This window comes from Streptomyces spiralis (assembly GCF_014654675.1).
Lineage (GTDB): Bacteria > Actinomycetota > Actinomycetes > Streptomycetales > Streptomycetaceae > Streptomyces > Streptomyces spiralis.
In genome coordinates, this window is record NZ_BNBC01000003.1 from 1 (window position 1) to 43,073 (window position 43,073).

45 protein-coding genes and 3 pseudogenes are annotated in these 43,073 nt (G+C 69.5%); 25 read left to right on the forward strand and 23 right to left on the reverse strand.

What is annotated here, in order from left to right:
• Positions 1-285 precede the first annotated feature (285 nt).
• From IE318_RS04270 to IE318_RS04280, 3 genes are read left to right on the forward strand one after another with little or no spacing between them, the layout of a single operon-like run.
• A complete protein-coding gene (locus IE318_RS04270) occupies positions 286-627 on the forward strand; it encodes an ArsR/SmtB family transcription factor (protein WP_030182973.1) in 342 nt (113 codons plus the stop codon).
• 3 nt (positions 628-630) lie between these two features.
• Positions 631-1,137 carry an SRPBCC family protein gene (locus tag IE318_RS04275; RefSeq protein WP_189896475.1) on the forward strand — a complete coding sequence of 169 codons (507 nt, stop codon included), beginning with the start codon at positions 631-633 and terminating at the stop codon, positions 1,135-1,137.
• Positions 1,137-1,802, forward strand: a complete 666-nt coding sequence (locus IE318_RS04280; RefSeq protein WP_189896477.1) for a dihydrofolate reductase family protein — start codon at positions 1,137-1,139, stop codon at positions 1,800-1,802. The genes IE318_RS04275 and IE318_RS04280 overlap by 1 nt, the downstream gene beginning before the upstream one ends.
• Positions 1,803-1,963: 161 nt before the next feature.
• On the opposite strand, the gene IE318_RS04285 is transcribed toward IE318_RS04280, so the two are convergent.
• Positions 1,964-2,515, reverse strand: a complete 552-nt coding sequence (locus IE318_RS04285; RefSeq protein ID WP_189896479.1) for a YciI family protein — start codon at positions 2,513-2,515, stop codon at positions 1,964-1,966.
• A 366-nt stretch (positions 2,516-2,881) separates the two neighbouring features.
• Here IE318_RS04285 and IE318_RS04290 point away from each other — a divergent pair, with 366 nt between their 5' ends.
• Positions 2,882-3,550 carry a hypothetical protein gene (locus IE318_RS04290; protein ID WP_189896481.1) on the forward strand — a complete coding sequence of 223 codons (669 nt, stop codon included), beginning with the start codon at positions 2,882-2,884 and terminating at the stop codon, positions 3,548-3,550.
• A 59-nt stretch (positions 3,551-3,609) separates the two neighbouring features.
• Here IE318_RS04290 and IE318_RS04295 read toward each other — a convergent pair whose 3' ends face one another.
• On the reverse strand, positions 3,610-3,984 hold the full coding sequence (locus IE318_RS04295; protein ID WP_189896483.1) for a hypothetical protein: 375 nt from the start codon (positions 3,982-3,984) through the stop codon (positions 3,610-3,612).
• 101 nt (positions 3,985-4,085) lie between these two features.
• On the opposite strand from IE318_RS04295, the gene sigJ reads away from it, so the two are divergent.
• Positions 4,086-5,003 carry an RNA polymerase sigma factor SigJ gene (gene sigJ / locus IE318_RS04300; protein WP_189896485.1) on the forward strand — a complete coding sequence of 306 codons (918 nt, stop codon included), beginning with the start codon at positions 4,086-4,088 and terminating at the stop codon, positions 5,001-5,003.
• Between the two features lie 287 nt (positions 5,004-5,290).
• Here sigJ and IE318_RS04305 read toward each other — a convergent pair whose 3' ends face one another.
• The 3 genes from IE318_RS04305 to IE318_RS04315 all read right to left on the reverse strand — a co-directional run bounded on the left by IE318_RS04305 (position 5,291) and on the right by IE318_RS04315 (position 8,815).
• Positions 5,291-5,959 carry an AAA family ATPase gene (locus IE318_RS04305; protein WP_189896488.1) on the reverse strand — a complete coding sequence of 223 codons (669 nt, stop codon included), beginning with the start codon at positions 5,957-5,959 and terminating at the stop codon, positions 5,291-5,293.
• A 214-nt stretch (positions 5,960-6,173) separates the two neighbouring features.
• Positions 6,174-6,995, reverse strand: a complete 822-nt coding sequence (locus IE318_RS04310; protein WP_189896490.1) for a MerR family transcriptional regulator — start codon at positions 6,993-6,995, stop codon at positions 6,174-6,176.
• A 656-nt stretch (positions 6,996-7,651) separates the two neighbouring features.
• On the reverse strand, positions 7,652-8,815 hold the full coding sequence (locus IE318_RS04315; protein WP_189896496.1) for an FAD-dependent monooxygenase: 1,164 nt from the start codon (positions 8,813-8,815) through the stop codon (positions 7,652-7,654).
• A gap of 88 nt (positions 8,816-8,903) precedes the next feature.
• Between IE318_RS04315 and IE318_RS04320 the strand changes: the two genes are divergently transcribed.
• A complete protein-coding gene (locus tag IE318_RS04320) occupies positions 8,904-9,515 on the forward strand; it encodes a PadR family transcriptional regulator (protein WP_189896500.1) in 612 nt (203 codons plus the stop codon).
• Positions 9,516-9,519: 4 nt separating this feature from the next.
• On the opposite strand, the gene IE318_RS04325 is transcribed toward IE318_RS04320, so the two are convergent.
• Entirely contained in the window at positions 9,520-9,678 is a 159-nt protein-coding gene (locus tag IE318_RS04325; protein WP_189896504.1) for a hypothetical protein, read from the reverse strand.
• Between the two features lie 380 nt (positions 9,679-10,058).
• Between IE318_RS04325 and IE318_RS04330 the strand changes: the two genes are divergently transcribed.
• Complete coding sequence (locus IE318_RS04330) at positions 10,059-10,925, forward strand: hypothetical protein (RefSeq protein WP_189896511.1); 867 nt, start codon at positions 10,059-10,061, stop codon at positions 10,923-10,925.
• Positions 10,926-11,209: 284 nt separating this feature from the next.
• On the opposite strand, the gene IE318_RS04335 is transcribed toward IE318_RS04330, so the two are convergent.
• From IE318_RS04335 to IE318_RS04345, 3 genes are all read right to left on the reverse strand, one after another.
• Positions 11,210-11,995, reverse strand: a complete 786-nt coding sequence (locus IE318_RS04335; protein ID WP_189896517.1) for an alpha/beta fold hydrolase — start codon at positions 11,993-11,995, stop codon at positions 11,210-11,212.
• Between the two features lie 150 nt (positions 11,996-12,145).
• Positions 12,146-12,916 carry a hypothetical protein gene (locus IE318_RS04340; RefSeq protein WP_189896519.1) on the reverse strand — a complete coding sequence of 257 codons (771 nt, stop codon included), beginning with the start codon at positions 12,914-12,916 and terminating at the stop codon, positions 12,146-12,148.
• Between the two features lie 117 nt (positions 12,917-13,033).
• Complete coding sequence (locus IE318_RS04345) at positions 13,034-13,690, reverse strand: TetR/AcrR family transcriptional regulator (RefSeq protein WP_189896522.1); 657 nt, start codon at positions 13,688-13,690, stop codon at positions 13,034-13,036.
• 138 nt (positions 13,691-13,828) lie between these two features.
• Here IE318_RS04345 and IE318_RS04350 point away from each other — a divergent pair, with 138 nt between their 5' ends.
• The 3 genes from IE318_RS04350 (at position 13,829) to IE318_RS04360 (ending at position 16,675) form a co-directional block, all read left to right on the forward strand.
• On the forward strand, positions 13,829-14,668 hold the full coding sequence (locus IE318_RS04350; protein WP_189896530.1) for a patatin-like phospholipase family protein: 840 nt from the start codon (positions 13,829-13,831) through the stop codon (positions 14,666-14,668).
• A 191-nt stretch (positions 14,669-14,859) separates the two neighbouring features.
• Positions 14,860-15,843, forward strand: a complete 984-nt coding sequence (locus IE318_RS04355; protein ID WP_189897093.1) for a BtrH N-terminal domain-containing protein — start codon at positions 14,860-14,862, stop codon at positions 15,841-15,843.
• Between the two features lie 166 nt (positions 15,844-16,009).
• A complete protein-coding gene (locus IE318_RS04360; protein ID WP_189896537.1) occupies positions 16,010-16,675 on the forward strand; it encodes a nitroreductase in 666 nt (221 codons plus the stop codon).
• Positions 16,676-16,800: 125 nt separating this feature from the next.
• On the opposite strand, the gene IE318_RS04365 is transcribed toward IE318_RS04360, so the two are convergent.
• Complete coding sequence (locus IE318_RS04365) at positions 16,801-17,601, reverse strand: phosphotransferase (RefSeq protein WP_229903327.1); 801 nt, start codon at positions 17,599-17,601, stop codon at positions 16,801-16,803.
• A 152-nt stretch (positions 17,602-17,753) separates the two neighbouring features.
• On the opposite strand from IE318_RS04365, the gene IE318_RS04370 reads away from it, so the two are divergent.
• Positions 17,754-18,743 (forward strand): phosphotransferase, encoded by a 990-nt coding sequence (locus tag IE318_RS04370; RefSeq protein WP_189896552.1) that lies wholly within the window; start codon positions 17,754-17,756, stop codon positions 18,741-18,743.
• Between the two features lie 56 nt (positions 18,744-18,799).
• Here IE318_RS04370 and IE318_RS04375 read toward each other — a convergent pair whose 3' ends face one another.
• Positions 18,800-19,228 (reverse strand): hypothetical protein, encoded by a 429-nt coding sequence (locus IE318_RS04375; RefSeq protein WP_189896556.1) that lies wholly within the window; start codon positions 19,226-19,228, stop codon positions 18,800-18,802.
• A gap of 282 nt (positions 19,229-19,510) precedes the next feature.
• Between IE318_RS04375 and IE318_RS04380 the strand changes: the two genes are divergently transcribed.
• On the forward strand, positions 19,511-19,864 hold the full coding sequence (locus tag IE318_RS04380) for a VOC family protein (protein WP_189896571.1): 354 nt from the start codon (positions 19,511-19,513) through the stop codon (positions 19,862-19,864).
• 291 nt (positions 19,865-20,155) lie between these two features.
• On the opposite strand, the gene IE318_RS44690 is transcribed toward IE318_RS04380, so the two are convergent.
• The 4 genes from IE318_RS44690 to IE318_RS04400 all read right to left on the reverse strand — a co-directional run bounded on the left by IE318_RS44690 (position 20,156) and on the right by IE318_RS04400 (position 23,766).
• Positions 20,156-20,701, reverse strand: a complete 546-nt coding sequence (locus tag IE318_RS44690; RefSeq protein WP_229903328.1) for a cupredoxin domain-containing protein — start codon at positions 20,699-20,701, stop codon at positions 20,156-20,158.
• A gap of 438 nt (positions 20,702-21,139) precedes the next feature.
• Positions 21,140-21,757 carry a hypothetical protein gene (locus tag IE318_RS04390; protein ID WP_189896573.1) on the reverse strand — a complete coding sequence of 206 codons (618 nt, stop codon included), beginning with the start codon at positions 21,755-21,757 and terminating at the stop codon, positions 21,140-21,142.
• A 366-nt stretch (positions 21,758-22,123) separates the two neighbouring features.
• Entirely contained in the window at positions 22,124-22,927 is an 804-nt protein-coding gene (locus IE318_RS04395; protein WP_189896575.1) for an alpha/beta fold hydrolase, read from the reverse strand.
• A gap of 176 nt (positions 22,928-23,103) precedes the next feature.
• On the reverse strand, positions 23,104-23,766 hold the full coding sequence (locus IE318_RS04400; RefSeq protein WP_189896577.1) for a M15 family metallopeptidase: 663 nt from the start codon (positions 23,764-23,766) through the stop codon (positions 23,104-23,106).
• Between the two features lie 362 nt (positions 23,767-24,128).
• Here IE318_RS04400 and IE318_RS04405 point away from each other — a divergent pair, with 362 nt between their 5' ends.
• Complete coding sequence (locus IE318_RS04405; protein WP_189897101.1) at positions 24,129-24,707, forward strand: DinB family protein; 579 nt, start codon at positions 24,129-24,131, stop codon at positions 24,705-24,707.
• Between the two features lie 351 nt (positions 24,708-25,058).
• On the opposite strand, the gene IE318_RS04410 is transcribed toward IE318_RS04405, so the two are convergent.
• Positions 25,059-25,724, reverse strand: coding sequence for a TetR/AcrR family transcriptional regulator (locus IE318_RS04410; protein ID WP_189896579.1), 666 nt, complete (start codon positions 25,722-25,724; stop codon positions 25,059-25,061).
• Between the two features lie 84 nt (positions 25,725-25,808).
• Here IE318_RS04410 and IE318_RS04415 point away from each other — a divergent pair, with 84 nt between their 5' ends.
• Entirely contained in the window at positions 25,809-27,395 is a 1,587-nt protein-coding gene (locus IE318_RS04415) for an FAD-dependent monooxygenase (protein WP_268256727.1), read from the forward strand.
• A 79-nt stretch (positions 27,396-27,474) separates the two neighbouring features.
• Here IE318_RS04415 and IE318_RS04420 read toward each other — a convergent pair whose 3' ends face one another.
• On the reverse strand, positions 27,475-27,954 hold the full coding sequence (locus IE318_RS04420) for a MerR family transcriptional regulator (protein ID WP_189896582.1): 480 nt from the start codon (positions 27,952-27,954) through the stop codon (positions 27,475-27,477).
• A gap of 28 nt (positions 27,955-27,982) precedes the next feature.
• Between IE318_RS04420 and IE318_RS04425 the strand changes: the two genes are divergently transcribed.
• The 7 genes and pseudogenes from IE318_RS04425 to IE318_RS04450 all read left to right on the forward strand — a co-directional run bounded on the left by IE318_RS04425 (position 27,983) and on the right by IE318_RS04450 (position 32,950).
• Complete coding sequence (locus IE318_RS04425; protein ID WP_189896584.1) at positions 27,983-28,834, forward strand: methyltransferase domain-containing protein; 852 nt, start codon at positions 27,983-27,985, stop codon at positions 28,832-28,834.
• A 73-nt stretch (positions 28,835-28,907) separates the two neighbouring features.
• The gene (locus IE318_RS04430; RefSeq protein WP_189896587.1) at positions 28,908-29,114 is read left to right on the forward strand and encodes a hypothetical protein; all 207 of its coding nucleotides are present in this window, start codon (positions 28,908-28,910) and stop codon (positions 29,112-29,114) included.
• A 109-nt stretch (positions 29,115-29,223) separates the two neighbouring features.
• Positions 29,224-29,415 (forward strand): annotated as a pseudogene (locus tag IE318_RS44700) (IS5/IS1182 family transposase); the annotation flags it as partial.
• Positions 29,416-29,464: 49 nt separating this feature from the next.
• Positions 29,465-30,051 (forward strand): annotated as a pseudogene (locus IE318_RS04435) (GNAT family N-acetyltransferase).
• A gap of 220 nt (positions 30,052-30,271) precedes the next feature.
• Positions 30,272-30,751: pseudogene (locus IE318_RS04440) on the forward strand (zinc-binding dehydrogenase); the annotation flags it as partial.
• Between the two features lie 272 nt (positions 30,752-31,023).
• Positions 31,024-31,479: a cyclophilin-like fold protein gene (locus IE318_RS04445; protein ID WP_229903329.1), complete on the forward strand. Its 456-nt coding sequence runs from the start codon at positions 31,024-31,026 to the stop codon at positions 31,477-31,479.
• Positions 31,480-31,684: 205 nt separating this feature from the next.
• Positions 31,685-32,950, forward strand: coding sequence for a hypothetical protein (locus tag IE318_RS04450; RefSeq protein ID WP_189896591.1), 1,266 nt, complete (start codon positions 31,685-31,687; stop codon positions 32,948-32,950).
• 339 nt (positions 32,951-33,289) lie between these two features.
• Here the strand turns inward: IE318_RS04450 and IE318_RS04455 are convergent, their stop codons facing one another.
• Both IE318_RS04455 and IE318_RS04460 read right to left on the reverse strand, forming a co-directional pair.
• Positions 33,290-34,396: a PP2C family protein-serine/threonine phosphatase gene (locus tag IE318_RS04455; RefSeq protein WP_189896593.1), complete on the reverse strand. Its 1,107-nt coding sequence runs from the start codon at positions 34,394-34,396 to the stop codon at positions 33,290-33,292.
• 101 nt (positions 34,397-34,497) lie between these two features.
• A complete protein-coding gene (locus IE318_RS04460) occupies positions 34,498-35,346 on the reverse strand; it encodes a hypothetical protein (RefSeq protein WP_189896596.1) in 849 nt (282 codons plus the stop codon).
• Positions 35,347-35,576: 230 nt separating this feature from the next.
• Between IE318_RS04460 and IE318_RS04465 the strand changes: the two genes are divergently transcribed.
• Together IE318_RS04465 and IE318_RS04470 are read left to right on the forward strand one after the other, a co-directional pair.
• Positions 35,577-36,782: a cysteine desulfurase-like protein gene (locus tag IE318_RS04465; protein WP_189896598.1), complete on the forward strand. Its 1,206-nt coding sequence runs from the start codon at positions 35,577-35,579 to the stop codon at positions 36,780-36,782.
• Between the two features lie 193 nt (positions 36,783-36,975).
• On the forward strand, positions 36,976-38,211 hold the full coding sequence (locus IE318_RS04470) for a GNAT family N-acetyltransferase (protein ID WP_189896600.1): 1,236 nt from the start codon (positions 36,976-36,978) through the stop codon (positions 38,209-38,211).
• 53 nt (positions 38,212-38,264) lie between these two features.
• Here the strand turns inward: IE318_RS04470 and IE318_RS04475 are convergent, their stop codons facing one another.
• Together IE318_RS04475 and IE318_RS04480 are read right to left on the reverse strand one after the other, a co-directional pair.
• Complete coding sequence (locus IE318_RS04475; protein ID WP_189896603.1) at positions 38,265-38,669, reverse strand: alpha/beta fold hydrolase; 405 nt, start codon at positions 38,667-38,669, stop codon at positions 38,265-38,267.
• 107 nt (positions 38,670-38,776) lie between these two features.
• Positions 38,777-39,514, reverse strand: a complete 738-nt coding sequence (locus IE318_RS04480) for an SDR family oxidoreductase (protein ID WP_189896605.1) — start codon at positions 39,512-39,514, stop codon at positions 38,777-38,779.
• A 120-nt stretch (positions 39,515-39,634) separates the two neighbouring features.
• Between IE318_RS04480 and IE318_RS04485 the strand changes: the two genes are divergently transcribed.
• Positions 39,635-40,582: a LysR family transcriptional regulator gene (locus IE318_RS04485; protein ID WP_189896607.1), complete on the forward strand. Its 948-nt coding sequence runs from the start codon at positions 39,635-39,637 to the stop codon at positions 40,580-40,582.
• A gap of 102 nt (positions 40,583-40,684) precedes the next feature.
• Here IE318_RS04485 and IE318_RS04490 read toward each other — a convergent pair whose 3' ends face one another.
• Together IE318_RS04490 and IE318_RS04495 are read right to left on the reverse strand one after the other, a co-directional pair.
• Positions 40,685-41,413, reverse strand: a complete 729-nt coding sequence (locus IE318_RS04490; RefSeq protein ID WP_189896610.1) for a sulfite exporter TauE/SafE family protein — start codon at positions 41,411-41,413, stop codon at positions 40,685-40,687.
• Positions 41,410-41,901 (reverse strand): MaoC family dehydratase, encoded by a 492-nt coding sequence (locus IE318_RS04495; protein ID WP_189896612.1) that lies wholly within the window; start codon positions 41,899-41,901, stop codon positions 41,410-41,412. The genes IE318_RS04490 and IE318_RS04495 overlap by 4 nt, the downstream gene beginning before the upstream one ends.
• A 126-nt stretch (positions 41,902-42,027) precedes the next feature.
• Between IE318_RS04495 and IE318_RS04500 the strand changes: the two genes are divergently transcribed.
• The gene (locus IE318_RS04500; protein ID WP_229903330.1) at positions 42,028-42,870 is read left to right on the forward strand and encodes a hypothetical protein; all 843 of its coding nucleotides are present in this window, start codon (positions 42,028-42,030) and stop codon (positions 42,868-42,870) included.
• Positions 42,871-43,073: the final 203 nt, after the last annotated feature.

The window sequence follows — 43,073 nt, forward strand, 5'->3', positions numbered from 1 at the left end:
GGCCAACTACGCCGCCCACCGCTACGGCTCCATCGACAACGTCAACTCCGCCTACTGAGCCAAAGGCGCCCCAGCACAGCACCGCAAGGCCGGTGCCGGCAGCAACAACCGCTGCCGGCACCGGCCTTCGCCACATCCACAACCAACACGGCGCAGCACCACACCCCGACAACGGCCCTGACAAGTCGGCCGCAGGTCTCTTTCCCCGCTGCCGCCGGTGCCGGCCAGAGCCGCCCGATTCCCTACCGGGTTGATGCATTCCGATATAGGCATATGATGGCTGCCATGGCACGAGCAGCGACGACGTCGGACGCGTTCAACGCGATCGCCGAGCCGCAGCGCCGGGACATCCTGGCGCTGCTGCGGGCGGGTGAGCGGCCGGTGACCGACCTGGCCCAGGAGCTGGGGATGAGCCAGCCCCGGGCGTCCAAGCACCTGCGGGTGCTCCGGGAGGTGGGGCTGGTGCGGGTCCGCGAGGCGGGCAAGCAGCGCCTCTACGGCCTGGACGCCCGCGGGCTGCGGCCGATCCACGAGTGGGTCGGCGGATTCGAGCGGTTCTGGAACGAGAGTTTCGACCGGCTGGACACCTACGTGCAGGACCTCAAGCAGACACGGCAGGAGGAATGACCGATGGCAAGGGCAAGGCAAGAACCAGGGGCGGAGCCGGCGACGGCCGACCGGGAGATCGTGATCTCTCGGGTGATCGACGCCCCGCGGGAGCTGGTGTTCGAGGCGTTCACCGAGGTCCGGCACCTGTCGCAGTGGTGGGGTCCGGACGGGTTCACCACCACCACGCGGTCCTTCGAGTTCCGCGAGGGCGGGGAGTGGGACTTCGTGCTGCACGGGCCGGACGGGACCGACTACTCCGAGTGGATCCGCTGGCTGCGGATCGCCCCGCCGGAGCGGATCGCGCTGCTGCACGGTGAGTCCCGCGACGACCCGAACGCCTTCGAGTCGGTCCTGACCTTCGCGCCGGACGGCGCGGCGACCCGGATCGTGATGCGCACGGTGTTCCCCACCAAGGAACTGCGCGACGAGGCGGCCGAGAAGTACCACGCGGTCGAGGGCGGCCGGCAGACCCTCAGCCACCTGGCTGCCTACGTCACCGACCTCGCGCGGAAGGGGGCGGAGGGCTGATGGCCGGGAAGGTGTTCTTCAGCGTGACGATGTCGCTGGACGGCTTCATCGCGCCCGACTCCGTGCCCGTTGACGACTTCTTCGCTCCCGATAAGCGGGACGACCCGGACGTCCAGCGCTGGATGGCACAGTGGACGGAGCTGCAGCAGTGGGCCTTTCCGCTGCGGTTCTTCCGGGAGAACCTGAAGCTCGGCGAGGGCGGCGAGGAGGGCCGCGACAACGACATCGCGCGGGAGACGTTCGAGCGCACCGGCGCGAGCGTCATGGGCAGGCGCATGTTCGACCTCGGCGAGCAGGCATGGCCGGAGGAGGCGCCCTTCCACACCCCGGTCTTCGTCGTGACGCACACCAAGCGTGACCCGTGGGAGCGGCCCGGTGGCACCACGTTCCACTTCGTCAACGACGGCATCGAGCACGCCCTCGACCAGGCCCGCAAGGCCGCCGGCGACCGCGACGTCCGTATCGCCGGCGGCGGCGCGACGATCCTGGAGTACCTGAACGCCGGCCTGGTCGACGAGTTCTCGATCACGCTGTCACCGGTGCTTTTCGGCGCCGGCGCCCGCCTGTTCGACGGCGTGGACGCGACCAGGGTCGCGCTGGAGCCGGTCCGTGCGGAGCCGTCGTCACGGGTGACGCACCTGACCTACGCCGTCCGCCCACGGTAGCCGCGCCACCACTCCACCCCAGCGATCCGAGCACCCACGGCGCGCACGCTTGAACCAAGCTTCAGCGGCCGACGGCATCGATCTCGATTGTGAGGAGGCGCAGAGCATCCCGGTGTCCACGGTCTGTCACTTCCCAGATGACGTCGACCTGGACGTTCTCGTCATGACGGCCGTCCGCCGAACTGCCAGTTGTGCACCTCGATGTCGGCGTATCGGTCCGGAGTCAGGATGGCGCATGCCGTCTCCGGGTCCGGTGCCCGGAGCAATACCGCCGTGCCCAGCCAGGTGGCACCGTCGTCGGACAGCAGCGGCCCGTAGGCGATCAACTCCTCCCTGTCGGGCGGCACCGCGAGGTCGGCGGCCTGCCCCGTGCCGAGGCCGAGCACCAGATATCTGTTGCCGCCGGTCCGGCCGCCGGGGAAGTCCCACATGGTGCGCCCCAGCGTGTTGCGCCACCGTCGCAGCAGCACGTCCCGGTAGACGCCGGCCTGGTAGTTGGGCTCGTCGAAGGCGAACGCGCGGGCAGCGGCGGGATCGGGCAGGTCCACGATGTGCACGCTTCCGGTGGGTGTGCCGCCGCCGTCGGCGAGGGTCGGGCCCCGGGCGATCATCTCCTTCGCGTACCGGTCCATGTAGGACCAATGCTCTTCCAGTAGCTCGTCACGCAGCGGCAGGGAGCCGGGCCGGTCGCGGTGGTAGCAGAGGAACTCCATGCCCATAGGGTCCCTTCAAGGAGGTAGCCGGGGCGAGCGAGTTTCACCGCGCTGACTGCTCGGCAGTCTCAAACAGAAGCACGCGTGCCGACTCCGCATAGCGGAGCTTCGCGGGTGGCGGTGACGTTGTGAGTGGCCCGGGTGGTCCGCAGCTTGCCGGCCGGGCCGTGTCGACGGCGGTCTTCTGGGTGAACGGCAGGCAGGGTTGGCCGTGTTCGGCCAGCGGCTGCGGCGGGCGAAGTCGGACTCCATTCTCGTGCCGTAATGGCCGAGAAACCGCGGTACCACGGGCGCGGCCGCTTCTGTCGAACCTCTACGTCGGCGCCCGGGGCGAACCCCGTCAGTCGCAGATGGCAGGCTGACGGTGTGCTGATCGAGGGATACAACGGCGGCCCGCTGGTCGCCGGAGAGCCGCTGGTGGACCGTCCGGGCTTCTGGTCGAACCACTTGTGGGGCCCGTGTTGCGCTGATGCGGGTGCTGAGCCGGAATGGTTCGGCGATGACGGAGCCGATGTCGACGCCATGTCCGAGGTCCTCATGGACCCGGCGCGGTGGCCGGTGTTCCGGGTGCCGATCGAGGGCGGATACGAGGCCACGGTGGTCTACCGCAACCTTGCCGGCGACTACGGAATCGACTACCTGTTCACCCATCCGAGCTGGAGGAGTGCACGCCAAATCGCCAGCTGGGAGGGGGGTTTGAACGGGAACACACTGACGTGGCGAGAGCTGATTCGCATCGTCGACAGTCCGAGCTCCGTAGCCGGAGGGATCGAGGACACCTCCGCCCGCCTCCTGCTGCTCCTTCCCTTGCTCACCGAGCATGCCCTGCCGGACGGGGCAACGGCGAGACTCAGCTCCGCCCTGGAAGCGGTGGGAACCCCGCAGGACACCGCGCCGATCACGGCACAGCACCTGCTCGAGCACTCAGCCGGCAGCGTATGGCATGACCCCACGTGGGGCTCGCCACTCAGTGGCAGTTCGGGCCCACCCAGCGCTACTGGAAGCGGAGTCCTGGCACGCCTGGGCATCACCTGAGGGATCACGTGCGGAACGACCCTCAGTTGCATACGGCGGGCCGGGCCCCGTGTCGGGCCTCAGCGCCGGGCCAGCGCCAGCACGCTCAGACCGAACATCAGGACACCCAGGGGAAGATGGACCGACGGGACGTGCGCGATGCCGAGCACGACCTGGACGGAGGCGAGTACGAGGAAACCTGTCGCGTGCCAGACGGGTCGGGGCGAGCCGCCGCCCGGCTTCCACGCCAACACCGCCGCGAGCACGTACAGCATCGACGCCCCGTACATCACACGGGCTCCGACACTGTGCAGCGTCTCTCCGTAGGACGAGGTCAGCAGCAGTCCGGCGGAGACCGCCTGAAGGAAGATGGTCAGAGTCTGCAAAGCGATCGCCATCCGCAGGAACGAGGAGCCTCGCCGTGCGTTCGACTTAGCCGTCACCTGAGTGGCCATGGCACAGTCCCCTTTTCCGCCGTCGGGCAGTGGATCGATAAGGTCTCACCAGCCCGACGACGCGGGCCTGCGAAAGGTAAGGCGAGGGGGCGACCGGAAGCATGGGGACTGTCGGGACCAGGACGGATGAGATAGCCGGCGAGCGACGCCAACTGATCAATGTCGCCTACCGGTTGCTCGGTTCGGTGACCGAGGCCGAGGACGCCGTACAGGATGCCTACGCACGCTGGTACGGGCTGCCACGAAGCCGGCAGGAGGAGATCATCTCTCCCGGCGCCTGGCTGACGACGGTGACCAGCCGTATCTGCCTGGACCTGCTCGGCTCGGCGCGGGCCCGCCGTGAACGCTATGTCGGTGCGTGGCTGCCCGAGCCGCTGCCCGACCGCACCGAGTGGGACCACGCGGGCGGCGCCGACTCCACCGGACCCGCAGACCCCGCCGACCAGATCGTCCTGGACGAGTCGGTGGCCATGGCCTTCCTCGTCGTCCTGGAGTCGATGACGGCCGCCGAGCGGGTGGCGTTCGTCCTGCACGACGTCTTCCGGTACCCGTTCGCCGAGATCGCCGACGTCCTCGGAAGGACACCTGCGGCCTGCAAGCAGCTGGCGGCCTCCGCGCGGCGGCGAGTGAGCGTCGCGCACGCTCCGGTGACGGCGACCGGCCGGGCCGACGTGGTACGGCGTGTCAAAGAAGCATGGGAGACCAAGGACATCGCGGCCCTCGTCGGCCTCCTCGACCCGGCCGCCGTGATGACCGCCGACGGCGGCGGCATGGTCGGCACCGTGCTGCGCCCGGTGGAGGGCGGCGCGCGCATCGCCCAGTACATGGTCGCCATTGCGGACAAGGCTCCGGGGCTCGAACTGCTGGAGCGGACGGTCAACGGGGTGCCGGGCCTGGTCGCCCAGCGTGCCGGCGTCGTCATGACCGTGGCCTCGTTCGACATCTCCGACGGGCGAGTCACCCGGATCTGGGCGGTCCGCAACCCGGAGAAGCTGCGGCCGTGGGCGCGGGAGGGCTAGGACCTGCTGGGAAAGTGCTGGTTGCTGGTCGCAGCCACTCAATGAGGACCGTCACGGCGGCGTGCAGTTGCGATCGGACACCGGCCTCTGTCCAATTCGCGGAGCCCGCGCCAGGCGGTCACCCCGGAGCGGCCAACCGCTGAAGCGTGGACGTCTGTCCAGCCAACGCCCTTCCGGAGCACGGCGACGTGTACCGGTACCTGCGCTGAAGAGGCTCAGGCAGGCTCTGCCCTCCCGACGGCGGTGCGTGGATCAGTCCTCGCCCGGTCACATCATGCCGGCCGCCGTCAGAGTCCGAAGGCGGTGGCCACCTGCTCAGCGAGATCGTCTTCCGTCATCGTGGTATCGACGTGGATGGTGCGCAGTTGGAGACGCTCGGTTTCCTCCTCGAGGCGTGTTGTGAACATGCGGTCACGTTCGGCGACGTTGCGACCGGCCTGTGCAGGATCGCTGGTCTTCCACACGAATCCTTCCCCTGGTACCGACCGACTCTGGATGGCGGCCTGGCGGAAATCGGGTGTGGGAAGAAGCCAGACGGCGTGCTCAGGAGCAGCGAGCAGCGGCTTCACGAGGTGGGGCAGCAGCCGAAATCCCTCGACGATGACGCATGGCTCCTGCGGCAGACGAAGGAGATCTTCGATGATCAGGCCGAAGCCCTCGCCTTGAAACCAGTGGAACGTCTCAAGCATGACCTCCGGAGTCCGGCTCACCCATCGCTCGTCCATGTCCATGGCGATGAACTTGTGCAGGTGGGGAGCCTCTTCGGGGGTGGTCCGTCCCGCGTGATCCCGCATCACGTCGTCGGTCGCGTAGACACGCCAACCGTAGCGATCGGCGAGTCGGCGGGCGATCGTCGACTTGCCTGCACCACTTCCCCCACCCAGCCAGAAAACGTTCCGTAGCCGGGCCGGAAGCTCTGCGGCGTCGGCCGGGTCTTCATACTGTCCGAGCTGCATTTCTCTCCGATCCCGTGGACGACCAAGGCGAGCCTCAGTGCGGTCATCGTGGTTGGCGGTCGTCGTGGTCGGCGGCCTTCTCCTAAACTACCGCCCGTCGGCGCCAGGGCCGCCCGGGTCTGACCCACGACCGCCGGAGAGTGGTCGGGCAGCGGGAGACCGCAGCGGTCCCCGCTGCCGAATGTGATCACCGGCCGGGCCGGGGCCCGATCGATCAGCCCCGGGTCACCGGTGCCTGCAGTTCCGTCACCCAGTCGTCACGATTTTCGGGACACTCCAGGTTGATCTCGCAGGGGTAACCGGTCGACTGGTAGCCGTTGGCGTCGATCCAGCGGGCCAGGGCCTGGGCGGTGGGGAGCACGGTGTCCATCGAACCGCGGTGCACGATGGTCGCCGCCTGGTCGAGGCCCGGCAGGTCGAGGATCCGGAAGGCGCCGTCCTGGAGAGGGGCGGAGACCTGGACGGCGGCGTGGACTCTGATCCTGCCGCCGCCCTCCGGGGCGTCCTCGTAGTACGCGACGCCGGGGCCCGTGGGGGTGACACCTGCCGAGCCCAGGCACCGGAACAACTCGTCGTAGAGCGGCCCGATGACCGCGCCGATGTCCTCGGGCTCGTAACTCGCAGCGGTCGCGGTCAGTTCCGCCACCCGGACGGCAGGGACGCTCTTGATGACAACGTCGTTCGTGGACATGTGTCCCTCGCTCTCGATCGCTCGGAGCCTCGCCTCGACCTGGACCAGCCGTGCTCCCGCGGCAGCCATCGCGGTCTCCAGTTCGGCCCGCCGCAGCCGCAGCATGCCGCGGAGTTCCTCAAGGCTGACCTTCTCGTCCACGATGTCCTGAACCTGCTGGAGAGTGAATCCGAGATCCTTGAGCGCGATGATCCTGTTGATGCGGGCGAGCTGGGCAGCGGTGTAGTAGCGATAGCCGCTGGCGGGGTCGACGTGGGCCGGGCGCAGCAGTCCGATCGCGTCGTAGTGACGCAGCATCCGGACCGAGACGCGGCCGTGGCGGGCGAAGTCTCCGATGGTGAACATGATGTCTCCGAGTTGACCGCCTGACACGGTGTGAGGGTCAAGAAGCTACTCGGCGGCCGGGACAGCGGGAACTCGGGCGCTTCATCCGCGCAGCTGCATCGGGTTGCCCACGAGCGAGCAGTCCGTGACGAGACATCGCCACGACGCCGCCCCGGTCAGCACCTCCCTGCCCGGGGTGGTGCACACCGTCGCCAAGTTGGCGCACTGGCCGTCGCGAGCGCGCCGCTGGTCTTGTGCGCAGGCTTCGTGGTGGCCGGCGCGACAGCGAGGTTCCTGCGGACCGAGAGTTCCGGCCCGGTGACGTTCGTGGTCACCGGCGACGGAGGCCGGGCCGCCGAGGACCTGGCCTGCGCCGAATACATCGGCCGAAGTCTCGCCGGCTGCGATGCCGAGGCGGCCCCATATCTCCACCGCGCGAGGAATCCCTGGGCGGCCGCCGATCTGAACGGGCGTACGAAGTGGCTGGCAGCCTCGCCGAGGGTCGACGAAACCGTGGGCAGGCCCGGGCTCCGGGCGATCACTCGCTGAACAGCCATGAGGCGGTCGGCCGCAAGGCTCCAGGCAGGGCCCCCAGACGAGCGCCCCGACGGTGCGAAGCCGCCGGGGCTGTGCATGAGAACCGGGCGTGGACTGCAGAGTCCGGCAGGGCACGGCCGTCAGTCCTTGACGAGTTCGTCCCAGTCGATGTGGTGGCGGTGGACGGGGGCGAACATCTGCTCCGGGGTGGGGAGGACCGGCCTGTCACCCGCCTGTCCCGCCTTGGCCTTGTTCTTGGCCGCGGCGTCGCCGCCGATCATCTCGACACGGGGACGGCGCAGCCGCTCGTACGCGGTGAACGCGGCCTCGGGTGTGGGCAGATCGCGCAGACACCGGGCCAGCTCGACGGCGCTCTCGATGGCCAGCGACGCACCTTGGCCGGAGCTGGAGGACGGGGCGTGGGCGGCGTCGCCGATGAGGACCATGCGCCTGCGGTGCCAGTGCGGCACGGACGGCATACGCTCCATCGGGCCGACCGCGAGCAGGTCGCCGGGCTCGGTGTGCGCGAGCAGTGCCCGGCCGGGTGTGTGGCCGGCGTACAACTCACGCAGCTCGGACAGCCATTGGGCGGCCGGTACGCGGCGGACCGCGGCCGAGGTCATCGGCTCGGCGCTGGGCATCCCGGCGAACCAGACGATGCGACCGTCGGGCATGGCCCAGTAGCCGATGAAGGTGCGGCCGAAGGCGAAGTACATGCTGCCCAGCTCGGCCTCGACCCCGCTGCCGACCGCGTAGCCGCCGAAGCTGAGCACGCCGCCGTACTCGGGTTCGGGAGCGTGCGGGTCGATGAGCGGACGGACCGTGGAGCGGATGCCGTCCGCACCGATGAGGACGTCGGCGGTCGCGCTGGTGCCGTCGGCAAACGTCGCGGTGACCCTGTCGTCGGCCGGTTCGGCGGCCACGAGCCGCTTGCCGTACGCGAAGTGGATGCCGGCCGCCCTCGCGTGGTCGGCGAGCCCGCGGAACAGGTCGGCGCGCGCCAAGGCCCGGGTGGCCGGCAGGCCGGGGAAGCCGTGGAACTCGCTCAGGCGGTTTCCGTCGCCGTCGGCCATCACCACACCCGGGACCGGCTGTCCGATGGCGTCGATGACCGTGTCGGCGCCTACGACGCGCAGCGCGTCGATGCCGTTGGGCGCGAGGCTCAGCATCGCGCCGACCCCGTCGGCCGCAGACGGGTGCGACTCGAAGACGGTCGCCTCGATGCCTGCCTTGCGCAGTGCGAGCGCGGTGACGGGACCGGCGATGCCGCCCCCGATGACCAACGCCGTTCTGACCTTGCTCATGGCCCCTCCCTGGATCGGCGCGATGGAGAAATAGTTGCAGTGCAACTAGTCTCTGGTCAACTAGTCTCACCGTGGTTACGATGACGTCATGAGCAGTCCCGTACGCAGCTCCCCGCTGGCCCTGACCGTGCTGGCCCTGCTGCACCACAAGCCGCTCCACCCGTACGGCATCCAGCGGCTGATCAAGCAGTGGGGCAAGGACCAGGTCGTCAACGTCGGCCAGCGCGCCGGGCTTTACCGCACGATCGAGCGGCTGCGAGCAGCCGGCCTCATCACCGTCGGCCACACCGAACGCGACCAGCAGTACCCCGAGCGCACCGTCTACGAGATCACCGCCAGCGGACGGACCGTCACCCGACAGTGGCTGGAGCAGATGCTCGCCGTGCCGAAGCAGGAGTACCCCGAGTTCCCCGCGGCGCTCTCCTACGTGCTGATGCTCACGCCGTCCGAGGCGCAGGAGATCCTGCAGCAGCGCCTCGACCATCTCGAGAGGACCAGAGCCGCCCTCGACACGACCCTGGCCGCCGAGACCGAGCGCGGCCTGCCCCGGGTGTCCACCCTCGAACTCGAATACCTGCGCACGGTCACGGAGGCCGAGGAACAGTGGCTGCGCTCCGTCGTCCAGGACCTGGCCAGTGGCCATCTCACCTGGCCCGCGGAGATGCCGACCGCATTCGACGAATCCTCCACGTCCACGTGACGGTTCAGACCGCCATGCTGCCCCGGTTCGGTATCTCGGGAAGCAGGCGGTCCAGAATCGCGGCGCCGAGGTAACCGAGCGCAGCCATGTGCTGGATCGCGGTTCCCAAGCGCTCGCGGCCCCCATGGCCGAAGACGGACTCGACGACCGGCAGGCCTGCCACGCGCTCATCCTGTTGATCCGGACCGCCGGCGCATGAACGAGGTCCTGACGATGGACTTCGAACCGTTGCTGCCGCTCCTGACAACGGGCAAGCGGGAGGACAGGGAGCCTGATGGCTTCGTGGCAACGGCTTGCCCACCAGGTGGTGGGGTAACCCCCACTCGGAATGGGGGGTGCGCAGCAGTGACCGGCATGGCCTGAGGCCGCATGCTGGCACCCTGATTACGGCATCACCCACCGACCCGCCGTATGCGGACGCGATCTGCCAGTCCCATGCCGAACGGGCAGCCTGGTCACCGAACGTTTCCCAAAGTTTGGTGTCAATCTGTCAACCGGCGCATCGTGCTCCCCTGCGGCTCGAACGGCTTTGAAGGATTCTCTGTGCTCCGCCACCCAGTCCCACCGAGATCCCCAGGATTCTCCGGTCGCGCAGTCGTCATACTCGCCGCTTTTGCTGCGGTCCTCCTCGCGGCTGTCTTTCTCGCCCCGCAGTCGATGGCGGCGAACCACAGCTCGGAGGATGGCTTCGTTCACCAGCGCAACCTCATCAGAGCTGCAAATGAAGCTTTCGTGGGATACTGGGATTCCGGTGATCGGGCATTCACCCCCGATATGCAGCGGGTCGTCGACTACTGGTTCCGGTTCCATGCGATCAAAGCAGGGATCTCAATAGTTCTGCTGATCGTGCTCGTCGCACTCAGTCACCAGGCCTGGAAGGCATACGTGGGGGCCGGCGGATCCGGGAGGGGCAGGAGGGCCGGTCTCGCATCGGCCGGCGCTCTCGCCCTGATCCTCACAACACTGGCGCTGTTGCTGGTGGTCGCCAACGTCCAAGGCGCTGTAGCGCCTTTCACCTCGGTGTTGACGCTCATGCCCGTCGGCGCGTCCCACGGACAGCTCGCCGGGACACTGGCACAAGTCCGGGAGCGTCTGACGGACTCACAGAACACGGGTGACCGCACCCCGCCTGCCATCGACGTGATGATCAGCGACTTTGCCCTCTATCACGAAGTGGTAGTCGTGATGTCGGTGATTTTGGCCATCATCTTCATCGGCCTCAGCGTCGTGCTGTGGAAGAGGTTTGCGAGAACAGGACCATCCGCCCGGCGAACGAGAAGCACACTGGGATGGTTCGGGGCTTCGTCGACGGTCTTCTCGCTGTTTGCGATCATCCTCTTCATGGCTAATCTTTCGAACACGGTCAACCCGACAGAGGGGCTCCTAGGCTTCTTTGCAGGCAGCTTTTGATAAATCCTGGTGGACGAGGTGGGGACAGTCTTGCTCCCGTCGAGGTGTCCGCACACCGTCGATCGGGGAACGCCGAACATGTCGGCGATCTGCTGGACGGCCTCCTCCCACTCGTCGCGGCCCGGCCCGCAGTCAGCACAAAGGCCAGGGGCGAGGCATTCGCAAGGCTCCCCCATTGACTCCCCCTCGAGCTGGCTGCCACAACTCGGGGTACGGGCCGTATCCGCCGTTCGGCAGATACGGCCCGATGTACCCGCACCCCGGACCACGAGCCGTTCCACGCCCTAACGGGCGAGGAACGAACCCAGCACCGCGCTGAGTTCGGCGGGCGCGTCCATCGCGATGAGGTGGGCGGCGGTCGCGAACTCAACCAGGGTGGCGTCGGGGATCTCGGCGGCGTAGCGGCGGGCGATGTCCTGGAAGTCGCTGACGTCGAGCTTGCCGACGCCCACCAGTGTGGGAACGGAGATGGCGCCCAGGTCACCGGTTGCGGGACCTTGGGAGTGTTGCCCCACGACGGCCTGGTTCACCAGCGATGTGCGCAGGGGGCCGCGAAGTTGGTCGGTCAGCCCCTCGGCCACGTCGTCCCAGCTGCGAGCGGGTCCGCGCAGCCACATATCCAGGTTGATCCGTACGGCGGCGTCCACATCGCCCGCCTCCAGAGCCGCCGTCTCGGCCTCGTCGTACGCGATCATGTCTGCGGACCAGTGGTATCGCGGCCAGGGTGCGGTGAGCATCGCCAGCGAGTGCACCCGGTCCGGGTGGGTGAGAGTGAAGTCCAGGGCCACGCGGCCGCCCCAGGACGCGCCCACGAGCCGGACGCGTTCGTGGCCGAGGTGGTCGAGGAGGCGGCGCAGGTCGTCGGTCTCGCGGAACGGGCCGGTCGGGACCGCGGATTCACCGAAGCCGCGCAGGTCGTACCGGATCACAGTGTGCCGTTCCGCGAGAGCGGGCACGACCGCGTCCCACATGCGGTGATCGGCAATGCCGGCGTGCACGAGCACGACGGGCGCGCCGTCACCGGCTATGTCGTAGGCAAGTTGTCCAAGGTCATCGTCGAGCATGAGCATGTGCGGATGATCGCAGGGCCGCAGCACATGGGCCAACGGAATATCGCGTCCGATCAATCTGCGGGGTCGGCTCTCGCAGGAAAGTTGCAACCGGGTTGAGCCCGGCACCCGGCCGGGTGACTAGGGCCCGCCTTCAAACGGTGGCGCGGTTCACCTGCTGAGGCTTGCCTGGCGTAGGACGCGGGGTGTTGACACGTGGCCATCTCGAAGAACCGAGGCTTCTACAAGCACGGCGACATCGGCGGGCAGGGAACGACTGGCGCCGCTCTCGGCCAACCATCGGGCTGCGGCCACGGTGCCATAGGTCGACCAACCGCCGATCAGCACGACGCGCTTGTCCGGGTTGAGGGGGTTCACTGCTCGGACGATGTAGCCGCAGTCACGTACGACCTCGCCGTTCGCTGCATCTCCTGTGTAGGCCGTCCCCTCCCAGGTGATCGCTCCTTCGCCCAGCCGGAACGGCAACGCCTCCGTCATGGCCTCCAGGATGCGGCGGGCTGCCTCGTTGTTCTTCGGTCCGCCCAAGATGAGCAGGTCGTGCTCCATCTCGTTGCCCGGCAAGTGTGCCGACAGGCGGACCTTCTCCAAGTCGAGGTCCCGGTAGGCGTGGGTGAGAGAGGGGACGAGCACGGACAGCGCCCGGACCTGTCCCAGGCCGGCTACGGGGCGCTGGTAGCGGCCGGTGTCGATGTATGAAGTGTCCAGCACTATGGAAAGCCCGCCTGCGTTCAGGTAGCGCCACGTGCGACGCGCGGGCAGCCGCTTGACCACGAACCAGCGCACCAGGGTGCCGATCCCGGTGAGTACGGCGGCCACCGCTGCACTGAGAATCTGCGAGCCCACAGCCCCCGCAATAACATTCATGGAGATGTCCCCCTCCGCGCGCCCAGGCCCCAGCGGTTCGCGAATTGCCGGGGTCACGCCCATTGGATCATGGGTCGTGCGGCATGCCCTACGAGGCGTGTTCATCCGCGCGGAGAGACTCTTGGTGAGGGGTTGGTCCGCCCGGGCAGTCGTGTGAGTCAGGGGAACGGCCTCTCAACGTCGCTTGTGTGGACCCAGGTTGAGCAGCACTTTGCCGAACTGGTGGGAAGTGAGCGGCGGCGCGGGCAGCGGGTGTGTGGCCGGGTTTGTGCGGAGGGCGTCGAGGAGCAGGGTGAGCGGGCGGAGCCAGGCGTCCGGGGCGACCGTGGTGAGCGCCGGAACAGCCCGGCCCAGTGCCGCCAGGGTGAAGAGCAGGTCCTCGGTGGTGAGGTCCGGGCGGATGGTGCCCTGCTCCTTTCCGCGCCGGATCAGTTCGTCGATGGTTTCGCGGTTGTGGGCGTGGATCGCCTCCAGGGAGGTGACACCTTCCAGGTTCGTGGTCATGAGGTCATTGGCGCCGCGGTCCGCGGCCAGGCCCGCGAACACTGTTCGTAGGTACTGCGTCAGTCCCGCCCATGCGTCCTCGGCGGCGCGCGCCCGTTCGCCCGCCGCTGCGGTCTCGGTGAGCGCGTCCCGGAAGACCTCGTCGACGAGCGCGGCACGGGTCGGGAAGTGGCGGTAGAGGGTGGCGTTGCCCACGCCCGCCCGCCGGGCGATCACATCGAGCGGGGCGTCCAGGCCTTGTTCGGCGAAGACCTCGCGGGCCGTGTTCGCCAGCAGCTTCCGGTTACGCAGGGCATCGCGGCGCCCTACCGGCGAACGGTCGCCCATCACGTCTCCCTCTTCTCACCACGTACCGGGGAGCTTTCCCCGGTACGGATGCTATCGTCGGCCGAGTAAGCGGGGACCAGTCCCCGTTTTCTTTCCCGCGGGCGGGCCGTCCGCGGTCTTTCACGGGGAGGGGGAAGCATGCCCGGCACCGCTCTCGTGCTCGGCGGTGGCGGACCGGTGGGCGGAGCCTGGTTGACCGGGGTGCTCGCCGGGCTCACCGAGGCCGGGATCGATCTCGCCAGTGCCGACGTCGTGATCGGCACCTCCGCCGGTGCCGTCTTCGGATCCCGGCTCCGGTCCGGCGTCCCGGCCGCGAACCTGTACGAGCGTCAGCTCTCCGGAGCAGACGCGGTGCGTCTGCCGGTGACAGCCCGCCAGACGGCGAGCTTCCTGTGGGCGGCGCTCGGCTCCCGCGATCCCCAGCGGTCCATCGAACGTCTCGCCCGAGCAGCACTCCGCGCCCGGACCGGCCCGGAGTCGGACGTCTTCGGCACGATCGGTGCGCTCCTGGGCGACGTACACGACTGGCCCGAGCGGGAGCTGCGGATCACCGCGGTCGACGCGCGGACCGGACGACTCGAGGTGTTCGACTCACGCTCCGGAGTGACTCTCCTCGAAGCGGTCGCGGCGAGCTGCGCCGTACCCATCGTCTGGCCGCCGGTCACCGTGGCGGGCCGGCGCTGGATGGACGGAGGCAGCCGTTCGACCGCCAACCTCCAGCTCGCACGCGGCTACCGCCGGGTACTGGCGGTCGTGCCGATCCCCCAGGCGGTCGGCCCGCATCCGAGCGCCGCGCAGCAGGCCGCGGAACTGTCCGACGACGGAGCGCGTGTCATCCTGCTGTCCCCGGACCGCGCAGCACGCCGCAAGATGGGCCGCAACATGGCGGACGACACACGCCGGCCGGCCGTGGCCCGCGCGGGCCACGCCCAGGCCAGTGCACTGGCCCCTTCCGTGGCCGACGTCTGGCAGGGGTGACGTGCGTCGAAGCGCACGTTGTCAAAGCCTCGTCGGCCTCGGGAAGTTGATGGAATGATCCTCACCGCGGCCGTTGGGACAGCCTTTCCGTGGCTCAGCAGGCCGTCGAGCGGTCCCACCCGAAGTTGACGCGGTGGTCTGACACGCCCATCTGCGCAGCGTCCTTCTCGTGAAGGAGGAGAATGAGCGGCATGGTCATGGTGAAGGACCTCGATGTCCGCGGCATGCAGCACTGTGAGACGACGGCGCTGGGCGTGCTGCTGCGGCACGAGGGACTCGACTTGTCCGAACCCATGCTGTTCGGGCTCGGCTCCGGGCTGTCCTTCATCTACTGGGACAGCAAAGGCATGGGCTTTCCCTTCCTGGGAGGCCGGGTCAAGCCGTTCGAGCTCACCAGGAACCTGGCCTCCCTACTCGGACTTGAGCTTCTGGTCGGGGAGACCACCTCACCGCGCAAGGCGTGGCAGAACGTGGCGGCACCCATCGACGCCGGTCGGCCGGTCGGTCTTCAGCTCGACAGCTACCACCTGGACTACTTCAGCACCAAGGTACATTTCGGCGGGCACGTCGTGGCCATGTACGGCTACAACGAACAGGACGCCTACCTGGTGGACACCGACCCGCAGGGCGGAGCCGTCTCGACCAGCCGCGCCAGCCTCGCCAGGGCCAGAGCCGAGCGTGGCCCCATGACCGCCAGGCACCGCTCTTTCACCATCACAGCGCCCACCCGTCCGACGTCGCCGACAGACCGGATCATCCCCGCGATCAAGACCTGCGCCGACGTCTTCCTCAACCCGCCCATCGCGAACCTGGGTCACCGGGGCATCGAGAAGACCGCCAAGCAGGTGCCGAAATGGCTGCAGCGCAGCGGCGATCCGCGGGAAGACCTGCCACGGGCCGCAGCCCTCATGGAGAGGGCCGGCACGGGCGGGGCCCTCTTCCGCAATCTCTACCGGGACTTCCTCGCCGAGTGTGCCCAGCTGATCGACAACAGCCACCTGCGCACCGGCCACAGCCTGTATGCCGAGGCCGCCACCCTCTGGACACAAGTGGCCGCACTCATCGCAGCAGCAGGCGAATCCGGGGACGCGAAGAACCTCGTACAGGCCGGCTCCGTCCTCCATGAGCTCTCGCGTATCGAACACGCTGCGATGCGGGCACTCAGCATGCTCTAGACACCGTCCTGGCGATCACGAACGAAGCCAGATCATGAAGGCCCGCTGTTCCGGGCGTGAGCAACATCGTCAGCGGGCGGCAGCGGCCTCCCAAGGCGCGTCCGGAGGCACTGACCGCTGAATACGGTGGAGGGGCCGGGCCGGTTGAGGGAGAGGACGCGAAGACGTGGATGTGTATGAGGCGGTGGACAGTCGCCGGGCTGTGCGAGCGTTCAGCGATGAGCCGGTGTCCAAAGAAGTGCTCGAACGAGTGCTGGCCGCGGCGACGCGTGCTCCGTCGAGCGGGAACCTCCAGCCGTGGCATGTATATGTCGTGACCGGTGAGCCCTTGGCCGAACTGAAGAGGCGCGCGACGGCCAGGGCACTGGCGGGAGATCCGGGTGATGACCGGGAGTATCCGATGTACCCGGCCGAACTGACCTCACCGTATCTGGACCGCTTCTCCGCCGCGGCCGCCCAGCGTTACAAAGCGCTGGGAATCGAGCGCGACGACCCCGACAGGCCCATGAAGATCGCCGCCTTGAACTCAGAGGGGTTCGGGGCGCCCGTCGTGCTGTTCTGCTACCTCGACCGGACGATGGGGCCCGGACAGTGGGGGGACGCCGGGATGTACTTGCAGACGGTCATGCTGTTGCTGAGGGCGGAAGGGTTGCACAGCTGCCCCCAGGTGATGTGGACCATGTACCGCAAGACTGTCAGCCAGACAGTCGGAGCCGATGACAGGTTCGTATTGTTCTGTGGCGTCTCGGTGGGATTCGAGAAGGAAGGCGCGCCACAGATACGTACCGGGCGGGCGGACATGACGGAAACGGTCAGCTTCATCGGAGTGTGACCGCTGGGCGGTCGAGACCGCTGCACGCTGATCCAGATCGTACCGACCCCTACCGGTTCCAGGCCGCCGAAACCGAACGTCGCACCAGCAACACCCGGTCACTTTGTCCTCGATCGCCGGGCCAGTCAGGTCAGCAAGGCGGCCGTGAACGTCTCGCGGCGGTCCGCCAGCCAGGTCTGCATGCGGTCCCAGCGCTCCCATCCACCGCGCTCGGCCAACGCCTGGAGATAGACCGGGTCGCCGTCAGCCACACGGGCAGCGACAAAGGCCCGGCAGACCTGCGTGGCCTGCTCGATGACGCCGGGCAGGTCGGCGCGGTCCCGCGGTGACAGGCCATAGCTGTCGGCAAGGATCCGCAACCGTGCGGGTGTATCCAGCCCGGGGGGATGGAGGGCAGCTGCGGATGCGGGGTCGATCATGGGCACCCAGTAGCGGGCGGTCATGGCGACGTCCCACAGGGGGCGACCCGGGGCCGCCAGGTCGAAATCGATCAGGGCGGCGGCACGGCCATCGCGGAAGACGACGTTCTCCAGGCACACGTCGTTGTGGCACAGCATCGTCCCTCCCTCCGGGTCGGCCAGGTCTCCAGGCCACCCGGCACGCACATCGATCTCGACAGTCGTGCTGGCCTCATGCAGGCGCCGCAGCAAGCTCCCGACCGATTCCAGAGCGGTCTTCGTCATCACCCAGTCCGGAAAAGGCGGCAGAGCAACCTCGCCCGGAATGAACGTCAGCTGCTCACGGCCGTCATCAGTGCGACCGACAGGGACCGGCGCCGCGTCGAAGCCGTGTTCCTTCAACGCAAGGAGATAGCCGTGCAAGGCGCGCGCGTTGCGCGGCGCCGGGCGCTCCACCAACGACCCCCGGCGGAAGACTGCCCCCACATTCACCATGCCGCCGACCAGCGCCTCGCCCTCATCCGTCACAACGATCACGCTACCGCCCGACCAGCCCACCGGGGGGCCACACCTGAACTCGGGTCGAACACCGGCCGACCGAAGAGCCTGTCAAAGCCGTCTGACTCGCTGGAGAGCGGACTCGGGCCAACGGTGTGCCGAGCCGAGGATAAGGTCGGCGGATGCGCCAGTTCACAGAGGCTGAAGCCTTGTCGGGGATCGTGCACGAGGCACTGGGGACGGGGGTCCATGTCGTCGGAGTGGACCGGTTGCGAGGCGGGAGCAAGAAGGGGGTCTACCGGGTTCATGTGGACGGATCGCGTCCCACAAGCGTGATCATCTACAGCTGGGCCGAGGCCGAGAACTTCTGGCCGACTACGGAAGGCAGCGACGCGGCCGATCCGTTCGCTCCCGCCTCCGGGCTCGTCCCCTTTCTCGCCGCTCAGCGGCGGCTGGACCGCCTTGGGGTGCGGGTTCCGGGGGTACTCCTGGCTGACGACAGCCGACGCCGCTACCCGGCGGATGTGGCGGTGGTTGAAGACGTTGTCGGCGGCACTCTGGAAGCACTCCTGAAGAAGGATCCTGCGCGCGCATCAGGTGCTTTGAGTGAGTTGGCAGCAATGCTGGAAGTGATGCACCAGCAGCGCAGTCAGCAGTACGGCAGGGTGGACGTGTTGGAACGCGGCGACGAAGCGAGTGGCGTTTCGTGCGAACAGCTGGTGTTTGAGCGTGCCCTCGGGGATCTCGCGGAGGCGGCCGAACGCGACCCCAGGATCGGATCAGCCGCGGCCCCCTTGCACGATCGCCTGCAGGAGCTGGCCACACGAGTGTCTCCGCGCACCGAACACGGACTGATCCACGGCGAACTCGGACCCGACCACGTCTTGGTCGATGCTTCCGGACATCCCGTCCTCATCGACATCGAGGGCCTGATGTTCTTCGATGTCGAGTGGGAACACGTTTTCCTGCAGCTTCGCTTCGGCGAGCAGTACCCGGCCTTGTCCCGCCCCGGACTCGATCCGGCACGGCTCGACCTCTTCATGCTCGCGATGCGTCTCTCACTGGTGGCCGGCCCCCTGCGCCTCCTCGACGGCGACTTCCCACATCGCGCACCGATGCAGGAAATCGCCGACCACAACGCGAAGGAAGCACTGGCCCTGCTGGTCCAGTAGCACGGCGAACATTCGCCGGCCATTACCGACGTCAAGCCGCAACTCGGACATGAAGATCACGACATCGAGGCGGTCACGTTGCCGACCTGGCCCCGCAGGATGCGTTCGAACCAGTCCGCAGTCAGTTCCGCGCATCGGCCAGGTGAACCGGCCACGTGGAGCGTCCCCGCCGCGGACCCCTGAAGGGGAATGTACATCTGGTTGTGGAGTTCGGTCCCAAGCACTCCCTGCCCGTCGAAGAACGCACCGAAGACGTGGGAAATGACATTGGTTCCAGGCATCACGGCATGGACCAGGGCCAGCAGATGCGCGAATCCCGTCTCCTCGGGGCGCAGGATGAGGGTGTCGTCGGGGTCGCACGGCCAGGTGACGGCCCGCTCGCGCAGTACGGACACGAACCTGCGCCATACGCCATCCAGCATCTCGAATGCGTCCTCGTCGGCTTCACCGACCGAGAACCAGGGCACGTACAGGCGGTGGTCCATGCCCTGCACCGTAGCTGACAGGTGACTGTTCAAGGCGACGCTACCGGATGCCTCGATGAAGATCGCGATCTACAGCTGGAGTACTGGTCAGGGTCTCCGCGTTCATGGGCGCCTTCCACGGTCTGGTGCCCTGAGTCCCGTCAACGCGCCGCGCGTTGGCAGATGAGCCAGTAGATGAGCGCCGCAGGTGGCGAGACGCACAGCAGGACGATCACCAGACGAGGATCGATCATGAGTGCGTGACGCAGGCTGTTCCGCCGGCGGTCCTGGCAAGATACCGGCATGGAACGTGTACTTGGAATCGGTGGGTACTTCATGCGGGCCGCCGACCCGGCGGCCCTGAGTGCGTGGTATCGCGATTGTCTGGGTCTGGACGCCGATGAGAACGGTCTGTGGCGTCAGGGAGCCGGGCTGACGGTGTTCGCGACATTCGAGTCCGGGACCGACTACTTCGGGTCCCGCACCCAGCAGACCATGCTCAATTTCCGGGTCCGCGACCTGGACGCGATGCTCGCCCAATTGCGCGCCAAGGGAGCGGACGTGGCCGAAGAGACCCAGGACATGGAGGGTGTCGGTCGATTCGGCTGGGTCACCGATCCGGAGGGCAATCGGATCGAGCTGTGGCAGCCTGCCTGACGGCGCGCAGGCGGTGACATTCCGGCGGCACACCGGGGTGTCGAGGCGTGACCGTTGGGCAGGCCCGCGCGGCCATGCCCCCATGGCTCCTTGCGTGAGCGACCTGGCTGATCACCTCTCCGCCGACGACACTGAGCACCACCGCACCGCCGAACCACCCGGCATGGCGCATCAACTGCCGCCGCGTCATGTCCTGTTCCCCGACGCCATGCTCCTGGGCGTCCTCGCCGGGCCCGCTGTCCCCACTGTGCCCGCTGTATCCGCTGTGCTCGCTGTATCCGCTGTGCTCGCTCACTGCGTCACCGTCACAGTCGCCGTCATGAACGGATGGATCGTGCACAGATACTTGTACGTGCCGGGCTTGGCAAAGGTGTAACTGAACGTGTCACCGGTGTTCATGGCCTTCGAGTTCAGCGGACCGCCGGATCCGTCACTGGTGACCGTGTGTGCTTCGGAGTCCTGGTTCGTCCAGGTCACCTTGGTCCCGGCCTTCACCGTCAGCATCGCCGGCGAGAACGTGAAGTTATTGATCACCACCGCGGTCCCGGAGGCCGGCGCGGGTGCCGATACAGCCGCGCCTGCGCTCCCCGCGGCCGCCGACGGCGACATCTCCATACCGGGCATCGACGACGACGCGGTACTGGAAGCGCCCGGCATACCCGGCAGGCTGCTGCCCGGCGACCCCTTCAGCCCGGCATCCGCCTTGTTCCCGCCCGAACCACCACCGCACGCGGACAGCGGCCCGAGAGAGCCGACGACTGCGAGGGCGACGACACCGGTACGCAGCTTGCGCGTCAGCGGATTGATGCCCCGGGCGCAGGACGCCCGCAGCGGCAACGGCTCCTTCGGGGGAGTGGAGCCGAATGTGCGCGATTGCATGACTGGGATTCCTCGTGTTCGGCCACCCGGCAAGGGGTGGGTGCCTTCCACCGCCAGGCGAGCGGCCCGGCAGTGTCTGCAGAGGAATAGGAAGGCGTGTTACACGCCGGCCCGTACTCGGCCTCCCGCACGGCGCCCGTCGTCGCCCCGGCTCACGAGCACGCGCCGAAACCCGTGCCGCTATTTTCTTCACGCACACCCTCGCCGGTGACGCCACGCTGATCGCCGTATCGCTGTGGGTCGCCGTGCAGGGACTCGTGACCCGCGAACTCGCCGACCGCCCTCGGCGACACCGCGGCCGTACACAAGGGTGGCTTCGTTCACTTCAGGCAGCGGCGTTTGTGCCCCGGTTTGGACAGCACTTGACGATCTTGTGGCCTGCGGATGTCAACGGCGTCAGAACGGGCGTTCGGCCGTACCCAGGACGACGAGTTCGGTGCTCTCCAGCATCTCGGCAAGCGTCTGGGGCGCCCGGCGCATATGGCAGTAGTCCCACTGCGCGCGGCGGATCACCTGGTCCGGGTGACTGAGGGCGGCCAGCACGTCCCAGTGCAGGGCCTGGGCCCAGACGTAGCCCGGCTCGCCGTCGACGTCCATGTCCTCCGCATCGATCGGGGTGTCCGCGAGCGCGGAGGCCAAACGGTGGAGGTCCACCGGTCCGGCGGCGAAGTCCAGGAACGCAGCGGGGTCCGCGCCCTCGGGTGTGTCGTTGGCGGCCTCGTCGTCCCGGCCCGGCCAGGAGTCGTAGCGGTGGGCGCGAACCCCGCCGCACCAGACCTCCAACTCCAGCCGGTCACCGTCGTACTGGAAGGCGGCCAGCACCGGAGCGCCCAATTCCGCGCTGATTGGCCCGGCGAGCGCGAAGACATTGTTCTCGTCGACGAACCGGTCCGGATGGACGAGGCAGAATCTCGGCCCGGCGGGGATCGCGTAGCCCGCCGCGCAGACCTCGCGCAGGACGGGGGCCGCCTGTTCGAGCGGCACCGGAATCAACATCGTGCCGTACGTGGTCACGGCCTCACCTCCTGGACCGCAGTGACCCTACGCGGTGGTGACGCTGCGCGGCCAACGAAATATGCCCACTTCGGATGCACTCCTCGCTGCTCCTCGACCAGACGGCAGGAAGATCCCCGTGACCGCGTGCCACAGCTTGCGCGGCGCACCCAGGTCCGCCCGCAAGGTGCCGTCGATCACGTGCTGTACGGATCCAGTGCCGTCGACCGCGGCGGCAGTTTCTTGCACGGTTTTCCGGCCAGGCCGAGCCCACTGCCTTGCGAACCGTCCGCCATGACACGCTGTGCTTCCGCTCGACCTTCGACTCAGAACCAGCAGACGGCCGCCGGCTCAACGCGGCCCACCGGCACAGCTCTCAGCGCAACCCTACGCAGAAGAACCGGCGAGGAACGGGGAGATCAGGCCGTACACGATCTCGGGTTGCTCCAGGTGCAGATCATGACGGGTTCCAGGAATGCTGACGGACACAGTAGGGACGCGTCGGCGCATCAGATCATCGACCCGCGCAGGCGAGATGAAGCTCTGCTGGGCGAGGATGAGCAGAGTGGGGCAGGTGATGCGCTCCCACTCGTGCGCGAAGGAGTGCTGCGCGGCATCCGCCACGGACCGGACCATCACGTCCCGGTCGAAGCGGGGCCACCACTGCCCACCGCGTTCCTCCAGGCCATCCGCCCAGCCCGTGCCGATCACTCCGCCGCCGAAGAACTGGACCGCAGCATCGCGCGAGGGAAAGGGGGCCGGCCACGAGTCGAACCACCGGCGGATGTGAACCGGCCATTCGGGGTCGGGGCCGCTCACGTCGGCTTCGATGACCACCAACGCACGGACCAGCTCAGGATGCCGCGCGGCGGCCAAGATGGCCGTGTGTCCGCCCAGCGACTGACCGACCAGAACAACGCGCTCCAGGCCCAACTGATCTGCCACGGCGACGACGTCTTCGACGAAGGCGTCCCTGGAGACATCAGCAGGGAAGCGGTCGCTGGCGCCTTGACCGCGTTGGTCGACTGCGACCACCCGATATTCCGGGCTCAGGGATCCTGCCAGTGCATCCCACTCCCCCGCATGACCGGCCAGTCCATGCAACAGCACCAGCGCCGGCCCGTCTCCGTCCCAGTCCCGGCAGACAAGCCGCACGCCTTCCCGCTCGACCACACGCTCGGTCCACATCACCTCGGCACCCTAGCGCGCGATGATCTCCGTACGACAGCTTGGGCAGGCCTCGCTGCCGTGTTCCAACGAACCATCAACTGGAGAACCAGAAGCCGCAGCGGAAGGGACATCCGCTCGTGCGGACGCCCCAATCACTACGACAGCCTGTCGGGTCACCGCCGCTCAGCCGAGAACGGTCATTCGCGCACGCCCCGCTGGCTCGGCCCGTAACAGGCGCTTGCCGCTCCTGTGATCAACGCCCAGTAGCGGTCGCCGAATGACCAGTGCCACCACTCCGTCGGGTAGTTCACCAAGCCGGCGGCCGTCAGCGCTCGGCCCAGAATCTCTCGGTGGGCGCTCGCCCGCTCGCTGATCCCGGCGGCGTCGGTGTAGCAGGCGCCGGCGCTCTCCTCCGGCGTCGCGTTCATAGGCGTACCCATATCGAGCTCTCGGCCGTCCGCATCCGCGAGTGTCAGATCCACCGCCGCTCCCGCGCTGTGCGGCGCGATCTCGGGGGGTGACACGAAGCGGCTCGCCGCCGACCGGATCTGCTCGTCAGACCATCCAGGGTGCTCAACTCGCAGTCTCGCCGCATACCTCTCGAAATACCGGCGCTGCAGCCCCGGGGGACGATAACCCTCGACCACCAAGAACCTCAGGCCGGCCGGCAACTGCGTCTGCGCCTGACGCAGACGCTCCAGGACGCCTTCGCGCAGGTAGAAGAAGGCGTCCGAGTCGTTCTGCTTCCGCAGGTCCACAAGGAGCGGACCGCCCCTCCGGATGTCGATGAGCGGCTCACCGCACTCGTGCACGGGGATGGCCGCGACTCGTGGATCCGACATCAAGATGATCTCAGTCATCCCGCGATGATCTCGCAGGTGCTTCTGGAGCCCGAGTTCACCTGGTTCAGCAACGAGGACCTGACCGCCATCGGGGACGCACTCGGACATCCAGTGCAGCAAATCAGGGCCCACATCTGACACACCTCAGCCCGCGAGGCCCGATATCACGAGTTCAAGTTCAGTTGCCGAGGGCACTTCTGGAGGACCAGGGGCCGTATGGTCCCGCGCACTGGACCAGGGCCAGGGACGGATACTGGATTAACGTGGCATTCCCGAAACGGACTTGGACCGCCTTGTCCACGCCGCACTCCTCGCTCACGCCGCTGACTCAGACCATCAATTCGGTGGCGAGCGGTGTTGCCGCACACGAGGATGCCCGGATGGAATCAATTGAGCGCATGAATGAACCAGAGGTAACTCGGTGGACGCAGGCGACCGTCTATCCGGACATGTGGGTCGATCCGGACGAGGATCCGCGCGAGAGCGATGCCGAGAGCGTCGATGAACGCAGTACGCTGCTCGACGGTCTGCGTCACTACCGCCTCACCATGGAAATGAAATGCGCCGGCCTGGACGCCGAACAGATGGCCGTGCGCGCCGTACCGCCGTCCACGATGTCCCTGCTCGGGCTGGTGCGGCACATGGCCGAGGATGAACGACACTTTCGCCGGTTGGCCGGTGAGGACTCGCCCAGGATCTACCGCACCGCCGAAGACCGCGACGGCGACTGGAACGGCGCGACCGCCGACCCGGCGGTCGTGGAGGACGCCTGGCGTCAGTGGCGGGCCGAGATGGAACTGACCGACCGGTTCATAGCCCGCTTCCCCGACCTCGGCACCCGACCTGGTGGGGACGCCCAGCTTCGCGACATCTTGGTGATGCAGATCGCCGAGTACGCGCGGCACTGCGGCCACGCCGACCTCCTCCGCGAGCGGATCGACGGCCGAGTAGGCCAGTGATCACGGCCGGTTGTGCGTACGGCGGCGACCGCGTCCAGGTCCTGGTGGGTGTGTCGTGACGGGTCGGTGACCTGGGAACAGTGCTGCCGCGGCAGGCCGTTGACCCTTCCGTGTCGAGCACACCTCCGAGTCCGGGCCAGAAGTGTCTCCTGGCCCAGCGCGGTTACGGCCGCACCGACGCCCCTGCGGACGTCAGCGGCTGCAGCCTGCGCAACAATCAGAGCGTCCAGGAACTCCTCCACGCGAGCGACCTGGTCCTTGAGCAGGTATCCCACACCCTGCGTGTCGGAGCTGAGGAGTTCGATGGCGTAGCGCTTCGGGCCGCCCGGCCTTCGGACCACGGCACCGCCCTCAGGCCAGCCGCCGCAGGCCGTTCTCGAGGAGGTCGAAGGCGTGCTGCGCGTCGGCGACCGCGCCCGGGTAGCGCGCGTCGGCGGATTCGCCGAAGGCGAGGCGGTCGGCGTTGTCGGAGGCCAGGGCCCACTGCACACCGACGATCTGGACGGCGGCCAGACGCGCCGTCAACTCCGTGGTGTCTGCGGTCTCCTGGAGTGCCTGGGCGAGCGCACGCTCGGCGCCCGACCTGAACCGATCCATCCGGGCGACCAGGGAGGGCGCTGCGAGGATCATCCGGTGCACCCGGCGCACCTGCGGGTGGTCGTTGAGGCCGGTGATCGGGTCGCGGTCGCGGAGGCCGTCGAGGAAGTGCGCGCGCAGCGCGGCCAGCGGGGTGGTGCCGGGCGGACGGGCCCGCACGACGCGGGCGGACTCGGCCTCGTGATCGGCGAGGCGGTGCACGACCAGGTCTTCCTTGGAGGGGAAGTAGGCGAACAGGGTGCGCTTGGAGACCTCTGCCGCCTCGGCGACCTGAGCCACGGAGGTCTCGTTGAACCCGTGCTCCAGGAACAGGTGGATCGCGGCGTCGGAGATCGCGGCGCGGGTGCGCTGCTTCTTGCGCTCGCGCAGCCCTGGCTTTCCTTGCTGTCCTGGCTGTCCCGGCTCCGACCTGCCTTCCACGCCCGCCACGGTAGCAAAGTCTCCCAAGTGGATTTCTGCACCTGGTATACATTTGCACTCAGGCGAGGAAGAGGAGAGTGCGCCGTGGTGGACGAAGTCACCGGGATCGAGGCCATCGAGGCCGAGGTCGTCGTCGTGGGGGCCGGGCCGACCGGGCTGATGCTGGCCTGCGAGCTGGCACAGGCGGGTGTGGACACGCTGGTCCTGGAGCAGCTGGCGCAGCGCGTCGAGCAGGTGAAGGGCGGCGGGATCCAACCGCGCACCGCCGAGCTGCTGGAGATGCGCGGGCTGCTGGAGCCGCTGGAGAAGCGGGCTCCGGTGCGCGGTGCGGTGGGCGGGCACTTCGCGACACTGCCGGTGCCGCTGGACTGCTCCCCCTGGAATACCCGGCATCCTTATCCGATCGGGCTCGCCCAGTGGGAGATCGAGGAGGTGCTGGAGGAGCGCGCGACCGCGCTCGGCGCGCGGATACTGCGCGGCGCGGCGGTCACGGCAGTGACGCAGGACGCCGACGGGGTCACCGCGGAGACGGCGGACGACCGCCGGGTACGCGCGGGGTGGCTGGTGGCCTGCGACGGCGGGCACAGCACGGTGCGGAGGCTGGTCGGGGCGTCCTTCCCCGGGCGGCCGGGCACCCGCCCGGGGGTGCTGGCCGACGTACGGCTGTCCTCGGTGTCGGAGTTGGTGCCGCGCGAGATCGGGCACATGAACACGATGATGCGCCAGGCGGGCGGCTACTGGGCGATGACCGTCCCGATGCGCGCGGGCTGGTACAGGTTCACGTTCGGGCCGGTCGGCGAGGGGGCGGTGGATCGCGACACCCCCGTCTCCCGGGAGGAGATCGCCACCGCCCTGGAGGCGCTCTACGGGCCGGAGACGGTGCTCGCCGAGGTGAAGAACTCCTCGCGGTTCACCGATGCCACCCGGCAGGTGGAGCAGTACCGCCAGGGCCGCGTGCTGTTCGCCGGCGACGCCGCGCACATCCACCCGCCGCTCGGTGGCCAAGGGCTCAACCTCGGTGTCCAGGACGCGTTCAACCTCGGCTGGAAGCTGGCCGCGACAGTCCAGGGCCGCGCCCCCGAGGGCCTGCTGGACAGCTACCACACCGAGCGGCACCCGGTCGCCGCGCAGGTCCTGCACCACACCTCGGCGCAGCGGGTCCTCGCCGATCCGAACCCGAGCGAGGACGTGGCCGCACTGCGTGACATCGTCGTCGACCTGCTGCGGCTGCCCGACACCAACCGGCACCTGGCCGGCCTGGTCTCCGGCCTCGCACTGGCCTATCCGCTCCCCGGCGACTCCGGCGACTCCGACGGCTCCGACGGCTCCGACGGCGACGGCTCCGGCAGCCACCCGCTGACCGGGCAGCGTGTCCCGGACGTGGAGCTGATCACCGCGGACGGCGACCTTCCGGTGCGCCTTTCGGCGCTGTTCCGCGAGGGGCATGCGGTGCTGCTCGATCTGGCGGGGGACCTACCGCAGGGACTGCGGCTGCCGGAGCGGGTCGACGCCGTCCGGGCCGGGTACGCCCTGGGCGCGGAACCGCTGGGCGCCGACGTGCTGCTGATCCGCCCCGACGGCTACGTCTGCTGGGCCGCGACCGGCCCCGCCGACCCCGACGCCCTGCTCGCCGCGATCGCCCGCCACTTGGTCAGGCCGGACGCCGCTTAGGCCACTGATGGCGCCACCGATCAAGGGCTGCCCACGTAACGGGGTGCCACCGGCGGTGGCAGCGTGCCGTGGGCGGTGATCAAGACGATCTCCGAGTCCGCGCGGCAAGCGGCTTGCCGTCTGGCACGCGCGCGGGTGCCGGCACTCGGGGGCTTATCCGCTCGGCGATGAGACGCCGGTAGTTCGGGCACTGGGTGAAGTCCTCGTGCTCGCAGGTCAGGCCGCCCTCGATGAATTCCAATGAAGCCTGGGCCGCCGCGATTCTCGATCGGAGCTCCTCGGCCTCGTGACGCAGGATCTCGTGCCGGGTCGTGCGGTCGACGGTGGCGGACAGGCTCCTGATGGTGTCCATTCCGAGACCGGCCTCCTTGCAGAGGAGGATCACCGCCACGCGGGTGAGGTCGTCGGCGCCGTAGCGGCGGCGTCCGCCCGCGTCCCGACCGGGGTGCAGCAGGCCCATCGACTCCCAGTGCCGCAGGACGTGCGTGGCCAGGCCGAACCGTGCCGCGAGGGCGCCGATGCTCATCGCGCCGGCGCCGGCGTCTTCGCTTGACTTCATGCCGACATTAAGTCGCAGCCTGACGTCCATGTCCAAGAACCAGGAAGCGGTGGAAGAGCACCGCGACACCAAGGCCCTGCTGTCCCTCCTCGATGCGGCGGACCGGTTGCCGAGCGCCACCCGGCTGCGGGCTCGCTCCTACGAACTGCTCTCTCTCGTCCCGGGCTCGACCGTCGTGGACGTCGGCTGCGGCGCCGGACGCGCCGTCGCCGAGCTGGCCGAACGCGGGGTCCGAGCGGTGGGCGTGGACCCGGACCCGTGGATGCTGTCCGCGGCCCGGGAACGGTGGTCGGCGGCCGAGTTCCGGGAGGCGGGCGCGGAGGATCTGCCGTTCGCCGACCGAAGTGTGCACGGCTACCGCGCCGACAAGGTGCTCCACATACTTCCGGAGCCGGGACGCGCGCTGGCGGAAGCGCGGCGCGTCCTCCGCCCGGGCGGCAGGATCGTCCTGGTCGGGCAGGACTGGGACGCGGTCGTGATCGACTCTGATGACGCGGCCCTCACCCGCACGATCGTGCACGCCCGTGCCGACCTCCTGGGCGCGCCTCGCGCCGCCCGCCAGTACCGCAACCTGCTCCTGGACGGCGGCTTCGACGGCGTCACGGTCGAGGTGCACACCACCGTGTTCACCGACCCCGCGATGCTGTCGCTGCTCACCAGGCTCGCGGACCCGGCCTGCACGAGCGGTGCCGTCAGCCGTGACCAGGCGGACCAGTGGCTCGCCGAGCAGCGCCGACGCGCCGAGGCCGGCCGCCTCCTCATCGCCATCCCGTTCTTCGTGGCCGCTGCCTCCGTCCCCGCCCAGGCCCAGGACCTGTCCGACGGGTCACGTCATCGACCCCGCACCCGACAGCACTGTCACCCGAATGGCCCAACATGACGTGCCACCCACATGGGTGAAGATCAAGCTGACTAGTGGCCCCAACCGAGGCAATCCGTGAAAGGGGAACCACATGCGCATTCGACGAATCCTCGCCGCCGTCATCGCCACGGCAGCCCTCGCCGGACTCGGCCTCACAGGCGCCGCCACCGCCACCGCCGCCACACAGGGTGCCCGATCCAGCGTCACCCCTTCTGAGTGCAAGCAGGGCGGCGGAATGCCCGATCTGATGGACAACCTCTGCAAGGGCGGTATGCACGACGGGCAGGCGATCGACTAGACGCCACAAGGCGCCCCGCAGTCACGCGCCGCGGGGCGCTCCCGCGCGAGCATAGCCGGGAGAGTCGCAGGGACTGTGCCGACCCGTCGGACACACCAGATCCTTGCATCTGCCGTCCCGCTTCCGTTGGTGGAAGACGGTTCACGACCATCATCGCAGGTGGTCGGCGGACGGCACGTGGGAGAAGATCCTGAGGGCCGTCCGGGCCGATGCCGATGCCGGAGGCCGGATCGACCGGAGCATGGTCAGCGTCGACTCCACGACCTGCCGCGCTCATCGGCACGCGGCCGTGACGCGCCGACCGATGGCTGTCGTTGGCGCGTGCGGTCGGCGTCGGGCGATCATGGTGCATGACTCGCGCTGTGTCGACGCCGCCCGTCATCGCCTCCGGCCTGCTCGGTGGCTCCCCCCAACCCGTGCTCCCCCCGCCACCGGGGGCTTGCTGCTGCGCCCCTGGGAGGAAGCCGACGCACCGGCGTTCCTGTCTGCCTACCAGGACGATGAGATCCGCCGCTGGCACACGCGTCGACCCACCACCGATCTCCAGGTCCGGGAATGGTTCGACACATATCGCCAGGACTGGAAACACGAGAAGGGGGGCCACTGGGCGATCACCCGCGACGGCGTCGAGGTACTCGGCCGGATCGCACTACGTGGTCTGAACTTCGACGACGGCACGGCAGACGTGGCCTACTGGGTGCTCCCGGCCGCCCGCGGCGCCGGTGTGGCCTCGCGCGGCCTGTCGGCGCTCACCGCCTGGGCCCTGGACGAGGTCGGCTTCCACCGGCTGGAGCTGGACCACTCGACCCACAACCACGCCTCGTGCAGGGTCGCCACCAAGTCCGGTTACCTCCTGGAAGGCACCAAGCGCAGCGCCGCCGTGCATGACGACGGCCGGCACGACATGCATCTGCATGCCCGCATCCGAGGCGACTGAGCCCGGCCGCCGCGCTGTCTCGCCGAGGGACCCCGTTGTCGTCCCGGCCACCCCTCGACCGTGCGTCCCGCGGGCCGTGGGAGGGGTGTACTGCCGGTACACCCCTTGCTGGTGACTCGCTGCCCGCGCGGAAGAGCGGTTGTCTGGAAGACGTGGCACCCCGGCCACCCCGGGCGTGCCCGGGCCCGCCCGTGTGCGGGCGCGGACGGCCCGGCCTTCTCTCGCGGCCCGGGAGATGGGCGCGCAGCGGATCATCGCGATGAGCCGGCACGAGCCGCGGCAGCAGCTCGCCCGGGCGTTCGGCGCCACCGACATCGTCACCGAGCGCGGCGAGGAGGGCGTGGCCCGGATCAAGGAGATGACCGGCGGGATCGGCGCCGACTCCGTGCTGGAGTGCGTCGGCACCGCGCAGTCCATGCGGCAGGCCCTGGCCTCCGCCCGGCCCGGCGGCAACGTCGGCTTCGTCGGCGTCCCCCACCAGGTCGCCATCGACGGCCAGGAACTGTTCTTCTCCCACGTCGGCCTGCGCGGCGGCCGCGCCCCCGTACGCCGCTACCTGCCCGACCTGATCGACCGCGTCCTGACCGACCGGATCAACCCCGGCAGGGTCTTCGACCTCACCCTCCCCCTGGAACAGGTCGCCGAAGGCTACAAGGCCATGGACGAACGCCGCGCCATCAAGACCCTCCTCACGCCCTGACCCCGCCCCTGCCCCGCCTCCGCCCCACGCAGGACCGGCGCCTCACCGCGCCTCCGTTCGCTCCCCCGCCAAGGACGCACCATGACCACGTTTCGCCCTCGTCGGCGCGGACCCCGGCCTGTGGGCCGTACCCCGAGCCGGCCGCACCTCGATCGCGTTCGCAGCCGAGAGTGCGCACGCGCGGATGCCGCATGAGGTGCTCGCCGAGGAGCCCATCCCCATCTCGCCGAACGATGCCCCGTGCCGCCCCGGCAGCCGCTCTGCTGCCGGCCATGACGGGCTGCTCCACCAACTCACCGGACGCACCCTCGCCCTCCGGGCCGGCCTCGTCGGCGGGGCGGCAGGAGATGTCGGCGTCCAGCACCCCGTCCGGCTCGGACAGGAACACCGCCATGGACATCCGTGTCACCCTCGACGGCCGAGCCGTCGACGCGACCTTGAACGACAGCCCCGCCGCCCGTGACCTGGCCACTCTGCTCCCGCTCACCCCGGACCTGAAGGACTTCCACGGGACGGAGCGGGTCGGCTACCCGCCGCGCGAGCTCACCACCGCCGGTGCCCCTGAACCGTCCGCGGCCAAGCCCGGAGATCTCGCCTACTACGCACCGTGGGGCAATCTCGCCCTCTTCTACCAGGACGGCCCATCCGCCACCGCCGACCTCCTCGTCCTCGGCCATCTCGAGGCCGGTGCATTGCGAATGCCCGCCGCGAGTGCGAGATTGTCTTGATCGTGGGCGCGGTCGACAATGGCCGACCATGACGTCGGACGGTTCCACAAGACGCACCATGACCCACGCCGTGCGGTCGTCGCCGCCTGGTGTGCGGCGGTTGCCGCGACATGCGGCTGTCGTGTGCGTGGTGCTCGGAGTACTGCTTGGCAGCGGCGCGTGTGGGCCGGCGAGGCCAAGCACGAGGCACGGGGTGGAGTTGACCGTGCCGAAGGTCTACTACCTCCGTCCGCCCGGTGACCGGACGGGCCAGCCGGACAAGGTCGGGTTCAAGGTCAAGGTCGATGGGGTGAGTCGGCCTGGCGGTGAGCAGACGGCGCCGGAAGGGCCGCGAGCGAGGCTCACCATCGACGCGCGAGGGGCGGACAAGGTCGTCCGGCTGGAGTGGCGCAAGGTCCCCTACTGTACGGGCGACACGGCCGGTGTCACCTGCTCGATGGGGCCGGGCCCGAACTTCGGTCCCGTGTCCGTCACGGACGAGGTGACCCCGATCGCGGCCGAGGGGAGCAAGGCCGGCGACACCGGCCTCATCCACTACCGGCTCACCACGGCCGACGGAACAGTTCGCACGGCAAGCACACGCGTGGTCGTCGGCGAACCCGTGCTCGAACTGTGGCACCGCGAGAACGTGACGGCCGCTCCAGGTGGTCGGGTCACGTTTCCGCTGACCATCCGTAACACCGGTGAGGTCGCCGTGCAGGGCGTCGGCTTCGGGATCGACGCCCGGGCGATGGCTCCCCGGCAGCGGTACCGCAACTGCCGCTACATGGGCTTCTACAAGGGCCGTGTGGCGGTGTGCCGTTTCCCGGACCTACGTGTCGGCCCCGGTGAGACGGTGACGTTCACGCCGGCACTGGAGTTCGACGCACCCGCGAAGCAGGTGTCCTCCATGGTCCGCGAGTCGGTGTGGCCGCTGGTGACGGGACCGCGGCCGGACGACGGCTGGCCGACACAAGGGGACATGGGCCATGGCGACGAGCTGACTCCTCACGACGTCTCCCGGTCGCCCGCCGGTCAGGGCACATTCAGCGGCGCGCACGTGGCGTGGACGAACGTCAGGCTGGGCATGGGCATGGGTGCCGACTTCGCCGCGATCGGCGCCACGGTACGCGGCAAGCTCGGCACCGAGCAGCGGATCAGCATCGGCGCCCGTAACAACGGGCCGGGTGAGCTGGGGCCCGGCACGGTGTTGCGCATGGTATTCACCGTCCCTCTCGGCTCCCTGGTGGTGAAGCAGCCGATGCGGGCGATCGACGACGATGTGTACGAGCCGCTCTGCGAGCACGCCTTCGACACGCAACAGCGCGACACCTACACCTGCGAGCTGGCCGCCACGCCCGAGGGCGAGACGCACACCCTCGACTTCACCCTGAGCCTGAACGAACCCGGGACCGGCCTGGTTCAGCTGACGGGCTCCCCCTCCGACAACCGTCCCGCGAACGACACGGCCCATGTCACCATCGCACCCTGAGGGCGACCGAAACCCGCCGCCCAGCCGCGGCGGGTCAGCCGGTCACGCGGGCACTGACGGCCTACGACCACTCATACGACCCACTCATCAGCCGGAGAACCTTCTCGCGAGGTCCCGGTGCCACTCCGCGGACCTGGCCGCCTGATCGCTGGAGATGTTCACGCCGGGCATCCGGCTCAGACGCTCGGCCTGGTCCGCGAAGCGCAGATACTGCCGGTGTGCGTGTTCCCGGCATGCCGGACAGGTGACCTTTTCGGGCCGGTAAGAGGTCATGGCGTAGGGCACCTGACGCCCGCACACGGTGCACCCCCGAGCCGGAACGGACGGTCTCCTGCCCGGTCAGGGAACCGTTGACCTGTCAGAGAGGCGTACGGCCAGAGCTGCCACGTCGTCGTCGAGTCCACCGCCACTGTGCTGGAGGAGATCTCGATGAAGCCTGTCGAGCAGTGCCTTGGGTCCGGCTGCGTTGTGCCGACGCATCCAGTCCTGCAGCGAAAAGAATGCGCCTCTGGGGCTCCGGCTCTCGATGACACCGTCGGTGTAGAAGAGGAGCTGGTCACCGGGGGCGCAGGCGACCGTGTCCGTGGTGTAGCGGGAGCCGATGAGTGCCGCGAGGTTGAGGCACGGTGAGGCAGCGGTGGGATCCAGGACGAGGAGCTTGCCGTGGCGCAGGAGCAGTGGTGGGGGATGCCCGCAGTTGAGGAGCTTGATGTGGCCGCCCTGGTGCGGGAACTCGGCGAGCACCACGGTGATGAACTGCTCCAGGGATTCCTCGGCGGGGAACGTACAGCTGTGCCGGGTGCTGCTGGCGTCCAGGCGGCGGACGATCCCCTCCAGGCTCGGCTCGTCGTATGCGGCTTCCCGGAAACAGTTGACCACCGCCGCGGCCGCTCCTACGGCCGGCAGGCCCTTGCCCCGTACGTCGCCAAGGATCAGTCGCACGCCGTAAGGAGTGACGAGGGCTTCATAGAAGTCCCCGCCGATGTGGGCCTGTGCGGCGGCTGCGAGGTACATCGACTCGACTTCGACGGAGCCGACCCGGTGCGGCAGGGGACGCAAGAGCACCTTCTCCGCCGCGTCGGCGACGAGGCGGAGCTGGACGAATGCCTGTTCCCGCTGGATCCGGACCCGGCAGGCGTATGCGGCAGCCACTGTGACCGCGGCGATGGCTCCCACGGTGAACCAGGTGCCCAGATCGGGGTAGACAAGGCTCAACGCGATCATGATCAGGATGCAGGCGCCTCCCAGCAGCACCGTGGGCAGCACGGGCCAGGTGGAGGCAGCGAGGGCAGGTGCGGCGGTCAAGAGGCGGCTGAAAGAGATCTTTCTCGGCGTGACGAACGCCAGGGCGGTGACGACCACGGTAAAGATCACCGGCGAGAGCAGCGCGGCGCCCCACCGCCCGCGGAGAGGGCGAGGGGGCCGCATCCACCCAGTCCAGAGCATGGAACGTACCATATCGGTAAATAATGGACATAGGGATCAAGCTGGGCCAGCTCATCGGACCCCCAGGCGGTGACGCCGCCCACGGAAGACGTTGCCGACGGTCAGCGGGTGCGTACCGCCGTGACGGTGAAGCGTTCGACGTCGGCAATGTGTCCGCCGGTGACCGCGACCACCGTGAGCACCGGGTCACGGGCGCCCGTGAAAGACACCGGGACGCGCCATGGCTGGTCGGTGCCGCCCGCCGCGGTGCAGCACGGGGAGGTGCCCAACGGCGCCGCGGACGAGGGCTGGCGGACCTGGACGCGGATGTTCTCGTCCACTCCGGTGATCCGCCCGCCGGTGACCATCGGGGAGCGCACCAATGACCCGTACGCGGGCGTGGTCAGGGAGAACGTCGTGTCGTCGCTGCCCACGACCTCCCACGGGGCATCCGGGCCGGTGCCGTACCGCACGAGGTGAAGCACCGCTGCCGCGCCTCCCCCGGACCCCGTCCGTGCGACGCCGATGCGGGCGTGCCGACCGCTGACGGTGCGTGAGGAGACCCGGCCGATCTCCTCGAAGCCCAGATAGCCGCGGGTGAAGGAGAGGGCGGTCTGCTCCGGGTCGAGATGCCAGGGCTGGTGGCCGCCGGAACGGTAGGCACGCTGCCACGCCTGAGCCTGGGCGAGAGTGGCGAACGGCCACATCGGCTGCAGGCTCCACGAGCCGAGCGGCGGCGTGCCGAGCGGTGCCGTCGTGGTCGGCGGACGGGTGCCTGCCGGAGCGTCCGCCGTCGGTGCCGGCGAGTTCGAGCGTGTGGGTGTGTGCGACAGCGGCGGCGCGGATGTCCCCGGCGCGGTGGACGGCGATCCCGACGCGTTCGGAGACCCGCCAGAGCCGCTGCAGCCGGTCAGCGCCAGGCCGGCCACGATCGTCGCGGCGGAAATCCGGAACAGGAGCCAGTTGTTCATGGGTGCTCCAGGGAAGGTCGAACTGACCGCAGACGCATCTGCCCCGCCATCGTCCCACCGGACCGGTCCACGTCACAGAGGTCGTCGCGCGGTAATCGCACGCTGTCCCGAGGTGACCGCCGCCTCTCCGATGCTGCGATGATGCGATGCGAGGCCCCGGTACGGCCAGGCGTGTGGCCGGTCGGGCCGCCTCTACGCCCCTCCCGCCACCGCCCCTTTCCGGAGTCCACATGGCCCTCGATGTCGACGCTGTCCGCGCGCGGATCCCCGCCCTGAAGTCCCACTCCGCACGCTTCGACGCGCCCGGGGGCACCCAGACGCCCCAGCCGGTCATCGACGCGATCGCCGACGCGCTGGCGCGTCCCCTGGCCAACAGGGGGCAGACCAACGAAGGCGAGCGCAACGCGGAAGCCATCGTCACCGGCGCCCGGCTCGCCCTGGCCGACCTGCTCGGCGTCCAGCCGCGCGGCATCGTGTTCGGCCGGAGCGCCACCCAGCTCACGTACGACCTGTCGCGCGCGCTCGCCAAGGACTGGGCCCCGGGCGACGACGTGGTGGTCACGCGGCTCGACCACGACGCGAACATACGTCCCTGGATACAGGCGGCGGAGGCGGTCGGCGTCGCGGTCCGCTGGGCGGACTTCGACCCGGACACGGGCGAGTTGCACCCCGGGCAGGTGGCGTCGGTGCTGTCACCACGGACCCGGCTGGTCGCCGTCACCGCGGCGTCGAACCTCATCGGGACCCGGCCGGACGTGCCCGCCATCGCCGAACTGGCGCACCAGGCCGGTGCGCTGCTCCATGTCGACGCGGTGCACTACGCCGCGCACGCCGCCGTCGATCTGGCCGGCCTCGGTGCCGACACGCTGGTCTGCTCACCGTACAAGTTCATGGGTCCGCACCTGGGTGTGCTGGCGAGCCGGCCCGCGCTGCTGGAGACACTGCGGCCCGACAAGCTGATGCCGTCCACCGACGCCGTCCCGGAGCGCTTCGAGCTGGGCACGCTGCCCTACGAGTTGCTGGCCGGTGCACGGGCCGCCGTGGACTTCATCGCCGACCTGGCGCCGGACGCGGCCGGCACCCGCCGGGAACGGCTGCTGGCGGCGTTCACGGTGATCGAGTCCCACGAGGAAGCCCTGCGTGAGCGCCTGGAGCGAGGGCTCGCGGACCTGGGCGGGATCACCGTGTACTCCCGGGCCGCGCGGCGCACCCCGACGCAGCTGTTCACGGTGCGGGACCGCAGTTCGGCCGATGTCTCCCGGCACCTGGCAGCGCACGGCGTCGCCGCACCGGCCGGATCCTTCTACGCACTGGAGGCCTCTCGACGGCTCGGGCTCGGAAGCGAGGGCGCGGTGCGTGTGGGGCTGGCCCCCTACACCTGCGACGAGGACATCGACCGGCTGCTGACGGCACTGGGCAGCATCGAAGGTCGGTAGCCGGCCAAGAAGTGTCCGCCCGGCCGGCCCCTGAGCCCCGTGCCGGGACCGGCTGGGACCGGGCCGTGCTGCGACCGGCCGCACGCCATGCAAGGCAGGCATCAATCGGCTTGACCTGGCCACGGATGAACGCTGCACTGTGGCGGGACACCACGAGTCGTGGTGCCGGTATCCCGGGGAGGCAGCGGCAGCAATGGAGATCCGTCCTACGACCGATCAGGACCTCGACGTCTTCGTCGACACACTCCACGCCGCGTTCGGGCGCTTTCCGGAAACCCCGGCCGAGGGCGGCGGCGGGGTGTGGTGGTCGGCGCTCGAGATGGAGCGCAACCTGCTCGCCGTGGCGGCGGACGGACGGCCCGTCGGCACCGCCGGTGCGTACTCCTTCGAGCTCACCCTGCCCGGTGAGATCCTCGTCCCGGCCAGCGGGGTGACCGCCGTCGGCGTCCTGCCCTCGCACCGACGCCAGGGCGTACTCAGCGCGATGATGCGGCATCAGCTCAGCGAACTACGGGCCCGAGGGGAGTTCCTCTCCGTACTGCTGGCCTCCGAGGCCCTGATCTACCGCAGGTTCGGCTACGGACCGGCGACCTACACGCAGCGGCTGACGGTGCCGCGCCACCAGGGCGCCCTGACTCTCCCCAGGGCGCGCGGAACGGCCGACGGCCCGGCGACCGGCTCGGACACCGGCACGGTCGAGGTCCTGCGGCGTGCCGAGTGCGGCGGGATCCTGGAAGAGGTCTACGACCGCTACCGCCGCGCACAGCCCGGCGCGCTGTCCCGGCCGCACCGCTGGTGGGCCTCGGGTGCGGGGCAGCCCCCGATATCCCCGGCGCCGCGCTACGTCGCTGTCCACCGTGACGCCGACGGAGTACCGGACGGGTACGCCAGCTACTCGGTCGGCGAAGCCAATACCTTGACGGTCGACGAGACCATCGCCGCCGACGACGCCGTCTTCACGGCCCTGGCCGGGTTCGTGCTCGGACACGACCTGGTCGCCGAGGTCGTGTTCAAGCACTTTCCGCCCCAGCATCCGCTGCGCTGGCAGCTTGCGGACTTCCGCGCCGGCCAGGTGGGCGGCGACACCGACTGGCTCTGGGTGCGGCTGCTGGACGTACCGCGTGCGCTGACCGCGCGCGGCTGGTTCACGGACGGCGAGCTCGTCCTCGACGTCGACGACCCGTTCCTCGGCGAGCACGGCCGCTATCTGCTGACCGTCCGGGACGGCAAGGCCGACTGCGTCCCGACGGGCCGGGAGCCCGACCTGTCCCTGGACGTGAGCGACCTGGGCTCGATCTACCTCGGCGGCACCGCACCGAGCACGCTCGTGCGTGCCGGACACATCCGGGCTCACCGCCCGGGCGTGGCCACCGTCGCTGACGCCCTCTTCCGCGCCGAGCGCTCACCGCACTGCCTGCACTGGTTCTGACCGCGCGTCCGCCGAGAAGGAGCCGTCGAGATCGAAGCCGCGCACGGACCCGGTCAGCCGGGCGGTGCCGTCCGGCCGGCGGCCGTCGCGATCGTTCGGGCCACCGTCCTCGGGCGGGACAAGAACGGGGAGTGGCTGGAGTCGGGCAACTCCTCGATGCGGTCGGCACGTTGGGCCAGGCGGCGCTGGACGACGGTGGGCGTCGCGTTGTCGCGGCCGGTCAGCAGGTGCGTCGAGGGCAGGCCGCGCCAGGCGATCGCGGTCGGCGCCTGATCGAGGACCGCGGCGGACATCGGACGCAGATGGCGTACGGCCTCGTCGGCGGCCGCCTGGGCGAGGTCCGCACAGAACAGCAGCGGGGCTCGGTCGGGCCTGACCGTGCACGAGCACCGCGGTGTCCACCATACGTCCCCCTCCTGGCCGTCCCCCTGCCTCGGCCGTGTGCCGGGCTCTTGCATGGTGGCACCAGAAGGCGTGGGGCGTACCGGTGCGCAGGCACGCCCAACCGGTGAAGGACGCGCACCACTTGAGCGGTGCGCGCCCTCACGCCCATGGTGGGGGGCCTTCAGCCGAGGCGGCCGCCGCCGTCGACGTGCAGGACCGTCCCGGTGACGAAGGGGCTGGAGATCGCGTACAGAACGGCCTGTACGAGATCGTCGGGGGTGCCGGTCCGTCGTGCCGGGTTGCGCTCCGCGACGCCCCGCAGGAACGCGTCCTTGCCCTCGCCGAGCGTGTCCCAGGCGCCTGAGTCGACGATGCCCGGCGACACGGCGTTGACCCGGAGCGGGGCCAGCTCCACCGCCAGGGCCTCCACGAGGAAGGACAGTGCGCCGTTGGTGGTGGCCATCACCACGCGCTCCGGGGCGGGCCGCCAGGCGGCCACACCGGAGAAGAAGGTGAAGGAGCCGCCCTCGTTCATCTGTCCCGCCAGGTGCTTGGCGAGCAGCAGAGGACCGATGACCTTGGCCGCGAACGCGCGCTGCACCATGGCCAGTTCCAGCGAGGCCAGCGGGCCGTTGGCGGGCATGGCCGCCGTGGACACCAGATGGTCGAAGGGGCCCGCCTCGGCGGCCAGCGCGGCGATCGAGTCCTCGTCCGCGAGGTCGACCAGCCGAGTGCGCGTGGGTCCGGCCAGACCGGCGGCCGTCGCGGCCAGCTTCGAGGCGTCGGGCCCGGCGAGGACCAACTCGGCCCCGGCGGCGGACGCGGTCTGCGCCAGATGCCGTCCGACGTGCGAACCGGCGCCGACGACGATCAGCCGTCGTCCCTCGAGAGCCTTCTTGGCCAGTGCATCGGTGAACATGCGATGTCCTTCGTATGAGTCCCGCCGTCCCGTCCTGGGCCGGCTCCCGCTCATGACTCTCGGACACCCACCACTCATTGGTCCAAGACTTGATTTCTGGAGATGCGATAACTTTTGTGCATGGCTACGCTGCGTCAGTTCGAATACCTGGTGGCCGTCGTCGACACCGGCTCCTTCACCCGTGCCGCCGAGCTCCTACATGTCTCGCAGCCCGCCCTGTCCCACCAGGTGCGCGTACTGGAACGGGACGCCGGAGGCCCCTTGCTCGAACGTCTCCCGCGCGCCGTCCGGCTCACACCCATGGGCCGCGCCATGCTGCCGCACGCGCGTGCCGCCCTGGCCGTCGCCCGGCAGGCACGTACCGCCGCCCGCCGAGCCGCCGGACTCGAGCGCGGCGAGATCCAGGTGGCCGCCGTCTACTCGGTCACGCTCGGCGTACTGCCTCCCGTCCTACGTGCCTGGCACAGGCAGCGACCGGAAATCCGCGTCCGGCTCCGGGAGTTCGCGCACGACGACGCACTCGTCGACGCCATGACCGAGGGCCGCGCCGATGTCGCGGTCGGTCCCGCCCCGCGCTCCTGGGACGGCCCCGTACGGGAGCTGGGCACAGAGGAGTTCGTCATCGTGACCGGCGAGGACGACCCGGCCGCCACGGGCAGCGAGAGCCAGGTGCAGCTCCCGGCCCTCGCGGACCGCGACTGGGTGCACTACGCCCCCGGCAACGGGCTCGCCGAGTTCCTCGACCGCGTCTGTGCCGCGGCCGGATTCCACCCGCGCGCCGCCGTACGCGTCGAGCAGACCGCCGCCGCGCCCCTGCTCGCCGCCGCCGGCCTCGGCCCCGCGCTCGTCCCCGCGAATCTCGTACCGCCCCGCTTCAACGGGCGCATCCTGTGGCCCGACCCGCCGGTGCGCCGCGTACTGGCCGCCTACACCCGCCCACACGCCGACCCGCTCAGCACCGCCTTCCTCGACGCCGTCGGCCGCGACGCCCTCCTCATGCCCGAGCATGTCCGACGGCACCTCGGCGCGGCACGACGTCCCCCTCGTGCACGAAGACAGTCACGGTGAACACGGCCGGCACACGTGTGGCTCCGCCGCACCGGCGCTAGCCACCACAAGAAGCCCGCACTTGTCGTGGGTTCCGCCGGCACAAGGCGGCCTGGTCCAGGCTCACAGCACCCCCAGCCCCTTGGCCAGACTCGACAGCCCGCCGGCCAGCGCGAGCAGCAGGACGAATCGGCGGGCCCGGTCCTCCAAGACGCGCTCGGCGAGCACTCTGCCGACGACCGCGCCCATCGCCATCGCGGCGACGGCCGTCGCCCACCCCGTCGAGCCCAACCGAGGAACCCCGTTGGCCGCTATGGAGAAGACGTTCACGACGATGCCGTAGAACTGCGCGTTCGGCACGAACTCGCGGACGGTCCAGCCGGCGTTCATCGCGTAGAGGGAGAGCGGCGGGCCGCCCAGCCCGGCCGAGGCGTTCATGAACCCGCCCGCCGCGCCCGCGGCCACCGCCCCTTGGGTACCGGTCAGGGCGGACACGCGCAGGCCGCGCATCACCAGCAGCACGGCCAGGGTCACCAGGAGGCCCATCCCGACGAACAGGACGGGGTGCGGAAGTTGGGAGGCCACCCATGTCCCGGCCGGGACGGCGCACACGGACGCTGCGACCAACGGCGCCATCGCCGTGAGCCGCACCCGCCGCCAGCCGCCGGCGAGCCCGACGGCACTGATGGCACCGGCGGCGCAGTTGGCCAGCGCGACACCCTGGGACGGACCGAGCAGGAGTACGAGCCCGGGTACGGCGACGAGCGCGAAGCCCATGCCGGTCAACCATTGCACACAGGCGCCCATCATCACGATGCCCCCGAGGAGCAGCTGTGCCGTCCCACCGCTCATGCACTGTCGCGGGTGCGCAGCAGATTCACGACCGTCACCCGCAGCACCGGCTCGCCGCCCTGGTCGAGGAGCTCGGCGAGCGTGCGCACGATGCCGCGCCGCGGGTCGGAGCGGGAGAGCCGGGTGTCGAGGGTGTGCAGGCGCAGGCGGAGCCGGTCGCCGGGGCGCACGGGCTTGAGCCATCGCAGTTCGTCCACGCCCGGGCTGCCGAGACTCGCGACCGTCGAGAGGTAGTGCCTGGCGAAAAGCTGCATCATCAGGGCGACGGTGTGCCACCCGCTGGCAACCAGCCCGCCGAACGGCCCCTCCCGCGCCGCGACTGGATCGACGTGGAAGGACTGAGGGTCGTACTGGGAGGCGAAGCCGACGATCTCCTCCTGGGTGACCGCGACGCTGCCGTACTCGTAGGTCGCGCCCGCCGTGTAGTCCTCGAAATACCGGTCGTCGATGGGCGCGGTGAAGGTGTCCGTGCGCTGATCGTGTTTCATGTCTCAAGAGCCCCCTCGACGTCCATGGGCAGTGTCTACCAGGCGGCTGTAGACACTGTCTATGTTCTCGGGAGTCAGGGGCCCCGCGACCGACCGCGTACCCGCCGCCCGCTAGCATCCCTGGTCATGGCGAGGCGGGGATGGCGGCTGGGTGTCACGGCTGGGGTGGCGGTGCTGACGGCGTTCTGCGCCTCCGGCACGCAACCCTCGGGGGCCATCGGTGCGGCGTCGGACCTCGGCCCCCTCCCGGCCGACCGCTACGCGTACACACCGCAGGACTACCAGCGATCGCAGCGGGCATCGGCGTTGCTGGTCCGGCAGTGCATGGCGGACCGCGGCCATCCGGGCTTCCCGCTCGACCCCCGCTACCCCAGCGACCCCGTCGTCGCCATCGCGGTCGGCACCGACTACGGCGTCCTCGATCTCGACACCGCCCGCCGCTGGGGCTACGGCTGGGACCCGGCAAAGCCCCTGGTGCCCCGGCCGAAGGGCCGCCGGATGACCGACGCCGAGTACGCGGACTGGCCGGACTGCAACGCCGAGGCGAACCGGCGGCTGATGCGCGGCATCGACCTCGAGCGGGACTGGCTCTACGCCGGCAGCCGGGCGGTCGAGGTCGACAAGGCGGTCAAGCGCGACCCGCGCCTCCGGGCGGCCTGGGACGTGTGGTCCCGCTGTGTGGCGGAGCAAGGATTCACCCGCTATCCCGACCCCGCGGCGGCGTACACCGACGACGCCTGGCATCGGGGCAGCGACGGTAACACCCGGCATACGCAGCGGGAGCGGGACACCGCCGTCGCGGACGTCACCTGCAAGCGCCGCCACCGTACGGCCGAACTCTGGCACGCCGTACAGGCGCAGAAGCAGGCGGCGGACATCGCACATCACCGCGACCGCTACGCCGCCGGGCTGAAGGCGCTGCGGACGTACCGGGCCAACATCGCCGAGGTGCTGCGGGAGTTCGGCTAGCGGGGCGGCCGACTCAGCACCGTAGGCGCAGAGCCTGCGCGCCCGGCTCAGCCGAGGAACTCCTCGACGAGCTTGGCAAGTTCGGCCGGCTGCTCGACCCGCGCCACGTGGCCGCACTCCAGCTCGGCGTAGCGGCTGTGCGGGATGCCCGCCGCGAGCTCGCGCGAGTTCTCGGCGGGGATCAGCGCGTCCAGCGCGCACCC

Coding starts and splice junctions, on each gene's coding strand:
- IE318_RS04270 (WP_030182973.1), top strand. CDS start 286: ATGGCACGAGCAGCGACGACGTCGGACGCGTTCAACGCGATCGCCGAG.
- IE318_RS04275 (WP_189896475.1), top strand. CDS start 631: ATGGCAAGGGCAAGGCAAGAACCAGGGGCGGAGCCGGCGACGGCCGAC.
- IE318_RS04280 (WP_189896477.1), top strand. CDS start 1,137: ATGGCCGGGAAGGTGTTCTTCAGCGTGACGATGTCGCTGGACGGCTTC.
- IE318_RS04285 (WP_189896479.1), bottom strand. CDS start 2,515: ATGGAGTTCCTCTGCTACCACCGCGACCGGCCCGGCTCCCTGCCGCTG.
- IE318_RS04295 (WP_189896483.1), bottom strand. CDS start 3,984: ATGGCCACTCAGGTGACGGCTAAGTCGAACGCACGGCGAGGCTCCTCG.
- sigJ (WP_189896485.1), top strand. CDS start 4,086: ATGGGGACTGTCGGGACCAGGACGGATGAGATAGCCGGCGAGCGACGC.
- IE318_RS04305 (WP_189896488.1), bottom strand. CDS start 5,959: ATGCAGCTCGGACAGTATGAAGACCCGGCCGACGCCGCAGAGCTTCCG.
- IE318_RS04310 (WP_189896490.1), bottom strand. CDS start 6,995: ATGTTCACCATCGGAGACTTCGCCCGCCACGGCCGCGTCTCGGTCCGG.
- IE318_RS04315 (WP_189896496.1), bottom strand. CDS start 8,815: ATGAGCAAGGTCAGAACGGCGTTGGTCATCGGGGGCGGCATCGCCGGT.
- IE318_RS04320 (WP_189896500.1), top strand. CDS start 8,904: ATGAGCAGTCCCGTACGCAGCTCCCCGCTGGCCCTGACCGTGCTGGCC.
- IE318_RS04335 (WP_189896517.1), bottom strand. CDS start 11,995: ATGCTCATGCTCGACGATGACCTTGGACAACTTGCCTACGACATAGCC.
- IE318_RS04345 (WP_189896522.1), bottom strand. CDS start 13,690: ATGGGCGACCGTTCGCCGGTAGGGCGCCGCGATGCCCTGCGTAACCGG.
- IE318_RS04350 (WP_189896530.1), top strand. CDS start 13,829: ATGCCCGGCACCGCTCTCGTGCTCGGCGGTGGCGGACCGGTGGGCGGA.
- IE318_RS04355 (WP_189897093.1), top strand. CDS start 14,860: ATGGTCATGGTGAAGGACCTCGATGTCCGCGGCATGCAGCACTGTGAG.
- IE318_RS04370 (WP_189896552.1), top strand. CDS start 17,754: ATGCGCCAGTTCACAGAGGCTGAAGCCTTGTCGGGGATCGTGCACGAG.
- IE318_RS04375 (WP_189896556.1), bottom strand. CDS start 19,228: ATGGACCACCGCCTGTACGTGCCCTGGTTCTCGGTCGGTGAAGCCGAC.
- IE318_RS04380 (WP_189896571.1), top strand. CDS start 19,511: ATGGAACGTGTACTTGGAATCGGTGGGTACTTCATGCGGGCCGCCGAC.
- IE318_RS04400 (WP_189896577.1), bottom strand. CDS start 23,766: ATGACTGAGATCATCTTGATGTCGGATCCACGAGTCGCGGCCATCCCC.
- IE318_RS04405 (WP_189897101.1), top strand. CDS start 24,129: ATGGAATCAATTGAGCGCATGAATGAACCAGAGGTAACTCGGTGGACG.
- IE318_RS04420 (WP_189896582.1), bottom strand. CDS start 27,954: ATGAAGTCAAGCGAAGACGCCGGCGCCGGCGCGATGAGCATCGGCGCC.
- IE318_RS04425 (WP_189896584.1), top strand. CDS start 27,983: ATGTCCAAGAACCAGGAAGCGGTGGAAGAGCACCGCGACACCAAGGCC.
- IE318_RS04430 (WP_189896587.1), top strand. CDS start 28,908: ATGCGCATTCGACGAATCCTCGCCGCCGTCATCGCCACGGCAGCCCTC.
- IE318_RS04445 (WP_229903329.1), top strand. CDS start 31,024: ATGACGGGCTGCTCCACCAACTCACCGGACGCACCCTCGCCCTCCGGG.
- IE318_RS04455 (WP_189896593.1), bottom strand. CDS start 34,396: ATGCTCTGGACTGGGTGGATGCGGCCCCCTCGCCCTCTCCGCGGGCGG.
- IE318_RS04460 (WP_189896596.1), bottom strand. CDS start 35,346: ATGAACAACTGGCTCCTGTTCCGGATTTCCGCCGCGACGATCGTGGCC.
- IE318_RS04465 (WP_189896598.1), top strand. CDS start 35,577: ATGGCCCTCGATGTCGACGCTGTCCGCGCGCGGATCCCCGCCCTGAAG.
- IE318_RS04470 (WP_189896600.1), top strand. CDS start 36,976: ATGGAGATCCGTCCTACGACCGATCAGGACCTCGACGTCTTCGTCGAC.
- IE318_RS04475 (WP_189896603.1), bottom strand. CDS start 38,669: ATGCAAGAGCCCGGCACACGGCCGAGGCAGGGGGACGGCCAGGAGGGG.
- IE318_RS04480 (WP_189896605.1), bottom strand. CDS start 39,514: ATGTTCACCGATGCACTGGCCAAGAAGGCTCTCGAGGGACGACGGCTG.
- IE318_RS04485 (WP_189896607.1), top strand. CDS start 39,635: ATGGCTACGCTGCGTCAGTTCGAATACCTGGTGGCCGTCGTCGACACC.
- IE318_RS04490 (WP_189896610.1), bottom strand. CDS start 41,413: ATGAGCGGTGGGACGGCACAGCTGCTCCTCGGGGGCATCGTGATGATG.
- IE318_RS04495 (WP_189896612.1), bottom strand. CDS start 41,901: ATGAAACACGATCAGCGCACGGACACCTTCACCGCGCCCATCGACGAC.
- IE318_RS04500 (WP_229903330.1), top strand. CDS start 42,028: ATGGCGAGGCGGGGATGGCGGCTGGGTGTCACGGCTGGGGTGGCGGTG.